Annotated in this window: 41 protein-coding genes and 2 rRNA genes (1 of these 43 running past the window's edge); 20 read left to right on the top strand and 23 right to left on the bottom strand. The window is 40.0% G+C overall.

Annotated features, from left to right (window positions below; translation table 11 throughout):
* The 3 genes from rrf (H4J54_RS12490) to epmA form a co-directional block, all read left to right on the top strand.
* Positions 1-83, top strand: a 5S ribosomal RNA gene (gene rrf, locus H4J54_RS12490); the annotation flags it as partial.
* Between the two features lie 97 nt (positions 84-180).
* Positions 181-295: ribosomal RNA gene (gene rrf, locus H4J54_RS12485) — 5S ribosomal RNA — on the top strand.
* Positions 296-573: 278 nt separating this feature from the next.
* Positions 574-1,551: an elongation factor P--(R)-beta-lysine ligase gene (gene epmA, locus H4J54_RS12480; protein WP_182191198.1), complete on the top strand. Its 978-nt coding sequence runs from the start codon at positions 574-576 to the stop codon at positions 1,549-1,551.
* Positions 1,552-1,581: 30 nt separating this feature from the next.
* Here epmA and glnG read toward each other — a convergent pair whose 3' ends face one another.
* From glnG to glnA, 4 genes are all read right to left on the bottom strand, one after another.
* Positions 1,582-2,988 (bottom strand): nitrogen regulation protein NR(I), encoded by a 1,407-nt coding sequence (gene glnG / locus H4J54_RS12475; RefSeq protein WP_182191190.1) that lies wholly within the window; start codon positions 2,986-2,988, stop codon positions 1,582-1,584.
* Positions 2,988-4,073 carry a nitrogen regulation protein NR(II) gene (glnL, locus tag H4J54_RS12470; RefSeq protein ID WP_182191189.1) on the bottom strand — a complete coding sequence of 362 codons (1,086 nt, stop codon included), beginning with the start codon at positions 4,071-4,073 and terminating at the stop codon, positions 2,988-2,990. The genes glnG and glnL overlap by 1 nt, the downstream gene beginning before the upstream one ends.
* A 76-nt stretch (positions 4,074-4,149) precedes the next feature.
* The gene (locus H4J54_RS12465) at positions 4,150-4,677 is read right to left on the bottom strand and encodes a DUF4124 domain-containing protein (protein ID WP_220464172.1); all 528 of its coding nucleotides are present in this window, start codon (positions 4,675-4,677) and stop codon (positions 4,150-4,152) included.
* 112 nt (positions 4,678-4,789) lie between these two features.
* Positions 4,790-6,196 (bottom strand): glutamate--ammonia ligase, encoded by a 1,407-nt coding sequence (gene glnA / locus H4J54_RS12460; RefSeq protein WP_182191188.1) that lies wholly within the window; start codon positions 6,194-6,196, stop codon positions 4,790-4,792.
* 345 nt (positions 6,197-6,541) lie between these two features.
* On the opposite strand from glnA, the gene typA reads away from it, so the two are divergent.
* The 4 genes from typA (at position 6,542) to dtd (ending at position 11,071) form a co-directional block, all read left to right on the top strand.
* Positions 6,542-8,359, top strand: a complete 1,818-nt coding sequence (gene typA, locus H4J54_RS12455) for a translational GTPase TypA (protein ID WP_182191187.1) — start codon at positions 6,542-6,544, stop codon at positions 8,357-8,359.
* A gap of 380 nt (positions 8,360-8,739) precedes the next feature.
* A complete protein-coding gene (locus H4J54_RS12450) occupies positions 8,740-9,618 on the top strand; it encodes a virulence factor BrkB family protein (RefSeq protein ID WP_182191186.1) in 879 nt (292 codons plus the stop codon).
* 40 nt (positions 9,619-9,658) lie between these two features.
* Positions 9,659-10,633, top strand: coding sequence for a prolyl aminopeptidase (gene pip / locus H4J54_RS12445; RefSeq protein ID WP_182191185.1), 975 nt, complete (start codon positions 9,659-9,661; stop codon positions 10,631-10,633).
* Positions 10,634-11,071 (top strand): D-aminoacyl-tRNA deacylase, encoded by a 438-nt coding sequence (dtd, locus tag H4J54_RS12440; protein WP_182191184.1) that lies wholly within the window; start codon positions 10,634-10,636, stop codon positions 11,069-11,071.
* 15 nt (positions 11,072-11,086) lie between these two features.
* Here dtd and H4J54_RS12435 read toward each other — a convergent pair whose 3' ends face one another.
* Entirely contained in the window at positions 11,087-11,857 is a 771-nt protein-coding gene (locus H4J54_RS12435; RefSeq protein WP_182191183.1) for a spermidine synthase, read from the bottom strand.
* A gap of 58 nt (positions 11,858-11,915) precedes the next feature.
* On the opposite strand from H4J54_RS12435, the gene H4J54_RS12430 reads away from it, so the two are divergent.
* The 4 genes from H4J54_RS12430 to H4J54_RS12415 all read left to right on the top strand — a co-directional run bounded on the left by H4J54_RS12430 (position 11,916) and on the right by H4J54_RS12415 (position 14,627).
* Positions 11,916-12,809: a bifunctional GNAT family N-acetyltransferase/hotdog fold thioesterase gene (locus H4J54_RS12430; protein ID WP_182191182.1), complete on the top strand. Its 894-nt coding sequence runs from the start codon at positions 11,916-11,918 to the stop codon at positions 12,807-12,809.
* Positions 12,810-12,907: 98 nt separating this feature from the next.
* Positions 12,908-13,390: a nuclear transport factor 2 family protein gene (locus tag H4J54_RS12425; protein ID WP_182191181.1), complete on the top strand. Its 483-nt coding sequence runs from the start codon at positions 12,908-12,910 to the stop codon at positions 13,388-13,390.
* A 50-nt stretch (positions 13,391-13,440) separates the two neighbouring features.
* Positions 13,441-14,322 carry an SDR family NAD(P)-dependent oxidoreductase gene (locus tag H4J54_RS12420; protein ID WP_182191180.1) on the top strand — a complete coding sequence of 294 codons (882 nt, stop codon included), beginning with the start codon at positions 13,441-13,443 and terminating at the stop codon, positions 14,320-14,322.
* 35 nt (positions 14,323-14,357) lie between these two features.
* Positions 14,358-14,627: a hypothetical protein gene (locus tag H4J54_RS12415; RefSeq protein WP_182191179.1), complete on the top strand. Its 270-nt coding sequence runs from the start codon at positions 14,358-14,360 to the stop codon at positions 14,625-14,627.
* Positions 14,628-14,681: 54 nt separating this feature from the next.
* On the opposite strand, the gene H4J54_RS12410 is transcribed toward H4J54_RS12415, so the two are convergent.
* The 6 genes from H4J54_RS12410 to hutC all read right to left on the bottom strand — a co-directional run bounded on the left by H4J54_RS12410 (position 14,682) and on the right by hutC (position 21,562).
* On the bottom strand, positions 14,682-15,620 hold the full coding sequence (locus H4J54_RS12410) for an SPFH domain-containing protein (protein WP_182191178.1): 939 nt from the start codon (positions 15,618-15,620) through the stop codon (positions 14,682-14,684).
* Positions 15,617-16,537 carry a stomatin-like protein gene (locus tag H4J54_RS12405; RefSeq protein WP_182191177.1) on the bottom strand — a complete coding sequence of 307 codons (921 nt, stop codon included), beginning with the start codon at positions 16,535-16,537 and terminating at the stop codon, positions 15,617-15,619. Before H4J54_RS12405 ends, H4J54_RS12410 begins: the two co-directional genes overlap by 4 nt.
* A gap of 68 nt (positions 16,538-16,605) precedes the next feature.
* Positions 16,606-17,058 (bottom strand): NfeD family protein, encoded by a 453-nt coding sequence (locus H4J54_RS12400; RefSeq protein ID WP_182137467.1) that lies wholly within the window; start codon positions 17,056-17,058, stop codon positions 16,606-16,608.
* Between the two features lie 389 nt (positions 17,059-17,447).
* Positions 17,448-18,992 carry a histidine ammonia-lyase gene (gene hutH, locus H4J54_RS12395; RefSeq protein WP_220464173.1) on the bottom strand — a complete coding sequence of 515 codons (1,545 nt, stop codon included), beginning with the start codon at positions 18,990-18,992 and terminating at the stop codon, positions 17,448-17,450.
* Positions 18,993-19,093: 101 nt separating this feature from the next.
* Positions 19,094-20,785 carry a urocanate hydratase gene (hutU, locus tag H4J54_RS12390; RefSeq protein ID WP_182191176.1) on the bottom strand — a complete coding sequence of 564 codons (1,692 nt, stop codon included), beginning with the start codon at positions 20,783-20,785 and terminating at the stop codon, positions 19,094-19,096.
* A gap of 66 nt (positions 20,786-20,851) precedes the next feature.
* A complete protein-coding gene (gene hutC / locus H4J54_RS12385) occupies positions 20,852-21,562 on the bottom strand; it encodes a histidine utilization repressor (RefSeq protein WP_182191175.1) in 711 nt (236 codons plus the stop codon).
* A 247-nt stretch (positions 21,563-21,809) separates the two neighbouring features.
* On the opposite strand from hutC, the gene hutI reads away from it, so the two are divergent.
* Positions 21,810-23,045, top strand: a complete 1,236-nt coding sequence (gene hutI, locus H4J54_RS12380) for an imidazolonepropionase (protein ID WP_182191174.1) — start codon at positions 21,810-21,812, stop codon at positions 23,043-23,045.
* Positions 23,046-23,287: 242 nt separating this feature from the next.
* On the opposite strand, the gene rraA is transcribed toward hutI, so the two are convergent.
* The 6 genes from rraA to priA all read right to left on the bottom strand — a co-directional run bounded on the left by rraA (position 23,288) and on the right by priA (position 30,076).
* Positions 23,288-23,773 carry a ribonuclease E activity regulator RraA gene (gene rraA / locus H4J54_RS12375; RefSeq protein ID WP_182191173.1) on the bottom strand — a complete coding sequence of 162 codons (486 nt, stop codon included), beginning with the start codon at positions 23,771-23,773 and terminating at the stop codon, positions 23,288-23,290.
* Between the two features lie 494 nt (positions 23,774-24,267).
* Entirely contained in the window at positions 24,268-24,669 is a 402-nt protein-coding gene (locus H4J54_RS12370) for a gamma-butyrobetaine hydroxylase-like domain-containing protein (protein WP_182191172.1), read from the bottom strand.
* A gap of 27 nt (positions 24,670-24,696) precedes the next feature.
* Entirely contained in the window at positions 24,697-26,025 is a 1,329-nt protein-coding gene (hslU, locus tag H4J54_RS12365) for an ATP-dependent protease ATPase subunit HslU (RefSeq protein WP_182191171.1), read from the bottom strand.
* Between the two features lie 23 nt (positions 26,026-26,048).
* Positions 26,049-26,567: an ATP-dependent protease subunit HslV gene (hslV, locus tag H4J54_RS12360; protein ID WP_182191170.1), complete on the bottom strand. Its 519-nt coding sequence runs from the start codon at positions 26,565-26,567 to the stop codon at positions 26,049-26,051.
* A 478-nt stretch (positions 26,568-27,045) separates the two neighbouring features.
* Positions 27,046-27,606 (bottom strand): SPOR domain-containing protein, encoded by a 561-nt coding sequence (locus H4J54_RS12355; protein WP_182191169.1) that lies wholly within the window; start codon positions 27,604-27,606, stop codon positions 27,046-27,048.
* 253 nt (positions 27,607-27,859) lie between these two features.
* Positions 27,860-30,076 (bottom strand): primosomal protein N', encoded by a 2,217-nt coding sequence (gene priA / locus H4J54_RS12350; RefSeq protein WP_259366990.1) that lies wholly within the window; start codon positions 30,074-30,076, stop codon positions 27,860-27,862.
* Between the two features lie 247 nt (positions 30,077-30,323).
* Here priA and rpmE point away from each other — a divergent pair, with 247 nt between their 5' ends.
* From rpmE to alr, 3 genes are all read left to right on the top strand, one after another.
* Entirely contained in the window at positions 30,324-30,536 is a 213-nt protein-coding gene (rpmE, locus tag H4J54_RS12345; protein ID WP_182137458.1) for a 50S ribosomal protein L31, read from the top strand.
* A gap of 482 nt (positions 30,537-31,018) precedes the next feature.
* Positions 31,019-32,437, top strand: coding sequence for a replicative DNA helicase (dnaB, locus tag H4J54_RS12340; RefSeq protein ID WP_182137457.1), 1,419 nt, complete (start codon positions 31,019-31,021; stop codon positions 32,435-32,437).
* 12 nt (positions 32,438-32,449) lie between these two features.
* Positions 32,450-33,523, top strand: coding sequence for an alanine racemase (gene alr, locus H4J54_RS12335; protein WP_182191195.1), 1,074 nt, complete (start codon positions 32,450-32,452; stop codon positions 33,521-33,523).
* A gap of 188 nt (positions 33,524-33,711) precedes the next feature.
* On the opposite strand, the gene H4J54_RS12330 is transcribed toward alr, so the two are convergent.
* From H4J54_RS12330 to H4J54_RS12305, 6 genes are all read right to left on the bottom strand, one after another.
* Positions 33,712-34,269, bottom strand: coding sequence for a carboxymuconolactone decarboxylase family protein (locus H4J54_RS12330; protein ID WP_182191167.1), 558 nt, complete (start codon positions 34,267-34,269; stop codon positions 33,712-33,714).
* A 449-nt stretch (positions 34,270-34,718) separates the two neighbouring features.
* Positions 34,719-35,357: a TetR/AcrR family transcriptional regulator gene (locus H4J54_RS12325; protein WP_182191166.1), complete on the bottom strand. Its 639-nt coding sequence runs from the start codon at positions 35,355-35,357 to the stop codon at positions 34,719-34,721.
* A 181-nt stretch (positions 35,358-35,538) separates the two neighbouring features.
* On the bottom strand, positions 35,539-35,958 hold the full coding sequence (locus H4J54_RS12320; protein ID WP_182191165.1) for a secondary thiamine-phosphate synthase enzyme YjbQ: 420 nt from the start codon (positions 35,956-35,958) through the stop codon (positions 35,539-35,541).
* A 482-nt stretch (positions 35,959-36,440) separates the two neighbouring features.
* Entirely contained in the window at positions 36,441-36,905 is a 465-nt protein-coding gene (locus H4J54_RS12315) for a chemotaxis protein CheX (protein ID WP_182191164.1), read from the bottom strand.
* A gap of 79 nt (positions 36,906-36,984) precedes the next feature.
* Positions 36,985-37,485 carry a DUF6702 family protein gene (locus H4J54_RS12310; protein ID WP_182191163.1) on the bottom strand — a complete coding sequence of 167 codons (501 nt, stop codon included), beginning with the start codon at positions 37,483-37,485 and terminating at the stop codon, positions 36,985-36,987.
* Positions 37,485-39,842, bottom strand: a complete 2,358-nt coding sequence (locus tag H4J54_RS12305) for a M1 family metallopeptidase (protein WP_182191162.1) — start codon at positions 39,840-39,842, stop codon at positions 37,485-37,487. The genes H4J54_RS12310 and H4J54_RS12305 overlap by 1 nt, the downstream gene beginning before the upstream one ends.
* Before the next feature lie 650 nt (positions 39,843-40,492).
* Between H4J54_RS12305 and H4J54_RS12300 the strand changes: the two genes are divergently transcribed.
* The 5 genes from H4J54_RS12300 to pspA all read left to right on the top strand — a co-directional run.
* Positions 40,493-41,041 carry a hypothetical protein gene (locus tag H4J54_RS12300; RefSeq protein ID WP_182191161.1) on the top strand — a complete coding sequence of 183 codons (549 nt, stop codon included), beginning with the start codon at positions 40,493-40,495 and terminating at the stop codon, positions 41,039-41,041.
* 221 nt (positions 41,042-41,262) lie between these two features.
* On the top strand, positions 41,263-42,249 hold the full coding sequence (dusA, locus tag H4J54_RS12295) for a tRNA dihydrouridine(20/20a) synthase DusA (protein ID WP_182191160.1): 987 nt from the start codon (positions 41,263-41,265) through the stop codon (positions 42,247-42,249).
* A gap of 705 nt (positions 42,250-42,954) precedes the next feature.
* Positions 42,955-43,827, top strand: coding sequence for a sulfurtransferase (locus H4J54_RS12290; protein WP_182191159.1), 873 nt, complete (start codon positions 42,955-42,957; stop codon positions 43,825-43,827).
* Positions 43,828-44,211: 384 nt separating this feature from the next.
* Positions 44,212-44,505: a hypothetical protein gene (locus H4J54_RS12285; RefSeq protein ID WP_182191158.1), complete on the top strand. Its 294-nt coding sequence runs from the start codon at positions 44,212-44,214 to the stop codon at positions 44,503-44,505.
* Positions 44,506-44,518: 13 nt separating this feature from the next.
* A protein-coding gene (pspA, locus tag H4J54_RS12280) for a phage shock protein PspA (RefSeq protein ID WP_182191157.1) crosses the window boundary here: on the top strand, positions 44,519-44,530 show its start. The gene runs 651 nt beyond the window's last position; 12 of the gene's 663 nt are visible here — the first part of the coding sequence; it begins with the start codon at positions 44,519-44,521; the stop codon falls past the right edge of the window.

The raw sequence follows: 44,530 nt of genomic DNA, 5'->3' as shown, positions 1-44,530 counted from the left end.
TCCCATTCCGAACTCAGAAGTGAAACGTGTTAGCGCCGATGGTAGTGTGGGAGTTCCCATGTGAGAGTAGGACATTGCTAGGCTTCTATTTAGAGAAACCCGTAGCTGACGCTACGGGTTTTTTGTCTAAACCTTATGACTTAGCTAATTTTTAAGTTAATTAACTCATAAAGTTTTTTGTCTGATGACAATAGCGACATGGCCCCACCTGATCCCATTCCGAACTCAGAAGTGAAACGTGTTAGCGCCGATGGTAGTGTGGGAGTTCCCATGTGAGAGTAGGACATTATCAGACTCCTATTAGAGAAGCCCGATTCGAAAGAGTCGGACTTTTTGCTGTCTGCTATTTAAATATTATAATAAAGCCAATCTGAAATGAATATAGCGACTTAACGCTAATCGATTACTATTCGGGTACATTTATATTCGAAAGTTAATCGTAAATTTACTTACCTGTTTATCAGACCTCGATTAAACTAGCTCAATTTCAACGTGCTGTATTTTTTGCTGTCTGTATTTATTTCGTTTAAAGTATGGCTCTTTTACATTCCAAGCTTATAGGTAACTGTATTGATGTCATGGCAACCGAGTATGAATTGGCCGCATGCCAAGCAAAGAGCACAGGTTTTAGGTCAAATACGAGCATTTTTCTTAGCACGAAATGTGATTGAGGTTGAAACCCCAATACTTGCTCATGCAACCGTGACAGATGCACATTTAGATGCCTTCGTAACTCACTATAATTACTCACAAGATAGCCATTGCGATGAGTCGATAAATTTATTTGCCCAAACTTCGCCAGAGTTTGCGATGAAGCGCCTTTTAGCTAGTGGCTATGGTTGTTGCTATCAAATTTGTAAAGCGTTCCGTCATGAAGAGCAGGGTCGTTATCATAATCCTGAATTTACCATGTTGGAATGGTATCGAATTGATTTTGATCATTTCCAATTGATGGATGAAGTTGCCGCGTTAATAGAGTCAATCTTAGGTTGTGACCAAGCTGAACGTATTAGCTATCAAGCACTTTTTATTCGAGAAGTTGATATTGATCCTTTAGTGACCAACAAAGAACAATTAATTGCTCTTATTACCGGCCGTGGTAAGTTGAGTGATTGGCTAGAAAATGAAGACTCACTTGATACTTTACTGCAATTTGTCATGGCTGAGTTAATAGAGCCTAATATAGGCAAAAATGCACCTTGCTTTGTTTATAATTTCCCGGCTAGTCAAGCATCGTTGGCTAAGATTAGTTCACAGGATCTGCGTGTTGCAGAACGCTTTGAGTGTTACTTTAAAGGTATTGAGCTTGCGAATGGCTTTCATGAGCTAACCGACGCTAAGCAACAAAAATTACGCTTTGAGCAGGATAATGAAATACGTGCCCAATTAGGCAAAGCTAAGCATATGATTGACGAAAATTTTATTTCAGCACTTGAGCATGGGCTACCATCTTGTGCTGGTGTTGCTCTTGGTATTGATAGACTGATTATGCTTGCTTTATCGGCAAGCAAAATTGATCAAGTTATTACCTTTTCGATAGCAAATGCTTAACTTACATTATTATTTTAGTCGATTAATTAGCTAATCAGGCAGGTTTAATTCTTTTAATTTTCTTGTTAACGTGTTCCTCCCCCAGCCTAAGCGTTTGGCTGCTTCTTGTTTATGTCCTTGGGTGTATTTTAAGGCACTTTCTAGCAATATTTTTTCAAACTCAGGTAGCACTTGTTCGATGATATTACTCTTACCTGATGATAGCTCCTTGTCGAGCCAAGTTTTTAAATTATCTTGCCAGCTATCATGTGAATTTTTCACACTGAGTGGTTTTACAGCAAGTTCACTAGGTAAATCTGACATTAAAATTTCTTTACCACTGGCCATGACCGTGAGAAAGCGACATATATTTTCTAATTGTCTAACATTGCCTGGCCATTCGCATTGCTCTAGATAATCTAGGGTACTTTTGTGTAATGTTTTAATTTCAACGGCTAATTCTTTTGCTGCCTGTTTTAAAAAGTGTTGTGCTAATTGATTAATATCTTCCTTTCTTTCGCGCAGGCTAGGTATTTGGATTCTGATGACATTGAGTCGATGAAATAAATCTTCACGAAAGTCACTACTATTAACCCGTTCTTCTAGGTTTTGATGCGTGGCGGCAATGATTCTTACATCGACTTTTATCGGGGAATGACCACCGACTCGATAAAATTGACCATCTGATAGCACTCTAAGTAGCCTTGTTTGAATATCGAGTGGCATATCACCAATCTCATCTAAGAAAAGTGTACCTTGGTGCGCCTGTTCGAAACGGCCATGTCTGACGGCACTTGCGCCAGTAAAAGCGCCTTTTTCGTGTCCGAATAGCTCTGATTCTATTAAGTCTTTCGGTATAGCAGCCATGTTGAGTGGTATAAAAGGTGCTGCTGAACGAGGACTGTGCATATGTAATGCGTGTGCCACGAGTTCTTTGCCCGTACCTGACTCGCCATTGATCAGTACACTGATACTGGAACGAGATAGTCGGCCAATAGTCCTAAATACTTCCTGCATAGACGGTGCCGCGCCTATTATGCCAACAGCGTCAGCAGATGGGATATTAAGTTGTTTTGTCGACTTTAATTCTCGAGCATGGGTTAAAGCTCTTTTGGCCAGGGTAACTGCGTCAGTAATATCAAATGGCTTTGGTAAATATTCGAATGCTCCACCTTGATAGGCATTTACTGCACTGTCTAGATCTGAGTGAGCGGTCATTATGATGACAGGAATGTGGGCAAACTGGTCATTGATTTTACCTAATAGCGTCATGCCATCAATGTTAGGCATACGAATATCAGAAATAATCACCTCGGGTTGATTATGTTCTAAAGCAATTAATAGATCTTCTGGATTATGAAACGTACCTACACTTATGTTGGCGTTCGACAGGGCTTTTTCTAGCACCCATCTGATTGAGCTGTCATCATCGACGATCCAGACTTGTTCGGTGATCATTAGTTTTTCTCACTTTCAAAAGGTATTAAAATAGTAAACTCTGTATGCCCAGGTCGACTTTTACAGGATAATTTTCCGTGATGCTGATGGATAATAGTTTGGCAAATGGAAAGTCCTAAGCCGGTACTCGAGGCACTACCTGAAACCATAGGATAAAATAATGTACTGCAAATATGCTCAGGTATACCGGGGCCGTTATCAATTATGCTTATTTCTGCACAAAGTTTGATACGCTTGCCATTAATAGTTTTATTGCTTGCTGCACGAGTTTTTAAGGTGATTTTACCTTCACCATTTAATGCTTGCATGGCGTTATGAACAATATTGATAACGGTTTGTTGGAGCTTGTCTTGATCAAAAGTTAATTCAGGTATGGATGGGTCATAGTCACGGGCTAAAGTAATATCTTTGGGGTTATCAAATTTTGACAGTTGAAATACTTTTTCAATCACGATATGAATATTTTGCAACTTCATTAGAGGCCGGTTGTTAGGCCCTAACAAACGGTCAACTAAATTGGTTAATCTATCGGCTTGTTCTATGATCATCGCTGTGTATTCTTTTTGTTCGAGATTAAGTTCTAAATCCAATAATTGTGCCGCGCCGCGCAGGCCACCGAGGGGGTTTTTAATTTCATGGGCAAGACCACGGATAAGGTCGCGTGCAGACTCCCATTGTTGTTGTTGAAATGCTTCTGCACTGATCTGTTTTTGTTGATCAATTTGTTTGAACTCGAGCAAAACATGTGGACATTGTTCAAAAGTAACTGAAGAGGCCGTAATTTCAACGGTAATTTGTCGCTGATCAAAAAACTCAATCGTCACATCGCTATCACTAAACTCTTGTCCTGTCGTCAGTAGTTGTTGTAAACGATTACTATTAATTGGGGTATTATAAAAAACTTGGTCAATGGGAAGTCGGTATATTTTACTTAAGCTTTTAACGAGCAATGCTTCTGCAGCAGGATTGACATAGCAAATAGCGAGTTCACGGTCTAACACAACAACAGCTGTTACCATTTGGTTAGGTAACGCTTGTTGATAATGCTTTTTTATTTTGTTTAAATTGATCACGTTATTAAACATCACTTTTCCTTGCACTAAAATGGTGCGTTAAGTAACGAGTGTAAATAAAATTGGTGCAATATGCACTGAAATCCGGTTAGTTTGCCTTGTTAACCGATACTCTGTGCATATAAAACGTTACTGGAGAAGACGTTGCAATAACCTTGCCTTTATCATTAAGTAAGGCCATTTTTATTTGATGTTCACCACGGTCAATATTTCTAAGGACAAACATTGAGTGGGTTTGTGGTTTTTTATAGGGCTTGTCATCTAAATATAATTGTATGGTAAGACCACGCTTGAAGATGGGCTTAATTCGGCCTGAAACATAAGCTGAACCCGTATTATCTCTAATGGTAGATTTTTCCTCGGGTTGGATGATCTCTACTTGATAATTATTATCTATGGCTTTGGGTTTTATGTCTAAAATTGAGGTGTCGATTGAGGATTTTATGGTGTTAGTTTCTTTGACATCTAATTCTACCGCACCGGGTTTAGGGCTATCAGAAAAAACCAGTACTCCTTGCTCATTGCGCCAGACATAAACTTGAGCAGAGCCTGCAAACACAGCAAAAGCCTGCGTTAGCAAGAGAATAACAATGCAAAAACGTGCAGTATGAATCAAAAATAATATCCCTGTTAAAAATGTTCAGTCTTAATCTATCCAAATAATGCTAAATTTACCACAAAAAAAGCTCACCGAAGTGAGCTTTTTACTTATCTATCTAGTTGCAACGTTATACGCTGTAGTACATATCAAATTCAACTGGGTGAGTTGTTGAGTTCAACAATTCAACTTCGCTACGTTTGATACCTATGTAGGCGTCGATCATGTCTTTATCCATAACACCACCTTCAGTTAAGAAGTCCATGTCATTTTCTAAAGCATCTAATGCTTCAGTTAACGAAGTGGCCACTTGTGGAATTTCTGCTGCTTCTTCCGCAGGTAAGTCATACAGATCTTTATCCATGGCATCGCCAGGGTGAATTTTGTTTTTAATACCATCAAGACCCGCCATCAACATAGCTGAGAAGCCTAAGTAAGGGTTCATTGTTGGATCAGGGAAACGCACTTCGATTCGCATGGCTTTTGGTGACGGTACAATTGGAATACGAATAGATGCAGAACGGTTACGTGCTGAGTAGGCTAGCATTACAGGTGCTTCGAAACCAGGTACAAGGCGCTTGTATGAGTTAGTAGAGGCGTTAGTAAAAGCATTGAGTGCTTTAGCATGCTTGATGATACCACCAACATAGTAAAGTGCCATTTCAGATAATCCGCCGTATTTATCGCCAGCAAATAAATTAACACCGTCTTTAGCTAATGATTGATGAACATGCATACCCGTACCGTTATCACCGACTAACGGCTTAGGCATGAAAGTCGCTGTTTTCCCGTAAGCGTGAGCAACATTATGAACAACATATTTGTATATTTGTACTTCATCGGCTTTTAATACCATGGTATTGAAGCGACAAGCAATTTCATTTTGGCCTGCAGTCGCTACTTCATGGTGATGCGCTTCAACCACTAAGCCCATTTCTTCCATCACTAAACACATGGCTGAACGAAGATCTTGTGATGAATCTACTGGTGACGTAGGGAAATAACCGCCTTTTACACCAGGACGATGTCCCATATTGCCTTCTTCATATTCAGTACCCGAATTCCAAGACGCTTCTTTATCATCTATTTTATAGAATGAACCACTCATGTCTGTGTGGAAACGAACATCATCAAAAACAAAAAACTCTGGCTCTGGACCAATTAAAACGGTATCTGCAATGCCGGTACTACGCATATAATCTTCAGCGCGTTTTGCCACTGAACGAGGATCACGGCTATAGCCTTGCATTGTTGTAGGTTCAAGGATGTCACAACGAACATTCAAGGTAACTGCTTCAGTAAAAGGGTCAAGTACCGCAGATTCAGCAATAGGCATCATCACCATGTCTGATTCGTTAATACCTTTCCAACCTTGAATTGAAGACCCGTCAAACATTTTGCCGTCTTCAAAAAAATCTTCTGTTACTTGATGATGAGGAATTGAAATGTGTTGCTCTTTACCTTTGGTATCAGTAAAGCGTAAATCAACAAATTTGACGTCATGTTCTTTAATTAGATCTAAAACTGCGTTTGACATTGAATGTCTCCAGTGTAGTTAGTGCTTAAATGCTTAAAAACTTAATTCTCTATTACTTGTGCTAAAGCGAATACTGTGCCAAAGACAAAGTCATTGAAATATATGCTTTTTATGTTTTTTATTGATTTAATTCGCACCATTGTAGTGCGTTGTTTGCTGCATTTTGGTGCGTATACTCTAATCTGATCATCGGCAGTATAACAACTGAATAATATTTTGTTGGTTATATTTTTCTATTGCGGTGTATTTGCTGAGACTTGTGCTGTACAATATGCGCCCAATTGTAGCCCTATTCGTTAATTTGCCTAAAGTAGCAATAAACGAAAGTAACAGCGAGTAACGCCTGTGTTAGATAAATTAAGAAATGTGGCAATTATTGCTCACGTTGACCACGGAAAAACCACTTTAGTTGATAAATTATTAGAACAGTCAGGTACGCTAGACGCCCGAGGCGGTCTAGAAGAACGTACAATGGACTCAAATGATATCGAAAAAGAACGTGGTATCACAATCTTAGCTAAAAACACGGCTATTAACTGGAATGGCTACCGTGTAAACATCGTAGATACTCCTGGCCATGCTGATTTTGGTGGTGAAGTTGAACGTGTAATGTCAATGGTCGATTCAGTTTTACTGATAGTTGATGCACAAGAAGGCCCTATGCCGCAAACGCGTTTCGTTACGAAAAAAGCGTTTGCGCAAGGTTTAAAGCCAATTCTTGTTATTAACAAAGTTGATAAGCCTGGTTCTCGCCCTGATTGGGTTATGGATCAAGTTTTTGAATTATTTGATAACTTGGGTGCAACTGACGAACAACTTGACTTTAAAGTTGTTTACGCTTCAGCAATCAATGGTTGGGCCACGCTTGAAGAAGGCGCAACTGGCACTGACATGACTCCTTTATTTGATACTATTCTTAAAGAAGTGCCAGCACCAATCGCGGATCCTGAAGCTCCGTTCCAAATGCAAATTTCTCAACTTGATTACAGCTCTTACTTAGGTGTAATTGGCGTTGGCCGTGTTACACGTGGTTCAGTTAAGCCGAATCAACAAGTGACTATTAAATTAGCGACTGGCAAGGTTCATAACGCTAAAGTAGGTAAAGTATTTGGTTACTTAGGCTTAGAAAGACTGGATATCGAAGAAGGTTTTGCTGGTGATATTATTGCACTTACCGGCTTAGGCGAATTAAAAATATCTGATACTGTTTGTTGTCCAACAGCAGTTGAAGGTTTACCAGCATTATCTGTTGATGAACCTACTATCAATATGACGTTCCAAGTAAATACCTCACCATTTTGTGGTAAAGAAGGTAAATATGTTACTTCACGTAACATCAAAGATCGCTTAGAAAAAGAGCTTGTTCATAACGTTGCTTTACGTGTTGAGGAATTACCTGATGCTGATAAATTTAAAGTGTCGGGCCGTGGTGAACTTCACCTAGGTATTTTAATTGAAAACATGCGTCGTGAAGGTTTTGAATTAGCGGTATCACGTCCTGAAGTTATTATTCGTGAAATTGATGGTGTAACACAAGAACCTTACGAGAACGTAACCATTGATGTTGAAGAACAACATCAAGGACCTATTATGGAAAGAATGGGTGTTCGTAAAGCTGAATTAACTGATATGGCACCTGATGGAACGGGCCGTATTCGTATGGACTTCATCATGCCAAGTCGTGGTTTGATTGGTTTCCAAACTGAATTTATGACTTTAACTTCAGGCTCTGGCTTAATTTATCATACATTTTTTGAATACGGACCTCACAAGGGTGGCGATATTGGCCAACGTAAAAATGGTGTAATGATCGGTAATGCTACAGGTAAAGCCTTAACCAACGCTATCTTTAACTTACAATCTCGTGGTCGCATGTTGATCGGACACGGTGTTGATATTTATGAAGGTCAAGTTATTGGTATTCACTCACGTGATAATGATCTAACGGTAAACGCGCTTAAAGGTAAGCAGTTAACTAACGTTCGTTCATCAGGTACTGATGAAGCACAAACGTTAACGCCGCCTATCGTAATGTCACTTGAGCAAGCGCTTGAATTTATTGATAACGATGAGTTGGTAGAAGTAACACCACTAAGCATTCGAATCCGTAAGAAATTCTTGAAAGAGAACGATCGTAAGCGTGAAGGTCGTGGAGCAAAATAACCTGGTAAGCTAATCTTTATATAAAGCCACCTAAAGCAATTTAGGTGGCTTTTTTTTTCAATGTTATAAACAGCCTCGAATCGTTCTAATACCAATTTCATTAATTAGGTGGTCTACTTTATACGCAGGAAAAATGGCCAAAAACAAGGCATTTATTTTAATAACTAGTTGTTCTAATTATTAAATAAATAACGCAGTAGTTGGTTATTTTAACCAGTAAAAATGATCAGATAATTAGTGAGATTGGTATAAATACCTCTAAATAGTTTCATAGATAACCTTGATGACTTTAGGTCTAAGGTAAAATTATTGAGATTATGACTACCGTTATTTTAATCATTGCCTTAAAATAAATGTAATGGCTCTAACTAGTAATTTATATGCACCCGAGAATAGAAGAAATAAAGCAGCATCGTTACGTCAAATCAATACTTGGTTTTTTGTTATTGTTTTTTAACAACTTTCAAAAAGAACGTATTCATGTCACTGCAGGCTATTTATCTTATGTTACCTTGATGTCTTTGGTGCCTTTGATGGTGGTGATGTTATCTGTGATGACCGCTTTCCCTATTTTTTCTGAAATAAGAGAATTGATAGAAAATTTTATCTATCAAAACTTTGTCCCAGCTTCTGGTGATGTTGTACAAGAGCACATTACTGGCTTTGTCAGTAATGCCACTAAAATGTCGGCTATAGCCATTACTGCGCTATTTATTCTTGCCATGTTACTCATTTCAGCGATTGATCAATGTTTAAATAAATTATGGCGAGTAAATGAAAAACGTCGAATCATCACTTCATTTTCAATGTATTGGATGGTGTTAAGCTTAGGTCCTGTATTGGTGGGGAGTAGTTTGGTCATGACCTCCTATATTCTGTCGTTGGTATCGATAGGGGATTATGATTTATTAGGGCTAAGTAATATTGCTGTTCAGGCTCTGCCGTTAGTCGCTTCAATCGCCGCTTTTTTTATTTTATATATGGTAGTGCCAAATAAGGTTGTTCCTGCTAAATTTGCGCTTGCGGGTGCGACCTTAGCCGCGGTTTTATTTGAGATAGCAAAAAAAACTTTTGCCATTTATGTGACACAACTTCCTTCTTATGAGGCTATATATGGTGCGTTATCAAGTATTCCTATTCTATTTTTATGGGTATATTTGAGCTGGTTGGTGGTGCTTGTTGGGGCATTATTTACCGTATCATTAGAAGATTATGACAGCGAGAAAAAGGCAAAATCATCTCAGCAAGATGCTGATTAAATATAAGTAGACTGAAGAGATTATCTATAAGGAGCGGTATATGTCTAGAGTGCTTTTCCCCAATATTGCGGTTTATCAACAACAATGGCTTGACGTTGGAGATGGACATCAACTCTACCTTGAGCAGTCAGGTAACCCCAATGGCATTGCCGTGGTATATCTACATGGTGGCCCTGGCGGCGGAACAAGTAAAGATCATCGCCGATATTTTGATCCCGACAAGTATCGTATTATTTTATTTGACCAACGCGGTTGTGGGCGCTCTACACCATCGCCAAGTGTTCGCCATAATACCCCCGCGCATTTAGTTGCTGATCTTGAGCTAATCCGTCAACATTTAAGCATTTCACATTGGTTAGTGGCCGGAGGTTCATGGGGCACAACCTTGGCATTGCTTTATGGCATTCAATATCCTGAAACCGTGCTAGGTTTTATCTTAAGAGGAGTTTTCCTTGGCACGACAGCTGAATACAACTGGTTGTATGGTCAAGATGGCGCCGCCGGATTTTTTCCTGAATATTACCGAGAATTTACCGAGCAACTTATTGACGTTAAAGCTGATAATATTGTTCAAGGCTATTATGATGTACTGACTGGAACTAATGAAATTGCCGCTATTGCCGCCAGTAAAGCTTGGTGCTTATGGGAGCTTAGGTTGTCAACCATCGAGCATCACCCTATTGACATTCATCACATAGAAGATTCACATCAAGCCTTATGTATGGCGAAAATATCGAGCCATTATTTTGTCAATAAATGCTTTATTGATGAGGGCCTGATTTTAGCGTCGATTGAAAAAATTAAAGCGATACCGGCGATTATTTTACATGGCCGCTACGACATGGTTTGCCCATTGCGTAACGCGGATCAGTTGGTGCAAAAATGGCCCAATGCACAATTACAAATATTACCCAAAGCAGGGCATAGCGGTTTTGAATCTCAAACGATTGATGGCTTTTGCAAAGCAACAGACACTATGGCTAATTTTATTGCAGAACGCAGAGAACTTGATTAAATGATAGCCTTGATGCAAAGAGTATCCGAAGCAAGTGTCAGCGTTGATCATAATGTTGTTGGAGAAATCGAGCAGGGTTTATTGGTGTTTTTAGCAATTGAACCTGCAGATACCCAAGCAAAGGCTAAGCGCTTAGCTGAACGTGTCGCCGGTTACCGAATTTTTGCTGATGATGAGGGTAAAATGAATTTAAATGTTCAGCAAGTCGGTGGTGAAATATTAGTCGTTTCACAGTTTACCTTAGCGGCGAATACCACAAAAGGAATGCGACCGAGTTTTACCCATGCAGCACCACCAAAATTGAGTGCAGCGCTTTATCAATATTTTTGTCAGCAATTGCGTGAGCTTGGCTTTAGAACTCCGACAGGGATTTTTGGTGCTGATATGCAGGTGCGATTATTAAATGATGGTCCGGTAACCATCAATCTACAAAATTAATACCAATAATATTTACTAATTAGCGCGTATATGATGATTAAAAAACTTTCGCCATCTAAGGTATTGTGTTGCGGGTAGATAGGATGTTTTTGAGCGCTTTTTTAGGTTATTTATCATCCAATGCTTTGGCAACAAATGAATAATCACATTGAGATAGCGTGGAATATGAAAGTAGATAATATGATGCGAACTTTGCAGTTGCCTTAAAATGGTCAAGCATAAGTTAATTTCTTGATCGTCAAGATCAGGTAAATTAAGTGTTAAACAAGCATCATCTTGTAAGTTATCTATCAGCGCGGTTAACAGCGTAACTCGACTTTGAAAACTATTAGCATGGTGTTGATAAACATCACAAATTAACCAATCAGCTGATGACTTTTCTGGACATTGTCTTTGTTGCAGCCAAGCTAAGGCTTCGCTATTTTCAATCACTATTTTCTGTTGTTGCGGGTTAAAATAATGTTGAAAGCATTCGATCACCGTTTGAGAAAGTTCGATACTCGTGACTTGGATATTGGGCTGTAGCGCACTTAAGAATCGACTCAAGTTTCCGCCACCAAGACCCAACTCTACGACCTGATTGGGTTGAAAAAACAATAAAGGCATTAAAGCCGCATAGTGATGAGGCAAGGTCAGTTTTTCTGGACACCTTAAATGCATAACACTTTGAATAACGTCGTCAAATGCTAACCAGCGATAATGTGCATTTTCACTAATGGTTATTTGGTCTGTGGTGTTACTGAGGTACACTAGTTGACCTTGATTAACATGTTGGTTAAGTTTCACGTGTTGTTAAATTCCTGAAATAAATATATTTCACTTGCCATAAGATGAATAATAGACGATGTACAAATGCAGAGCGCCAAAAAATAAAGCTGAACTAGCACAATATTATCAACTACGCTGGCAAGCGCTTCGCCAGCCATCGCAACAACCCATGGGTAGCGAAAAAGATGAGCTTGAGGCGCAATCATACCATCGGGTCATCGTTGACGATATGGATAAGATTGTTGGCGCTGGGCGATTACACAATGTTAGTCAAGAGCAGGCACAAATTCGCTATATGGCGATCAGTGACCCTGTCCGTGGCCAAGGGCTAGGTAAGTTATTGCTCAGTGAGTTGGAACGGATTGCTGCAGAAGTAGGGGTGAAAACCCTAGCGTTAAATGCGCGCGTTAATGCGATTAGTTTTTATCAGCGACTTGGTTATAGCGATGAAGGATATTCACATACGCTTTTTGGTGACGTAAAGCACAACAAAATGATTAAGAGCATAGCAAAACCCGATAGTCATTTAGCTGAAGTTGCTGATAACTTACAGCAACTTTGGCATCAAACTATTCCGCTTAGTAAAGCCATGAATATTCATATTTGCTATTTTGATCAACAAAAACTGCGCACTAATTGTGAGCCAAACTTTAATAAAAATCTTCATAATACGATGTTTGCAGGCAGCATTTATACTTTGGCAACCCTGACAGGTTGGGCCTGGGTGTATATGGCGCTGCAAGCACAAGCACAGCAAGCTGACATTGTATTAGCGGAAGGAAATATTCGCTATATTGCGCCGCTGCTAGGTGTCGCCTATGCCCAAACGTCGTTAAACCGAGTTACGGGTAGCCTAGAGCCGTTACTCGATGGCAAAAATGCTCGCTTTAATATCGAAGTTGAAGTGTGTTGTGGTGATAAGGTTGTAGCACTTTTTACCGGAGCTTATGTCGCCATGGCAAAACGATAATAGCCTTTTACCTGTGGTACTTAGGTAATAACCTTGTTCGCATAACACCATTTTTGAGTTATTACTGAGCGAAAAATTCAAACTAAAAGTAGATCAATATGTATAAAATTTTTGTCGTGTTTATATTTTTCAGCTTCCTTGCCACGGCAACTGTGCCGGTAAACAGCGAGCTTGATGCGGTATTAGATAGTTTTCATCAAGCGGCAGGCGAAGCTAACGAGGATAAATATCTTGGCTTATTGGCAGAAGATGCTATTTTTCTGGGTACAGACAGTGCTGAACGTTGGAATAAAAGCGAATTTTCAGCTTTTGTAAAACCTTACTTTAGTCAAGGTAAAGGTTGGTTATATCAGCCAGTTAAACGTCATATAACGCCAATTCAAGCGGGTAATATTTTCTTTTTTGATGAGTTGCTGGAAAATAAAAGTTATGGCATGTGTCGTGGTAGTGGCTTGTTAATTAATACTGAAAATGGATGGAAAATATTACAATACAATTTATCTATTCCGGTGCCAAATGCTATTGCTCTGCAAGTGGTCGCGTCTATTAAGGGTTATCGAGCCGCTACTATTAAAAAATAAAGTCAGCTTAATCATCACGGTTAGTGGTGTAATTTTATGGAGAAATTTTAATGACCCATGTTAGTATTATTGGCTGTGGTTGGTTAGGGCAGGCGTTAGCGCAACGTTTACTTGCCAGCCATACCAAGCTTATTGCCAGCTACCAATCAGCGCAAAGCCATGACAAACTTAAGGCGCTTAATATACCAGCCACTCAGCTTATTTTACCACTTGTTGATGATGTGATGAGCTGTAAGCAGCTAGATAAGATTGCCGGTGTTGACCCAAGGTTATTTCAACAAGATGTGCTGATTATTGCCATACCACCCCAGTTGAAAAAAGGTCGGGTAGATTATCCGTTGAAAATTCAACAGCTAGTGCACCTGGCTGAGCTTGGCAACACTCAACATATTATTTTACTGAATTCGACAGCCATCTATAATGGTTTAGTGGGTAAAGTAGATGAAGCCAGTCAGTTAAATATGAATGCTGAAAAAGTCGCTAGCTTACTGGCAGCAGAGCAAGCGGTTAAAAGCTTCTCTAAACGGGTGCATATTTTAAGGTTAGCGGGATTGGTTGGGCCTGATCGACATCCGGGTAAATTTTTACAAGCAAAGCGTGTTTTTGAAAATGCTAGTGCGACAGTGAACCTGGTTCACCAAACCGATGTCGTGAATATTCTTGACAGTCTTATTCATCTTGACAGTACTGATAGTAAACAAAGCATTTATAATGTGGTCAGTAATACCGATAGTAATCGCCAAGGTTATTATCAGTTAGCCGCGCAAGCCTTAAATTTACCGATACCACAATTTGCCATCGAGCAAGAGCAAAGCCCAGGTAAAAAAATTATCGGTGCCGCATTGCGTGATGAATTAGCTTACCGCTATAAGCATGACGACTTATTATCATGGTTAAAAAAGACTGATCCCATCAACTTAGATAGCGCTTAATCTGTGATTTTGAAGAAATTAAGGTGTAAAAAACTATGGCGAATAATGTCATTACCAAAATGCTAAAAGCCATCTATCAATATAAAATGACGTTATTATTTTTTATTTTGTGGGCGCATGTTTCATTGTTGAATTTATTTTATGTTAATTACCGTGGGCCGATTTTTCTCTGGCAAGAAAATAGCGAATTACGGACTATTCAAACACATTTTTTAATTGCCTTAATCACAACCCTGTTTTTTGTCGCTATCACAAAATTAAGAAAAATAAGCGGCAATAAAGCGCTTGAAACCAATGGGAAATAGCCCAAAAAACCCGACTTTACTCGGTCGGGTTTTTTATTGGCTATTTAAGTTGTGCTAGGGTTTATTGTGAATACCAGCCGTTGCTAGCCATTGTTTAAAATCAAGCAAATTCGCGGGCAAAATAACTTTGGTTGATGGTTGACTCAAGCCTTTCATTTGTTGCAGATATTGCTCACTTAATTGCATATCTAAAGCTTGTTCACCGCCGGGTTGCTCAATAGCCGTGGCTAACTTACTAATAGAGTCGCCAGTGGCTTGTGCAATGGTTAATATTTCCGCCGCCTTACCTTCAGCCGAGTTAATTCTGCGCTGCTTTTCACCTTCAGACAAATTAATCAATTCTGTCATTTTTCCTTCTGAACGATTAATGCGACTAGCTCTATCACCTAAACTTTTTGCCAAAATGGCGCGGCGTTCACGTTCGGCGTTAACCTGCATTTCCATCGCGTTGCGAACAGTCACGGGTGGGGTAATGTTTTTAATTTCGTAGCGGTGAACTTTAATGCCCCAGCTTTCGCCTGCTTTATCAAGCACCTCGACCACTTTCGCGCTAATGACATCGCGCTCTTCAAAAGTGCGATCTAACTCTAAAGTACCGATGACTGAGCGGGTAGTGGTTTGAGCAAGTTGCATAGCAGCGAAGCGGTAGTCCGTTATACCGTAGCTTGCCTTGTAGGCATCAATTACCTGGATGTAAATAACACCATCAACTTCGACATAAACTTCATCTTTTGAGAAACACTCTTGAGGCGGCACATCTATGGTTTCTTCTTTCTGGTCTTGAATAAATGCCACGCGATCAATAAAAGGTAAGAGTAAATGAAAGCCCGCTTCTAATGTGCAACGATATCTCCCTAAGCGTTCAATAATATAAACTGATTTTGTTGGTACTAAACAAATAGCTTGGAAAAACTTAAAGGCTAGAAACAAGAAGATAAATGCCCAAATAGCCAATACCGCTAAATCGATAGTGTTTGCATCAATTGCTATCATGATTTTGCTCCTTGAATATTTTGTGTTACTTTTTCCATACCTTGAAAAAAGCCTTCTAATTTAGCCACTTCACTTGGCACGATTGACACGTCAGCATGTTGTATAATATTGCTGGTTTGTGCAATAAACTGTTCTAATAAACGCATTTTTATCGCTTTTTCGCCACCCGGCTGGGCTGCCGCTTTGGCAATGAAGTTGATGCCTTCTGCCGAAGCTTGCGTAAGAATCGCTATCTCTTGTGCTCGGCCATGGGCTTCGTTAATTTGTTTTTGTTTATCGCCTTCAGATAAGTTGATCGCTTCTTGGCGAACACCTTCGGATAGATTAATCGTCGACTCTTTTTCCGCTTCTGCTAAGGTAATTTCAGCACGCTTTTGCCGTTCGGCTTCCATTTGTTTTTCTAGGGTATGAATAACATTGTCAGAGGGCGTAATATTACGCACTTCATAGCGTAATACTTTAATGCCCCAAGGGTCTGAGGCTTTATCAATTTCACGCACAATAGTTTCATTTAGGGTGTCGCGCTCAGAAAATGTTTGGCTTAAGTTTAATTTACCAATTTCAGAACGCATGGTTGTTTGCGCTAAATTAACGCTAGCGCGACGGTAATCTTCAATGCCATAACTGGCTTTAGCACCGTCCATTACTTGAATATAGACTAAGCCGTCAACATTAATTTGAATATTGTCGCGTGAAATACAACTTTGCGCCGGTATATCCAACACTTGTTCACGGGTTTCATGACGATAAGCGACGCGGTCAATAAAAGGGATTAAAAAATGCAGTCCTGGTGGCGTAATGGCGCGAAATTTTCCTAGACGCTCTATGACACAAACCTCTTTCATTTGCACTATCAGTACTAGCTTGACGACAATAAACAGTAATGCTAGAAAAACAAAGGTAACCGTAGCTAACATAAAGATGCTCCTTCTCTTATTTTATAGTTTTTAAATGGCGTTAAATTGAGGCGTTAACCGCCATGGTCTTATTTGATAGGCTCAACCACTAAAGAAATGTTTTCTTTACATACAATAGCGGCTTCACTACCCGCTTGGATAATAGAACCATCACTTAACGCTGTCCATGTTGTGCCTTGATACTCAACTCTACCTGCTTGTGTACCTGGGCCTATTTGTTCGAGTACACGTACTTTTTTACCATAAATATCGACCTCTTCATAAATATTTTCAATAATCGTTTCACCAGCAAAAAATCGCTCGGTAATAAAATAAACTAAAATCAGTAGAAAGGTGGCGAGGATGAACCAAGTGGTGAGGGTTAATACCCAAGTATCAAGTATTTGTTGTTGTACACCAACAGCGACAAGCAATGAGGCTATGCCTAAATTAAGTAAAATACCACCTGGAACAAAAATCTCTAAACAGGCGAATAAAATAGCTAGGGCGAGCCAAGTTTCAAAAAACAGTATGTATTCCATTGCCACCTCTATGATGTATGTGCGGTTAATTTTACGTTAACAGCGATCCATTCAAAGTAGCAAGCACGACATATTATGTCAAGTGATTCAGGTTAAAGGCAATTATGTGAAGGAAAGCTGGCGCTAGGAATTATTTGATCAGGTAAGTCATCAAATGGGTATAAGCATAGTTTTAGTTAATGAAGTTACTAATGCCTTGCAAGACAGGATGTCTGAGAAAGACCTGAACATGGTTACTCTTTCACATCCATGTGATCGTAACATACCCTTCCTCCTGAACATGGTTACTCTTTCACCTCCATGTGATCGTAACATACCCTTCATCCTGAACATAAAAAAGCCAAACATGGATGTTTGGCTTGATTCAGTTAACTTAAATTTAACTGGAACTAGAAGCTAGGTAATAAGGCTTCAGGCATGAAATTGTTGAACTCACCTTCAGCAATAATCGACGATGCGTCAGCAATATCTGGCGCAAAGTATCTGTCTTTATCATAAAAACTGACAACTTGGCGTAAAATTGATTTAGCCAATTCAACATTTTTAGAACCTTTTAATGGCGCTCTAAAATCTAGACCTTGTGCCGCCGCCAAGTATTCAACAGCTAACACACCGTTAGTATTTTCAGCCATATCAGCAAGACGACGGCCAGCAAAGCAAGCCATAGAGACGTGATCTTCTTGGTTTGCTGAAGTGGGTAAGCTATCAACAGAGGCTGGATGGGCTAATGATTTATTTTCTGAGGCTAAAGCGGCAGAGGTGACTTGTGCAATCATAAAACCAGAGTTTATCCCACCATTATCGACTAAAAATGCCGGTAATTTACTGAGGTTTGCATCGATTAATAACGCCATTCTACGCTCTGATATCGAACCAATTTCGGCAATCGCTAAGGCTAAGTTATCTGCTGCCATAGCAACAGGTTCGGCATGGAAGTTACCCGCAGAGATAAAGTCACCTTCGTTGGCAAAAACTAACGGGTTATCGGTCACACCGTTAGCTTCAACATGAAGTACTTCAGCCGCTTGGCGAATTTGTGTTAAACATGCGCCCATCACTTGTGGCTGACAACGCAGTGAGTAAGGGTCTTGCACTTTTTCACAATCAAGGTGCGAAGAACCTATAGCTGAGTTGTGGTCTAAGATGTGACGGTATGCGCGAGCGGCATCGATTTGTCCGCGTTGACCACGAGCTTGATGTACGCGATCATCAAAAGGGGCGCGAGAACCCATGGCCGCTTCAACGGACATAGAGCCAATAACAACACCAGCAGCAAATAAGTCTTCCGCGTGAAATAAGCCTTCTAATGAAAATGCCGTTGACGCTTGTGTGCCATTGAGTAGTGCTAAACCTTCTTTTGCTGCTAAGGTCATTATCTCAAGACCGGCTATTTTTAAGCCTTCAACCGCTGAAATAACTTCATCGTTATGCGACATTTCGCCTTCACCCAATAAGGGTAATACCATATGAGAAAGTGGCGCTAAATCACCAGAAGCACCAACAGAGCCTTTTTTAGGTACACATGGATAGACTTCTGCGTTTAATAGGGTAATTAATGCTTGAATAACTTCTAAGCGAATACCAGAAAAACCGCGTGATAAGGAGTTGATTTTCAATACCATCATTAAACGAACAGTGGCATCATCCATGTACTCGCCAAAGCCGGCAGAGTGAGACAATACAATTGAGCGCTGTAATAATTCTAATTGGTCATTTTGGATACGGGTACTGGCAAGTAAACCAAAGCCGGTATTAATACCGTAAACCACGCGATCTTCCGCGATAACTTTTTGCACCGCTTCAGCGCTTTTGTTAATAGCTTCAAAGGCACTTTCATCTAAGCTAAATTGTATGCCTTCATACTTGGTTACGGCGCGTAATTGTTTTAGCGTAATCTGGCCTGGAATAATATTTAATGTGTTCATTACTGACATGTTATCTGTCCTATTTTTAAATTTTTATGAATTCAATGAAAATTGCACCAAGATCATCGTTAAAAAAGGTGCAATTATGCGTTAAGCTAAACAGGTTGTTACTAAACCTTGCCGTTAGCACCATCAATCATAGGCAGGTCTAGGCCTTGTTCTTTTGCACAATCAATTGCAATGTCGTAACCGGCATCGGCATGACGCATAACACCGGTAGCAGGGTCGTTCCATAATACACGGCTAATGCGTTTTGCCGCGGCATCAGTACCATCAGCGACAATAACCACACCCGAATGCTGACTAAAGCCCATGCCTACGCCACCACCGTGATGTAGGCTAACCCAAGTAGCGCCGCCTGAAGTTGACAACAAGGCATTAAGTAGCGGCCAATCAGATACGGCGTCAGAGCCATCAAGCATGCTTTCAGTTTCACGATTTGGTGAAGCAACTGAGCCAGAGTCTAAGTGATCGCGGCCAATAACAACGGGTGCTGATAATTCGCCAGTTTTTACCATTTCGTTAAAGGCTAATGCTAAGCGAGCACGGTCTTTTAAACCGGCCCAACAAATACGGGCAGGTAAGCCTTGAAAAGCAATACGTTCACGCGCCATATCTAACCAGTTATGTAAGTGTGGATTGTCTGGAATAAGCTCTTTTACTTTGGCGTCAGTTTTATAGATATCTTCTGGATCACCCGATAATGCTACCCAGCGAAAGGGTCCAATGCCTTCACAAAATAGCGGCCTAACATAAGCCGGGACAAAGCCAGGAAAATTAAAGGCATTTTTAACGCCTTCTTCCAGGGCCATTTGACGAATGTTGTTACCGTAATCTGTGGTAGCAGCGCCAGCCGCTTGTAAATCAAGCATGGCTTGTACTTGCACAGCCATTGAATGTTTAGCGGCTTTTACAACGCCAGCTTCGTCTTCAAGCCGCATTTTTGCCGCTTGCGCCATGCTCCAGCCTTGGGGTAAATACCCGTTGAGCGGATCATGTGCTGAGGTTTGGTCCGTTACTATGTCGGGGGTAACACCACGTTGTACTAATTCAGGGAAAATATCAGCGGTATTACCTAATAAGCCCACAGAGATCGCTTCGCCTTTTGCTGTGGCATCATTGATCATCGCTAATGCTTCATCTAACGAGGTGGCTTTTTTATCGACGTAGCGGGTCTTTAGGCGAAAATCGATACGAGACTCATCACATTCAACAACTAATGCAGAAAAGCCCGCCATAGTTGCTGCCAGTGGTTGAGCGCCACCCATGCCACCTAAACCACCGGTAAGTACCCATTTACCTTTAGCGTTTCCAGCAAAGTGCTGTTTTGCCATGGCGACAAAAGTCTCATAAGTGCCTTGCACTATGCCTTGCGAGCCAATGTAAATCCATGAACCTGCGGTCATTTGGCCGTACATCATTAAACCTTGTTTATCTAACTCATTAAAATGCTCCCAGTTTGCCCAGTGCGGCACTAAGTTTGAGTTAGCAATTAATACCCGTGGAGCATCGGCGTGAGTTTTAAAAACGCCAACTGGCTTACCAGATTGCACCATCAAGGTTTCGTCATCTTCTAGGCGATCCAATGTTTCTACAATTTTGTCGTAACATGCCCAGTTACGTGCAGCACGGCCGATACCACCATAAACCACTAATGACTGTGGGTGTTCGGCAACTTCTTCATCTAAATTATTCATTAGCATGCGTTTTGCCGCTTCAGTTAACCAGCTTTTTGCGGTGATTTTACTGCCACGTGCGGCACGAATTTTACGGCTAGTGTCGATTCTATTATTTATTGTCATGGTGGACCTCTACAAATGTAACTTGTTGGCTAAAATGAGAATTTTTCTCACTTCAATATGCGTAAATTAAAAAATTAAATGACTGCCTAAGCGGTATTTATTTCCTGGTGAGGTTAAAGTGGCTAAACTCACCACACCTTGGCTTGACCAGGTGCGACGTTTAACCTGTAAACATGGGGTAATATGGCTAATTGCTAATAAACGGCCAATATCTTCACTGGCTAATACGGCTTCCACCTCATGTGTTGCTTCGGTCAATGGTGCTTCGGATGATAAATATGCATGTGGCGTAATTTGCGTAAAGTCTTGTTCAAGATAATTAGCCACTAATTTTGGATTAACAAAGCGTTGCTCTAATTGTATGGGGGCATTATTTTCAAAATGCAGCACGCTTGAGTAATAGGCGATATCACCGGCTTTAAGGGCTAATAAAATCGCCACTTCTTCGTTGACTTTAACGGCCTTTAAGATAAGTTGTTGAGCATGATATTGATGACCACGCTCTTGTATTTCATCGGCTATATTGCGAATTTCTAGTAATGAAGACTGTGACTTAAAGTTTGCGACAAAAGTACCAGAGCCTTGAGAACGCACCAATAAACCTTGCTCAGTAAGCTCTTGTAAAGCACGGCGAGCGGTCATTCTACTGACCGAAAACTGCTCGGTAAGCTCATTTTCTGATGGGACTTTACTGTGTTCAAGCCACTGGCCAGATTCTATTTTTTCACAGATGTGCTGTTTGATAACACGGTACTTTGCGGTTTTTACTTGTGTCATTGTCATACCTAATACGGGATAATGTGCAGAGTAAACTCTAACTTGTATATACAATCTCATTTTTTCTCGGCAAGGTCAAGAGTTGTATATACAAGCTTGCTTGTTAATTTGCTATCAGTTAAAGTGAAGTTATAAATAAACCCTAAGTTTTGTTGGGTCATATTGATATGCCATAAGTCATGGCACTTTGAAAAGTAACCTAAAAGTAGCATTAAGGTTAGCGGTAAATAAGCAATTTGGAATTTTTATGTCGACGAAAACACAACACTGGCAAACCCTTTGGACTCATGTCAATTTAGCCACTATGACCGATGGAGCAAAAACTTACGCCACGATTGAAAATGGCGCTATAGCGATTGCGAATGGAAAAATTGCTTGGCTGGGCACAACCGCTGAACTGCCTGACTTTGATACGGCTAGGGTAAAGGTAATTGACGGCAAGGGGGCTTGGTTAACGCCAGGCTTTATCGATTGTCATAGCCATATTGTTTATGGCGGCAACCGCGCGAATGAATTTGAAATGCGTCTTGAAGGTAAGGGGTATGAAGAAATTGCCAAGGCTGGCGGTGGTATTATTTCAACGGTTAAAGCAACCCGTGCTGCTAGCGAAGATGAGTTATTTAACCGTGCATTAAAACGTTTAACGGTTTTACATCAAGAAGGTGTTACCAGCATCGAAATTAAATCGGGTTATGGTTTAGACACGGATACTGAAATTAAAATGCTCAATGTCGCTACTAAATTAGGGCAAACATTACCGGTAACAGTACAAAGAACATTTTTAGGCGCGCATGCGCTACCTGTTGAGTATCAAGGTCGTGCGGATGAGTATATTGATTTGGTCTGTAAAGAGATGATACCGCACATGGCAAAAAATAAACTTGCTGATGCAGTTGATGTATTTTGTGAAGGTATTGGTTTTAATTTAGCGCAAACCGAAAAAGTGTTTGCGGCAGCCAAGGCGCATAATTTACCAATAAAAGTGCATGCCGAACAGCTATCTAACCTTGGAGGCACTAAGTTAGCAGCAAAATACCAAGCGCTATCTGCTGATCATATTGAATTTTTAGACGAGGCAGGTATCGCGGCAATGAAAGTGGCCGATATGACCGCGGTATTATTGCCGGGTGCATTTTACTTCTTACGTGAAACCCAGTTACCGCCGATTGAGCTATTGCGTAAACACGGCGTGAGTATGGCTATTGCTACCGATGTAAATCCAGGTTCGTCACCGATTAACTCACTGCAGCTAATGCTCAATATGGCTTGTACATTTTTTAGGTTAACGCCGGTTGAAGTTCTTGCGGGAGTGACCTGTCACGGCGCTAAAGCGCTAGGGTTGTCGAGCAGTAAAGGGCAGTTAGCCGTGGGTTATGATGCGGATATTGCTTGTTGGGATATTAATCAGCCGGCTGAATTATGTTATCAATTTGGTGTGAATCCGCTGACTCATCTAATGAAGGCTGGGGAAATAGTGATTTAGCCTAAGGTGAGTTAACTTGAAGTGGCATGGCTAATTAGAACAGCTAGTGATTGCCCAGCCTTACTTAGTCGATGTAACTGGCATATTAATATAGTCGTAATCGACAACACCTTGATGACGACAGACAAGGCGTTTGCTCAAAGCCAGCGCTATAGCAAAGATAAACCAGCAAGTCTTGCCATACAGTTTAAGTATGGCAAGACGCATTATGAACAGTATTGACACATTCAAACTAGGCTTAACTAGTCAATATCTAAGGGGTCAGGCGATAAAATAACACCGGTATTATCGGCATAAATATGATCATCAGGTAAAAAGGTTACGCCGGCAAAGTTTATTGCCAAGTCGCTTTCGCCAATCTTGCTGGTGCTAGCACCAACGGGGATCGACAATAAACCTTGTATGCCAATATCAATATCTTCTAAGGCGTCAACGTCTCGTACGCTACCAAAACAAATAATGCCTTCCCAATTATTTTTTGCTGCTTGTTCAGCAATACTAATATTAATCAGTGCGCGACGTGTTGAGCCACCGCCGTCAATAACCAAGACCTTGCCGGTACCGTCAGTGTCAGCCAGCTCGGCAATTAAGCCATTATTCTCAAAGCACTTTACCGTAACAACTTTACCGCCAAAAGAACTTCTGCCACCATAATTACTAAATAAGGGTTCAAGTACATCGATTAAATCAGTGTATATATCACACAGCTCTGAGGTGTTGTATTCCATAGTAATTTTTTCCTAGGTCGCGTTTCTTATTAACTAGTATAACGGTTGAATACACAGGCACAACCGCTAAGCCGCTATAGATGCTAAATAAACCTAGCGAAAGCATAAATAAAAAGTCTGACTTAATCATCGTTATTAGCTTTTAATAAGCGTTATATTCATGCTTGTTGGGCGTCGGCAGCTCGTGCTTGATTTTTCTCCAGAAACTCTCATAGCGCTGAAAATAGGTGGATTATTGTCAAATCTGAGTAAATCGGTCTTGGTAAATGGCTTTAGCAAAACGAGGAGAAATTTACTCACCATTGTAGCTATTAGGTTATATCGCTAGTGATGCTGTTTAAGGGGGGGATCAGTAAGGTTATTGCCTTAATAAGGCGATAAGGCAAGGAGCGTTTACTCAGTAGCTAAAGCGTAAAAGATTTCAGTTAAAATTTTTAAATTTAAAATCAGTGACGCTTTACTGTGCTGGCCGGTATTACAGTGCCTAAGGGTTATTACTTAACTTCTTTAATTTCTATCGATGCTTCTCGGCTATTTACCGTTGAGCCTGTACTTTGTAGGTAATTTTGCCAACGCTGTTGATATTCCGCGCCGAGTGTTTTTAAGTAATCACTATTATAAATACTGCTATGTTCATCATCAAAAATAAATCGATAGCCATGTTTGCCCACCGATTCAATTTTTAGCAGACGTACCTGCTTTTTATGATAAACCTTTGGCGCTGAACCTGCAGCTTGACCTTTGTCTGTGGTTGGAGCAAATACCCGTAAATATTCGAAGGTTAAATCAATCGCTTCGCTGTTTTGTTGTTCAATATCTTCAAGCTCAGTCCTACCAAAAGAAACCGATAAACTCGCTGTAGCATTATTGATCACAAAGCGCTTAATTTTACTCATGTATTACTCCTAACCGTATTTTATCTATTATAAAATAAAGCGACTTAGATCTTCATCTTTAATCAGATCAGATAAAATATTAGCAACAAATTCAGCATCGATGAGAATGCTTTCTCCAGCACGATCATTGGCGGTAAACGAAAGCTCTTCGATTAAGCGTTCCATCATGGTATGTAAACGCCGTGCACCAATATTTTCAGTACTTTCGTTCACTTGCCACGCGGCATTAGCAACCGCTTTAATGCCATCTTCACTAAATGAAATATGCACGCCTTCAGTCGCTAATAACGCAATATATTGCTCTGTTAAAGAGGCATTAGGCTCAGTGAGTATGCGCACAAAGTCTTCAGCGGTGAGCGGTTTTAATTCAACACGGATCGGTAGTCGACCTTGTAATTCTGGAATTAAATCAGAGGGCTTTGACATTTGAAAAGCGCCAGAAGCAATAAATAAGATATGGTCAGTTTTAACCATACCGTGTTTAGTGCTAACGGTAGAACCTTCAATTAAGGGTAACAAGTCTCGTTGTACACCTTCTCTTGATACGTCAGGGCCTGAGCTTTCACCGCGCTTGCAAATTTTGTCTATTTCATCAATAAAGACAATACCGTTTTGTTCAACCGCGTATATTGCTTTTTCTTTGATGTCGTCTTGATTAACTATTTTCGCCGCTTCTTCTTCTTGCAAGGCTTTGAAAGCATCTTTAATTTTCAGTTTACGTTTGTTGGTTTTATCACTCGACATGTTTTGGAACATGTTTTGTAATTGTGAAGTCATGTCTTCCATGCCAGGAGGTGCCATAATTTCAACGCCAACTTGCGGCGCGGCTAAGTCGAGTTCAATTTCTTTATCATCGAGTTGACCTTCGCGTAATTTTTTACGAAAGGCTTGACGAGTTGGACTGTTTTCTGGTTGCTCGTCGTTGCCTGAACCGTCGCGAGCTGGCGGCAGTAATATATCTAAAATACGTTCTTCAGCAGCTTCTTCGGCTAAGTGTTTTACACGTGCCATTTCCCGCTCTTTGGTCATCTTAATGGCCATATCAGCAAGATCACGAATAATAGTTTCGACTTCTTTACCGACATAACCGACTTCGGTAAACTTAGTTGCTTCCACTTTAATAAAGGGTGCATTGGCTAGTTTCGCTAAGCGTCGAGCTATTTCTGTTTTACCGACACCTGTGGGGCCAATCATCAGAATATTTTTAGGGGTAACTTCATCGCGCAACTCTTCGTTCAGTTGCATTCTACGCCAGCGGTTTCTCAGCGCTATTGCAACCGCTCGTTTAGCATCGCTTTGACCAACAATGTGGTTATCGAGTTCGTGAACTATCTCACGTGGTGTCATATTCGACATATTAATTCCTTACAAATTGGCGGTTATAGTTCATCAATCACATGTTGTTGATTGGTAAACACACAAATGTCACCAGCAATTTTTAATGATTTTTCAACGATTTCTTTGGCAGAAAGGTCGGTGTTTTCAAGTAATGCTGTGGCCGCTGATTGGGCAAAATTTCCACCACTACCAATAGCAATAAGATCGTTTTCTGCTTGGATAACATCACCATTACCGGTAATGATGAGTGAGGCTGTTTCATCGGCAACCGCTAATAAAGCTTCTAGTTTGCGCAGCGCACGATCAGTGCGCCAATCTTTTGCTAGTTCAACGGCCGCTTTAGTTAAATGACCTTGATGCATTTCTAGCTTGCTTTCAAAACGTTCAAATAGGGTAAATGCATCAGCTGTACCGCCAGCAAAACCTGCAAGTACTTTGCCATTATATAAACGGCGCACTTTGCGTGCATTACCTTTCATTACAGTGTTGCCAAGGGAAACTTGACCATCACCACCAATGGCCACTTTGCCATTACGTCGGACAGAAACAATAGTAGTCACAATTAACCTCTTCCATATTGCCAACTGAGATAGTCGGCTTGTCTAATGTAGATTAGATAAGGGGTGGCTTAAGCTTTTTCAAGGGAGCGGTGATGAATAATAGTAAACAGACAACTTTAATAAGTTTTAAGTTTTACGTTTGCCTTTGTCTGTTAAAAACAATATCGTTCAGTTTTAAGTTGGCTGTAGGTTGAATTTTAGCGCTTAGCTATTAAATTAAGTGACTATTGATATGATCGGCTGTCGGTATTTTATTGTTGCCGTTTATCGGTATTAATACCGATCAACGGCAAGCATTGAGCCAGTTTTTGAATACAAAGATAGTATTTTTCGCTTTAAAAGGGGGCTAGTTGACCCGCCAAGTTATGCCTTGAAACTGACGGTTTAATACTAATCTAGATACCTTAATAAATCCGCTGGAAAAGGCCTGAAGCAATACATATATAAATACATACATTGCTAAAACACTCACCTTAAGTTAATCCCAACCCCAAATTTGACAAGCGTGGATCGCGTTGTTTTTTAATTTATGTTTATCTTTTTCTGCGTTACGCTTTTTATCGTAAGGACCTAAATAAACTTTATACCAAGTTGACGAGCTACCGACAGATTTACCCACTTGTGCTTCTAGGCCTGTGAAGGCTATTTTTGCTTTTAATGACTCTGCTTGTTTACGGGTTCTAAATGAGCCACATTGCATTTTATAGGGGCCTTTGTTCTTAACTTCGTACTGACCTACTTCAACTTTTTTACTTTTTAGATCATCAACGTAGGTCCACTTTTCCTTCGGAAGTTCAGGTAATTCAGCGACCTCTGCGGCCTTTTTTACTTTGATGACTTTAGGGGCAACAACGACTGCAGGTTGTTTGTCTTTAATGCTCCACAGCAGGTAGCCAAAACTGGGCAAAGCGATCACTAAAAAAGCGGTAATTAATTTTACTTTTAATGAGATACCTTGAGCTGGTTCAGCATTTTTTTTATATGGGCTTTGTTTTTTATTTTTTACTCGAGAGCGGGAAACGTAATCTTGATGTGCCATGAAAAACTTTATACTAGAAAACTTTCGTCAATTCTAACCAACTACTAAAGAAATATCACCCATTGAGTGCATTAATTGCATAAAACTCACCCTAGTCGGAGCATGAATAGGGATTAAGACACGTCTTTAGCTGTCAGCTGTCAGTAAGTTAAAAAAGCTTTAAGCTTGGTTTTGCTGTGTTTTTGCTTTCTTCAGTCCACCTGCTTCACTTCTGGTGAAATAGGCTTGTAGGCTGTGCTTTTTGACGCATCAATTACCAGCTTAAGTCTACTGGGTCGATATCAATTGACCATTTAACTTTTGATTGCCATTCATTTGTGGCGCTATGGTGAATTAGCTTAAATACGGCTTGATGCAGCTGCTTTCGAGTTTTGGCTTGCAAAATTAAGTGAAATCTAAATTTACCCGCCTTTTTCTCCATTGCTGCTGGCACAGGCCCAGCAAACTGGCAACCTTCAAAGGGTATTTGGGTCATAGTGCGTAAAAATTTTTCGGGGTAAGAAGGGTAGTTTGCTTCAGCTCTAAACAATGCTTGAAAGCTAAAGGGTGGCAATAAGGCTTGTTGGCGTTCAATAAGCGCTTGTTTAGCAAAGTGTTGATAGCCATTTTGTACTAAATCTTGTAGTAATGGATGATCAGGAAACTTACTTTGTACCATCACTTTACCAGGCTTACTTGCTCGACCGGCTCGGCCTGACACTTGTACTAAAAGTTGTGCCATATGTTCAGCCGCGCGAAAGTCGTAGCTAAATAAAGCACCATCAACATCAAGCACAGCAACTAAGGTGACATCAGGAAAGTGATGGCCTTTTGCTAGCATTTGTGTGCCAATAAGCAGTTGATGTTCTTTATTACTTACCTCGGTTAATAACTTGGCTAACGCACCTTTTTTACGCGTGCTATCTCGGTCAATGCGCACGGTAGAGTAATCAGGAAACAAGGCGCTGATTTTTTCTTCTAATTGCTCTGTGCCTTGTCCTAAGGGTTTAATGCGAACACTGCCACAACTTGGGCATTGTGGTGGAATGCGTTTTTGACCGCCGCAGTGATGGCAAATCAGCAACCCTTGGCCCTGATGCAAAGTATAAGGCTTATTACAGCGTTGGCAATCAGCAATCCAATGGCATTCTTGGCAGTTAATAGCGGGGGCATAACCACGACGATTAAGAAAAATTAATGCTTGCTCACCACGGGCTAAGGTATTTTTTATGGCTTGTTTTAAGGTGCCGGAAAGGCCATGTTCCATTTGTTGTTGCGCTACATCTATTAAGCTGATTTTTGCGGTCGAGGCATTACCGGCACGTTTGCGTAATTGATGATAATGATATTTTCCGCTCAAGGCATTTTGCAGTGACTCAAAACTGGGTGTGGCAGTGCCGAGTATAATGGGAATATTAAGTTGCCTAGCTCTGAGTATGGCAATATCGCGCGCATGATAGCGAAAGCTGTCTTGCTGTTTAAATGAGGCATCGTGTTCTTCATCAACAATGATCATGCCTAAATCATTAAGTGGAGTGAAAATAGCCGAGCGGGTACCAATAACAATAGCCGCTGTTCCTCGCTGCGCTTCTAACCAAGTTTGTAAACGTTCTTTGTCGTTCAAACCTGAGTGATGCAGGCTTATCGGCACATTAAAGCGTTGTTCGAAGCGACTTAAGGTTTGCGGCGTTAGGCCAATTTCAGGTACTAAAACTAACACCTGTTTATTTTGGGCCAATATTTGCTCCATGGCCTGCAAATAAACCTCGGTTTTACCACTACCGGTTATGCCATCGACTAAATGACAAGAAAACTGTGATTGCATCTCCTTCACGGTGGCAACAATTATCGCTTGTTCCGCTGATAATGCTAGCCGGTTATCTTGTTGTAAGGCTTGCTCTTGCCATTTAAATAACGTGACCGCGCGGGTTTTGCTGTAAATGAATTGTTTTTTTTCCAGAGCATTAAGCTGTGCTTTATTAAAACCAAGGGTTAATAACTCTGACCAGGTCATGCCTTGATGCTGCTTGAGCATAGTGAGTAACTCAGCCTGTTTGGGGGAGCGTTTGGCCGTAGTTGTTTGCTCCTCTTCGCTTAAGTCTGCTTTTGTTAACCAAACTTGCGGTAGTTCAACATCAGGTTGTTTTATTTGTCGCAATAAAACCGGTAATGCTTGCTGGAACACATCACCAATAGGATGATGGTAGTAATCGCTACAGCGTTGAATAAAATGCAGCAATTTGGGTGAAAAACTGAAGTTGTCATTAACTCGACTGAGCACTGACTTTAATTTTTTAGCCGCATATTCAGTGCTTTCATCTATCGACAAAACAATACCAACCACTTGGCGAGAGCCAAAAGGCACAATAACTCGTTCACCTAACTGTACGGCGTTAGTGTTGAGTTCCGCCGGTAGTTTGTAAGTAAACAACTGGCGCATAGGAACGGGTATTGCAACTTGCAGGTATATATCTGTTGAAGTTATTGCCAAAAATACTGTCATATAGAAATAAAATGTTATGCATATTCTACTGCTTAATGACGCAATGCCAAGCTCGAAAATTAGACTAGGGGGATTTTCATGAAATTAAGCAATTTATTGCTCAATTTTTTAGCAATTTTCATTGCCATAGGAAGAGCGATACTATAACATTCGCCTCCATTATTTTTAACTCGTATGGTGCTTGGCAGCAATAATGACTGACCGAGTGGCGATGCGGCCTTAACAGAGGTTTCCCATGAAAGACGGTATCCATCCAAATTATACAGAGTTCAAGGCAACTTGTTCTTGTGGTAACATTATTACAACTCGTTCAACTGTAACTAAAGACATACATCTTGACGTGTGTTCAGAATGTCACCCATTCTATACTGGCAAGCAAAAATCTGCTGAGACCGGTGGTCGTGTTGATAAATTCAACAAGCGTTTTGGTGCTCTTAGCAAGAAGTAATTCTGCTAATATACCAGTAGAAAAAAGCACCTTTAGGTGCTTTTTTTTTGTCAAAATTTAAGCTCGCGTGCCATGTTAACTTAACATTTTTTCTCTTAACCTTGCTTAACATAAACCTTTTTACTTTTCTTAACTGGCAAGAGCGCTTTAAGTGACTCATCATGGTCAATTCAAGTGATTCATTCAATGGCCATATACTAGCCTTGCTAAATACCCTAGAAAATATAAATACGCCTAGATCTCGACGCTTTTAAATAGTGCCTTAAATACGCTTAGTCGTGCTTTATTTGTTGACGTTATAACAAGTAAATTCAATCCTTTTTGGTGTCTAAAATAGTAAAATATTTCTTGTTAATATCATTTTGCTTACGGGGAATTTCTGCTATATTTGCTCTCTTTATTTTCGAATAATTTTATAAAGTTTATTGCGCCAACATGCTCGCCAATAAGCAGAGATTATCGCCAAGCATTTAAGGTGTGATATGGCCGATCGCAAGCCAACCAAGTTTAGTAAAAACAATCAGTTTCCTCGAGACAAACAAATTGATGAGTTAAAAGTTCCGCCGCATTCTTTAGAGGCAGAGCAATCAGTGCTAGGTGGTTTATTGTTAGATAACGAAACTTGGGACCGCGTAAGTGAACGAGTTGTTGCACAAGATTTCTATAGTAGATCACATCGTATTACCTTTGAGACTATTGGTCGGCTAATTGAATTAGGTGAGCCGGTCGATTTGATCACCTTATCTGAAGCGCTTGAAAACGATCAAAAACTGGATGATGTTGGTGGTTTTGTTTATCTCGCTGAAATGATGAAAAACACCCCAAGTGCTGCCAATATTACCGCCTATGCGACTATTGTGCGTGAACGTGCAGTAACGCGTGAAATGATCAGTGTGGCCAATGAAATTGCAGAAGCGGGTTATGATCCACAAGGGCGAAGTAGTGCCGATTTACTCGATTTTGCCGAAACTAAGGTTTTTGCGATTGCCGAGCAACGTGCTAATAAGTCGGAAGGCCCAGAAAATATTAATTCAGTATTAGAAAAAACGGTTGATCGTATTGAGAAACTTTGTGCATCACCGACTAATGGTGTTACTGGTGTTTCAAGTGGCTTTACTGATTTAGATAAAATGACCGCAGGTTTTCAAAAATCTGACCTCATCATTGTTGCTGGCCGTCCGTCTATGGGTAAAACGACTTTTGCCATGAATTTGGCCGAACATGCTGCCATGACTGAAGATAAACCCGCGTTAATCTTCAGCTTAGAAATGCCGTCAGAGCAACTTATGATGCGTATGCTGGCTTCGCTTGGTCGTATTGACCAAACTAAAATTCGTACCGGCCAATTAGAAGATGAAGATTGGGCGCGGTTATCATCAACCATGGGCTTGTTAATTGAAAAAGGCAAAATGTTTATTGATGATGCGGCGGGCCTAACACCGACAGACGTGCGTTCGCGAGCACGACGTATTGCCCGAGATCATGGCGGTATTAGTATGATCATGATCGATTACCTGCAATTGATGCGTGCGCCACAATTTTCCGATAACAGAACCTTGGAAATTGCTGAAATATCTCGTTCATTAAAAGCCTTGGCAAAAGAATTAGAAGTGCCCGTTGTGGCGTTATCTCAACTTAACCGTGGTTTGGAGCAGCGTTCTGATAAACGACCAATAAACTCAGATTTACGTGAATCAGGTTCAATTGAGCAAGATGCCGACTTAATCATGTTTATTTATCGTGATGAGGTTTATCACGATGATTCTGAATACAAAGGTATGGCTGAAATTATTATTGGTAAGCAGCGTAATGGTCCTATTGGTCGAGTACCTTTAACTTTCCAAGGGCAATTTTCCCGTTTTGATAATTATGCTGGCCCGCACGTATTAGGCGAAGATTAAGCGCCCATGACATTGCACACAGCCACGGCGATTATTGATTTAGATGCCCTAAGTGATAATTACCAGCTTATTCAGTCATTATCACCTAAGGCTAAAATTTTAGCGGTACTTAAAGCGAATAGCTATGGTCATGGTTTAGAGCTGATTGCTAAAGCACTGCCCAATGCCGATGCTTTTGGTGTCGCGCGTATTGATGAAGCGCTGGCACTTAGAGCCGCTGGCATTGTAAAACCTATTGTATTGCTTGAAGGTTTTTTTGCTAAAGAAGATATTGATATACTGGCGGCGAGTAACTTACAAACCATAGTGCATAACGAGCAACAGCTAGCGGCTATTTTGGATGCTAAGCTGGCTGCTCCGCTAAAAGTTTGGCTGAAAATCGATACTGGCATGCATAGGTTGGGTATTAATCCCGAGCAACTAGCACATTTTTATCAAGCGTTAAGTCAATCAAAAAATGTCCAGCAACCCATAGTGCTGATGAGTCACTTAGGTTGTGCGGATGATAAAAAAAACTCAGCTACAGCGAAACAAATCGCCTTATTTGATCAACTTAGCGCTGATTTACCCCTCGAAAAAAGCCTAGCTAACTCTGCTGGCGTTTTACTTTGGCCAGACAGCCATTATCAATGGATTAGACCTGGCCTATTACTTTATGGTGTTTCACCACTAGCAGCAGATAGCTACATAGACGGTATTGCACCCGTTATGACTTTGCAATCAAGTTTGATATCTGTACGTGAAATCGCTGCAGGATCTGCGGTTGGCTATGGTGGTGCTTGGGTGAGTGAAAGTAGCACTATTATAGGTGTAGTTGCTATTGGCTATGGTGATGGTTATCCTCGCCATGCCCCTAACGGTACACCGGTTTTAATTAATGGTCGACGTGTGCCGCTTATTGGCCGGGTAACTATGGATATGATCACGGTAGATTTAGGCGCTCAAAGCCAAGATAGCGTTGGCGATATTGCCACGTTATGGGGCAAAGGTTTAGCGGTTGAAGAAGTGGCTGAATTTGCTACAACTATTCCTTACGAACTTTTGTGTAATATTACCCGTCGCGTGCATATTCAGCTCGCCAAGTAACCATAAACATTCACTCTTAAAAAGTTATAAAAAGCTATAAAAAGTGGCTAGGCTAGGACAGTAGAGCCGTTCTAGATTGCATTTTATAATAGCGCGGTTATCAATCGTGCACTTTACCTTTTGTTGTTAGCACAGAAAATAGCGACTAAAGCCATGTAGATGGTTTAGTCACTAGATAAAAACGCCCGTTACTTGGCTGTTTTTTTCCAAGCGAATGGCTTGAATGCGTCATCAACAGGTGTTTCGGCAATATGATTGGTATAATTGCTGATCACTTTTTGTGATAAACCTAAAATGATCTCCAACAACTGTTGCTCACCGTAACCAGCAGCATAGAATGCCGCTAATTCTTCATGAGTAACATTGCCTCGATTACGAACAATAATTAAGGTCATATCAAGTAAAGCTTGCAGTTTAGCCGTAGGCATTGCTTGTTGATCTCGCAATGCTTGCGTTAAATCAGGGTCTACTTTCATTGAGTGTGCAATGCCGGTATGAGCGGGTACACAGTATGTACAGCCGTGCTCAACATTGATGCCTTGCCACACTACGGTGAGTTCTTCTGCGTCAAATGAAGAGTTAACAAAAAGCTCATGTAATGTTTGGTATACGCTTAATAAACCGGGTGATGAAGCTAACACGCCGTGCAAGTTAGGTAACATACCGTATGCACTAACTGATTTTTCTAATAGTGCTTTACTTTCTTGTGGTGCTGATTCGATAGTATGTATAGTTAATGTTGTCATATCAAAGTTCCTTTATAAAATAGCTTGTAACAACAGATTGCTGTTGCAACAAGCTTATTGTTATTTAATGCTTAAAAAATTGACCAACCAGCTAATAATATATTTAACATACCGGTCGGTAAGTAATTATCTGATATTGTACCGGTCGGTACTGTTAAGTCAACAGCCAGCGATATAAATAATTTATTTTACTAGGGCTTTGTTGGGTGTAGTATTTATTAATTCATTAAATCAATTGGTTACGTTTTCTTATGGCATTTGACATTGCCTTGGTGATTAGCAAGTAAAGTAGATTAAGAGTTACTGAGGTTGATTAAGAGTCATTAAGGTTGAGCAAGGAAATAAAGCGCAGGCTGTTGTAGCGCTAAGTTGAGCTCACGATAATGGGTATCAATGGCTATAGGGCCATCTAATTTCAGCAGTAAACTTGAGGTAGCTAGTAGAGAAGACTAGGGTAATTTTGGGCTTGGCACAGTATGGTTTTTACCGGTACTAAATACGCCAGTCAAGATAGTATCAATAACAAATTCAAGTTCTGTTGGCGGTATTTTTGAGCGCGCCATCGACGCGGTGCCTTTTAGTGCCGTGTATAAGCTTAAGGCGTTACCCGCTGAATTTTCATTTAAGCCTAAGGATATGGCTTCCTCATCAGTGGAAAATAACTCAGCCAATAAAGCTTTGGGCGCAGCTTCTATGTCAATAAGTAACTTTGCCGCTTCTGCTGGAATATCACCACCAGCGACTTCTGATTGACACAGTACCAGATAACAACCTTTGGGTTGCTCAGTGCTGCACTGCATAGCCAGGATTGACATCATATAGTTTTTTAAACGCGTTTTTAATGGTATGTTTACGGCAGATAAAGCGCCAAGGTGGGCTTTCATATTATTTTCTATATAGTGTTGAGTCGCTTTAATAAATAAGCTTTCTTTATTACCAAACGCGCTATACATGCTAGGTTTGTTAATATTCATACTCTTTGTTAAATCAGCTAAAGAAGCGCCGACAAAACCTTTCGCCCAAAATACTTCCATTGCTGCTTGTAATGCAGTTTGCTCATTAAATTTGCGTTTGCGACCACTGACCACAACAATATCCGTTCACTTTGTTTGAATATCTATATTGTACCAAAGGGTATTTTTAAGTTCAATCGTTCAAATAGGCATGGCAAAGCACTTATAAAACTGTGCTTCGATAGCAGATAAATTGCCATATTTTAAATTTTTAATAACAAAAATCGAGTGTTTAGATGAGTAATATAGCGATATATTACTCGCCACTAACGGTCAGTATTAGGGTTCTGGCACTGCTATGAACACGGTGCTCGCCTAGATAAATTCCTTGCCAAAGTCCTAAGTTCATTTGACCATTTTTTAAAGGAATACTGACACTACTGCCTAACGTACTTGCCTTAATGTGGGCCGGCATATCATCGGGGCCTTCATAAGTGTGACGATAATAAGAGGCATTTTCTGGAACGAAGTGATTAAAGTGTCGTTCCATATCATCACGCACTGTCGGGTCAGCATTTTCATTAATGGTTAACGATGCTGAAGAATGTTGGATGAAAAGATGTAACAAGCCAAAACGCACGGGGGAGAGCTCAGCGAGTGCTTGCTCAATATCAGTTGTGATTAAGTGAAAACCACGTTGATAAGGTGGTAGTGTTAACTCTACTTGTTGCCACATAAGGCTTCTCCAGAGGTAATTTTAATTAGCGTATTATAGTGTATAGGTTTTTTACCTTGAGGTGTATGTTATGAGATGAATATAGGTTGTTAGAGTCAGGCCTTAACATGCAGCTTTGTGGTCGTTAATTACGGTTGTTGATTGTGGTCGTCTCAGATGAAATTAACGGGGTTATGTATATTTGCTCCATCACGTTGACAGACTGAAGAGTGACCTATCAAAAATCGCCAAACACTAATGGCCAAAGACTTATTGCCAAAGACTATAGGGTCTGCCATAGGCGCTATGTTTAATGTCGATTTAATGTCGATTTAATGTTGGATTAAATCATAAACCTGTGCCGTTATGGAGGTTGCTACTTGGGTTGTGACTAACACGAATAACCCGTATTTGTATGCAGGTACTTAGTTCAGGTATTTAGTTTCGTCTGAACATAAAAAAGCCCCGTATTAAACGAGGCTAAATATGGTTATGCAAATCGATTATTTATTGAAACTAAATTCAATATACGCATTACCGTATTCAGATGTTAGCGTCATAATAATAACGGGTCCGTCAGCTTTGTGCTGAATAGTGTGATCTATGCCAGAAACAACGATAGGGGTTGCCATATCAAACTCAATACCTTTCTCACTTAGCATACGTTTTGCGCCGCCAGTAACCATATTGGTAATTTCACCCACTAAATCAGTAATTTCGTCATTGATTACATCTGGGCCTTCACCAACCATTTTCTTCATAGTGGCCAGTGCTAACTTGGCTTCAAAGGTAATAGATAAAGAACCTTTAGTTTGTTTGCCCACCATACCAATTAAACCTGAAACATCGCCTTTTGCTATTTCATTTTTTTTCAAACGAGGTTTTTCAGGCGTTAATTCCAGTTGCGCCATGGTTGACATAACGTTTAGCATTGAAGAAAGAAAGGGGTTAATAAAGTCTACATTCATAAATGTTTTTCCAAAAGCTTTTCTTTAATTTAGTTACTTGATTTTGCACATTTATCAGCAGAATCTAAATTTAACTATATTAATCATTAATTTTAATGTAATTCATAGTAACTGATTTGTTGAAAGTTAGGCTACCTTTTATCATGTTACTGTAAAAATTAACGGTATTGACCTGTTTTGCATAACGCTTGGTGAGCAAACTGTTGATTATTTTTAGTTCAATCAACGAATGATCGAACGCCGCTTCTTGATAAAGAAAAATATTGCCTTTATTGATTTCAAATCCGATCCAGTTCAATGGTATTGCTTGGCCTTGATAATAAAGCTGAAAATGCGCTTCAACATATTGGCGAATAATATTTTCGTAATCGGGATGAGCAATTGAAAAGTGAATTTGCTTTGTTTCTGCAATCGCGTTATCAATGTCGTGAGCGGTTATTTGGTGAATAACTTCAATCGACTGAGTACGCTCATTTAAGGTTAAATCTGTCATGCTAAAAAAATAACGGTGGGCAACCGCATTAACGGCTAGCCCACACAATAGCAAAACAAAAATGCGTTTAGCTAGGTTGAGCAACATTATTGCTGTTCAACCTCCGCTTGTTCTTCTGCATTTTTGTCATCAGCACTTTTTAATTCAACGTTGTAATCACGCATCATGTCTTTTTTCTTACGTTTGTATAAATCAAAGCGAGACTTAATTGGACGTGCAGGCCAGTAGTTGTTACTCACATCTACATCCGCTGTCTCCCAATTAGGGTCAATCGCAATGCCGGTTATTTCTTGGTCACGAATAAATAATTTAGACACTTTTTTGCTGTCACGACGCCAGATTTCAGCAGGTATTGTTACCCGTTCAACGCTGTTATCAGCATAAGTAAGATCTAAAATAATCGGCATAACTAAGCCACCTTTATTTTCAAAATCAACAATGTAGAAGTTTCTTTCGTCAAGTAATAGGTCTTTTTGCCATTGTTCTAATTTTTTATGGCTTTTGTTATATTTATTACGAGCTTTGTTTGTTGCAGTAAATTTGTCATGTTCGTTGTAAAAATCTAACAATTGAGGTTTATCATCCGTGCGAAGCCACTGGCCATTGTTATGAATTTTGCTAATAAAATCAGGTTGTTCGTTGTATAGTGCTCGTTCCCAAGCTTCTTCCGTATCTGGATTTTGGCTATTTGGACGGTACAAGTGAATGTTACCTAAAGCAATATCAACATGATCTGTGGTGTAGAACCAACCACGCCAAAACCAGTCTAAATCAACACCTGAGGCATCTTCCATAGTACGGAAAAAGTCAGCAGGGGTCGGGCGTTTAAACTTCCAACGTTGGGCATATTCTTTAAAAGCAAAATCAAACAATTCACGACCCATAATAGTTTCACGTAAAATGTTTAATGCGGTTGCTGGTTTGCCGTAAGCGTTGTTACCAAATTGCAAAATTGACTCTGAGTTAGTCATGATGGGCACTTGGTTATCACTTTTCATGTAACTGATCATATTAGCGGCATTACCACGGCGAGAAGGATAGCCTTCTTCCCATGCTTGCTCAGCGACAAATTGTAGGAAAGTGTTTAATCCTTCATCCATCCAGGTCCACTGACGTTCGTCAGAGTTAACAATCATGGGGAAATAGTTATGACCCACTTCATGAATAATAACGCCAATTAGGCCGTATTTAGTCTTGCGAGAATACGTTTTTTCACCCGTTTCTTTATCTAACGTCGGGCGTGGGCCATTAAAAGTGATCATGGGATATTCCATGCCACCAACAGGACCGTTTACCGAGATAGAAACAGGATAGGGGTAAGCAAAGGTATACTTACTATATTGTTCCATCGTATGGATAATGGCCTCAGTAGAGTACTTTTCCCATAACGGATTACCTTCATTCGGGTAGTAAGACATTGCCATAGTGTCAGTTTTACCGCCTTGATAGCCTTGTGCATCCCAAATAAATTTACGACTTGAGGCAAAAGCAAAGTCACGAACATTTTTCGCTTCAAATTGCCAAGTTTTGGTCTTAGTCGCGCGAGACTTTTCGTTTACTAACGCTTCTTCAGGGGTGATAACTAAAACGGGCTTATCCGCTTTTTTCGCTTTTTCTAAACGCTGACGCTGATTTTTTGTTAAGACCTCTTTCGGATTTTGCAAGACACCGGTTGCTGCAACAACGTGATCAGCAGGAACCGTAATGCTCACGTTATAATCACCAAATTCTAAGGCAAATTCACCGCTACCGATAAACTGCTTATTTTGCCAACCCATTACGTCATAATAGGCTGCCGCGCGCGGGAACCAGCTAGCCACTTCGTAAAGGTAATTGTCATCTTCTTTAAAGTATTCGTAACCTGAGCGGCCACCTAGTACTTTTTGCTCATGTAATTGGTAATTCCAATTAATGTTTAACTCGACACTATCACCGGATTTAAGTGCTTCAGGTAGATCGATGCGCATCATAGTGCCATTAATGATATAACTTAAGGCTTTGCCGTTTGCGCCAGTAACCTGAGTAATATCATAACCGCCCTGAAAATCGTCTTTTTTAATAGCATTGCGGAAACTGCTGTAAGTCACTTTTTTCTTAGGCGCGGTTTGCGTTGTTTTTGCACCCGAATTTTCGGCTAACTTATTTTGGTCTAATTGCAACCATAAGTAACGCAGGGTATCAGGAGAATTATTCGTGTAATCAATAGTTTCATCACCTGACAGGGTTTGCTTTTCGTCATTTAAGCTAATATTAATTTTGTAATCAACATCTTGTTGCCAATATTGATGACCCGGTGCGCCAGACGCGGTACGATAAGTATTTGGCGTTGGTAAGCTCTCTTCCAGTTGACGAAATTTATCGTCACTAATGCTGTTTTTTGCTAAGGCCTGGCCACTAGCAGCAATACAAACACAAAGTAAGGCTGATTTAATTGAATATTTCATGATTCCCCTGATAATTGTAAACCGAGTAATTTCTTAATAATCATACTTTATAACATTTTTTTAACCAATAGGTCAGGTTAGCTAAGTGAAATATGCGACAAATTGCACAATAAATAGGTTAAGTTGTTGCTGTTGAATGTTTATTGTAACGGAACCGATTAGGCACTAAGGATTAATACCAGCACTTTGCTCTATACTTTCTGGCAGCTGTTGATATCCTGATATCCAATAGTGACAGCATTTCTCTGAAAAAAATTTTATTGGCTTCAAGTCATAGACAGAATTTTACCTCATTAAACACCTAGGTTTTAGTAATATTACTGAGCTTAAAAACTATGTTAACCTCAAACTGTTGAAGAGATAAGGCAGCGAAAGTTATGCTTAACTCATGCTAATGAGGATGAAAATATTGCACTGACCGGTTAAAGTTTGCTTTTTTTTCAGCAGAATAAGTTTGTTTATTTGGTATCTGGAATTCAAGTTGAATTATTCTAAACCCTCCTAGCTTATTGCAATGTATAGAAAAAATAACCCCATTAAATTCCGCGGGTTTTTTGTAATCGTAAAGTATGCAGACCCAGTGCGTTATTCAGCTTTATTTAGCCATATTTATCTATATTAACCTCTGTTATCTATAAAAAAGGATTTTTATGTTTTCAAAATTTCTAAAATCAGTGCTAATTTTTAATCGTTCAGAAAATAAAGCGCCAAACTTTATCCTTATCTATCTTTTAATATCACTGGCTTGGCACAATCAAATTTTTATTACTTTTGTGGTCAGTCATGGTGGTTTTGCAGAACGATTAAATGCTGCATTAGTTGAACATTCTCATCAATATGTGCTGGTGTTATTCTTTACCCTGTTATTTTTTATCCTGCGTTTGTCGATGCTTTATTTACTCAATAAAACCGATCAGTTTATTGAAGCAGATCAACCGATGAAAGTTAACCTAGGCAGTGACCAAATAGTTAAAGAAAATAAAGATGTGGTTCGCTTAGTAGCGCTGTTAGCAGAAACCAAAGCGCAATTAGCTAAAGTAAAAGCGCGTGAGGTTTCAGCACAGGCGGATAAAACAAAGACCATAAGTAACATCTTGGCTGTGCAAGCCGAGTTAGATCTAGCCTTGGCTGATATCGCTATATTGGGTAAGTCTAACGAAGAATTAAGGGCTAAACTTAAGCAGTATTCAGTGGCTTAAGGGATAAGGTGCTAATCAATGATTAGCTAAATTGCATTATTTAAGCTTGTCTTGTTAGTCATATTTAAACAAAAAATTGCAAGCTATTGGCATTTTAAGTGTAACGGCTAAATATTATTTCTTTTGTTTCGCATCACTAAAGCCTTTATAATTAGTCAACATTTCAGTGGTTGTTATCCGCAGCTACCTTCGCTTTACACTTAAAGGTTTTTTACCACTTTATGATTTCACATAAATTTTCTATTGCCCCTATGCTCGATTGGACTGATCGCCATTGTCGTTATTTTTATCGTGTAATGTCTAAGCAAACGGTCTTGTATACCGAAATGGTGACTACGGGGGCAATATTGCACGGAAAAGGTAATTACTTGGCCTATAACGAGCAGGAGCACCCCTTGGTGTTACAGCTCGGGGGTAGTGATGTAAAGGCGATGACCGAATGTGCAAAAATTGCTGAGCAGCAAGGTTACGATGAAATCAATATCAATGTGGGTTGTCCGTCAGACCGAGTACAAAATGGCAAGTTTGGTGCTTGTTTAATGGCTGAGCCAGAGTTAGTTGCCGATTGTGTTGCTAGTATGCAAAACGCGACTAAGATCCCGACAACGGTAAAATCTCGTATTGGTATTGACGACCTCGACAGTTATGAATTTTTGCAGCAGTTTTTAACAAGGGTTAGTGCGGCTGGGTGTCAGCACTTTATTATTCACGCGCGTAAAGCTTGGCTCAGCGGTTTAAGTCCAAAACAAAACCGAGATATTCCGCCCTTAGACTATCAAAGGGTTTATCAACTTAAACAAGACTTTTTAAAGCTTCAAATTTCAATTAATGGCGGCATAACCACTTTTGCACAAGCCAATGAGCACATGCAGCATATTGATGGCGTGATGATGGGTCGAGAAATTTATCAAAACCCTTATATGTTAACTCAGGCTGATAATGAAATTTGGCAGGCTGGCGCAGAGGTTAAGTCACGACAAGCCGTGCTCAATGAAATGGTTGACTATATTGACCGTCACGTTGCCAGTGGTGGTCGCGCCTGGCATGTGGCAAGGCATATGTTAGGTTTATGTAATGGCTTAGCAGGCGCCAAACAATTTCGTCGTTATTTAAGTGAAAATGCCAATGGCGAAAATGTCGGTGGTGAAGTACTGCAACAAGCTTTTGCTAAAGTATTACAACTTAACCCGGATTTAACTGTAATCTAAAGGTAATATAGCCTTAATGTCGGTTTATTATCGCCGAACTAGGTACTTTACATGCTGAATACTTAGCTCTATTTAGCGCTTTAAAGGTCCCAATATCGGAAAGTCAGTGCTCGATTTTGGGACTTCTTCATCATTTTCTAACGAGTGCTTTGTTTGTTTGATGTTTGCACAAACCTCACTATATATTAGTAAATTTAACCACATCGGAGGGATATTAGCGTTTATTTAGCCTAGTTAATGCTGGTGTAAAGATAAATTAGCTTTAAAAACAATGTATTAACTTTAACTCAAACCTTGGCATAACCTTTGTAAGTGTTTATATAATGTATTTAATAACACGTTAAAAATATAGTGTTATAAACAGCTTAAAAGGAATTATACCATGCTAAGTTTCACCTTATTATTTACGCTATTTATGTTGCCTAGTGTTTGTGTGCTAGCGACCTCATTGATTGTCGCTCATTTAGAACAAGGTAAATAATCCTTGTTACCTGTTACCTGTTACCTTAAAGCGTAAACCGTAAACCGTAAACCTAACGAAAAAATGACCTAATATTGTTTATTGTGCTTTAGTAATATAACTCATCAATTTAACTGCATTTTATACCTTGATTATGCTTTTGAAAGCTCTCTTTCGCTAAATACTGTACTTTCGTGTTTAACTCGGCTAATTTTGCTTTACGCTTATCAGTAAGAGTTTAGATCATGACGTATTTTCAGCAATTAATTTCCTGTATCGATTTGCACGCGATACTCGCTAGTAAGGACCTTGTGGTGTTAGATGCGAGTATTCCACCTGTGGGTAACATGGCTGCGCCAGCATATAGTTGGCCTGAATATCGTCTGCCCAACGCTCGCCGTTTCGACTTAAATCAACACTTCTCAGATCTAGCGAGTGATTTACCCCACACCATGCCATCAGCTAGTCATTTTGAGCAAGCTGCAAAAGCGTTAGGCATTAACCAGCAAAGCCAAATTGTGGTTTATGATGATTTAGGTTTATTTTCTGCCGCGCGGGCTTGGTATATGTTTAGAGCCATGGGCCATACAAATATTGCCGTATTAGACGGTGGCTTACCTTATTGGCTCAAATTGAAGAAACCTGTCATGGATCCCCAAACTGATATCCATGCTAAGGATCAGCAAGTTATTGGCAATTTTATTGCCAAAGAGCAAGTGGGCTATTTTTGTGACTGGCGTGAAGTTGCCACTCAAACGGATTCGCAAGCTGAACTTATTCTCGATGCTCGTGCTGAACGTCGCTTTAAAGGATTAGATGCAGAGCCTCGTGCGGGTGTGCGTAGCGGCCATATGCCAAATGCAAAAAACTTAGCCTACCAGCATTTGTTCAATCAAGGTCTGTTTAAATCTCCTGATGAATTAGCTGAAATTTTTGCCCATATTAACGCCAATAAACAAGCTATGATCATGAGCTGCGGCTCAGGTGTTACCGCTTGCATTTTGGCGCTGGCTGCAGACATTATCGGTCATAAAAGTGTGCGAGTTTATGACGGCTCTTGGAGCGAATGGGGCTCGTTACCTAACACAATCGTTGCAAACTCCACGAATAACTTCTAGTAAAAATAAGGCTATCAGTACCGTCCCGCCTACCTACCTAGCTATTTATGATGACGGCAGCGTTTATTTTGCTGTCATCATAACTACAAATCTGCCTGCGAATGGCCTAGCTATAAATTTGATTATGGCTACCAAGCGGCCAAATAAAATCTTAAATTAATTATTGGTCAATTTCACTAATTTCAGTGGGGATATTGACCAAATTATAGTTTGACATATTATGTCTTACGATGAGGCCCTATCTCAATAACTTTAAAATAACAATAATAACAGCAAGTTAAATATTTTTAAGCAATTGGCACAGCACTTGTAATAGTAATATTAGATACCAACTTGAAGCGTTAACTATTCAGGCTTCAAGTGACTCACATAAGGATATTAATAATGAAACTATTACAAAGTAAACAGACATTACGCGCGGTTTTATTATCTTGTACTTTGCTATTTACGATCAATACTTATGCACAAGATACCGGCTTATCGCAAAATTTAACCTTAAGCGTACAGGCACAAAAACAAAAAGTTCAGCGTGATCTATCTGCAGAACTCGCAGATTCAATCAAGGCTGATCTAGATCGTTTTTCGACGCGCTACAGTACAGTGAAAACTCAAGAGTTAGCGGCAGTTTCAAAGCAAAAAAAATTAGCGACAAATAAACAACAAACTTCAGCGTATTAATAGGAGAAATACCATGGGCATGTTT

The sequence above is a fragment of the Colwellia sp. MB3u-8 genome (genome assembly GCF_014076985.1).
GTDB lineage: Bacteria > Pseudomonadota > Gammaproteobacteria > Enterobacterales > Alteromonadaceae > Cognaticolwellia.
The sequence above is the reverse complement of the archived record's forward strand: the minus strand, read 5'-3'. Positions and strand labels throughout refer to the sequence as shown.

Bases quoted from the DNA above. Each gene is read 5' to 3' on its own strand.
- epmA (WP_182191198.1), top strand. From the start codon at position 574: ATGTCATGGCAACCGAGTATGAATTGGCCGCATGCCAAGCAAAGAGCA.
- glnG (WP_182191190.1), bottom strand. From the start codon at position 2,988: ATGATCACCGAACAAGTCTGGATCGTCGATGATGACAGCTCAATCAGA.
- glnL (WP_182191189.1), bottom strand. From the start codon at position 4,073: ATGTTTAATAACGTGATCAATTTAAACAAAATAAAAAAGCATTATCAA.
- glnA (WP_182191188.1), bottom strand. From the start codon at position 6,196: ATGTCAAACGCAGTTTTAGATCTAATTAAAGAACATGACGTCAAATTT.
- H4J54_RS12450 (WP_182191186.1), top strand. From the start codon at position 8,740: ATGCACCCGAGAATAGAAGAAATAAAGCAGCATCGTTACGTCAAATCA.
- pip (WP_182191185.1), top strand. From the start codon at position 9,659: ATGTCTAGAGTGCTTTTCCCCAATATTGCGGTTTATCAACAACAATGG.
- dtd (WP_182191184.1), top strand. From the start codon at position 10,634: ATGATAGCCTTGATGCAAAGAGTATCCGAAGCAAGTGTCAGCGTTGAT.
- H4J54_RS12430 (WP_182191182.1), top strand. From the start codon at position 11,916: ATGTACAAATGCAGAGCGCCAAAAAATAAAGCTGAACTAGCACAATAT.
- H4J54_RS12425 (WP_182191181.1), top strand. From the start codon at position 12,908: ATGTATAAAATTTTTGTCGTGTTTATATTTTTCAGCTTCCTTGCCACG.
- H4J54_RS12420 (WP_182191180.1), top strand. From the start codon at position 13,441: ATGACCCATGTTAGTATTATTGGCTGTGGTTGGTTAGGGCAGGCGTTA.
- H4J54_RS12415 (WP_182191179.1), top strand. From the start codon at position 14,358: ATGGCGAATAATGTCATTACCAAAATGCTAAAAGCCATCTATCAATAT.
- H4J54_RS12410 (WP_182191178.1), bottom strand. From the start codon at position 15,620: ATGATAGCAATTGATGCAAACACTATCGATTTAGCGGTATTGGCTATT.
- H4J54_RS12405 (WP_182191177.1), bottom strand. From the start codon at position 16,537: ATGTTAGCTACGGTTACCTTTGTTTTTCTAGCATTACTGTTTATTGTC.
- H4J54_RS12400 (WP_182137467.1), bottom strand. From the start codon at position 17,058: ATGGAATACATACTGTTTTTTGAAACTTGGCTCGCCCTAGCTATTTTA.
- hutH (WP_220464173.1), bottom strand. From the start codon at position 18,992: ATGTCAGTAATGAACACATTAAATATTATTCCAGGCCAGATTACGCTA.
- hutU (WP_182191176.1), bottom strand. From the start codon at position 20,785: ATGACAATAAATAATAGAATCGACACTAGCCGTAAAATTCGTGCCGCA.
- hutC (WP_182191175.1), bottom strand. From the start codon at position 21,562: ATGACACAAGTAAAAACCGCAAAGTACCGTGTTATCAAACAGCACATC.
- hutI (WP_182191174.1), top strand. From the start codon at position 21,810: ATGTCGACGAAAACACAACACTGGCAAACCCTTTGGACTCATGTCAAT.
- rraA (WP_182191173.1), bottom strand. From the start codon at position 23,773: ATGGAATACAACACCTCAGAGCTGTGTGATATATACACTGATTTAATC.
- H4J54_RS12370 (WP_182191172.1), bottom strand. From the start codon at position 24,669: ATGAGTAAAATTAAGCGCTTTGTGATCAATAATGCTACAGCGAGTTTA.
- hslU (WP_182191171.1), bottom strand. From the start codon at position 26,025: ATGTCGAATATGACACCACGTGAGATAGTTCACGAACTCGATAACCAC.
- H4J54_RS12355 (WP_182191169.1), bottom strand. From the start codon at position 27,606: ATGGCACATCAAGATTACGTTTCCCGCTCTCGAGTAAAAAATAAAAAA.
- rpmE (WP_182137458.1), top strand. From the start codon at position 30,324: ATGAAAGACGGTATCCATCCAAATTATACAGAGTTCAAGGCAACTTGT.
- dnaB (WP_182137457.1), top strand. From the start codon at position 31,019: ATGGCCGATCGCAAGCCAACCAAGTTTAGTAAAAACAATCAGTTTCCT.
- H4J54_RS12330 (WP_182191167.1), bottom strand. From the start codon at position 34,269: ATGACAACATTAACTATACATACTATCGAATCAGCACCACAAGAAAGT.
- H4J54_RS12320 (WP_182191165.1), bottom strand. From the start codon at position 35,958: ATGTGGCAACAAGTAGAGTTAACACTACCACCTTATCAACGTGGTTTT.
- H4J54_RS12315 (WP_182191164.1), bottom strand. From the start codon at position 36,905: ATGAATGTAGACTTTATTAACCCCTTTCTTTCTTCAATGCTAAACGTT.
- H4J54_RS12310 (WP_182191163.1), bottom strand. From the start codon at position 37,485: ATGTTGCTCAACCTAGCTAAACGCATTTTTGTTTTGCTATTGTGTGGG.
- H4J54_RS12305 (WP_182191162.1), bottom strand. From the start codon at position 39,842: ATGAAATATTCAATTAAATCAGCCTTACTTTGTGTTTGTATTGCTGCT.
- H4J54_RS12300 (WP_182191161.1), top strand. From the start codon at position 40,493: ATGTTTTCAAAATTTCTAAAATCAGTGCTAATTTTTAATCGTTCAGAA.
- dusA (WP_182191160.1), top strand. From the start codon at position 41,263: ATGATTTCACATAAATTTTCTATTGCCCCTATGCTCGATTGGACTGAT.
- H4J54_RS12290 (WP_182191159.1), top strand. From the start codon at position 42,955: ATGACGTATTTTCAGCAATTAATTTCCTGTATCGATTTGCACGCGATA.
- H4J54_RS12285 (WP_182191158.1), top strand. From the start codon at position 44,212: ATGAAACTATTACAAAGTAAACAGACATTACGCGCGGTTTTATTATCT.